The 57671-nt window shown below is 53.5% G+C and carries 50 protein-coding genes (2 of these 50 cut by a window edge); 20 read left to right on the top strand and 30 right to left on the bottom strand.

From position 1 onward, the window contains the following. The 6 genes from porG to A3841_RS07970 all read right to left on the bottom strand — a co-directional run. On the bottom strand, positions 1–459 hold the 5' portion of the coding sequence (gene porG / locus A3841_RS07995) for a type IX secretion system protein PorG (protein WP_073851764.1). It extends 309 nt beyond the left edge of the window; only the first 459 of its 768 coding nucleotides appear in the window; the start codon lies at positions 457–459; the stop codon falls past the left edge of the window. A 48-nt stretch (positions 460–507) separates the two neighbouring features. Further along, a complete protein-coding gene (locus A3841_RS07990; protein ID WP_235861326.1) occupies positions 508–1455 on the bottom strand; it encodes a DUF6089 family protein in 948 nt (315 codons plus the stop codon). Between the two features lie 157 nt (positions 1456–1612). Beyond that, on the bottom strand, positions 1613–2500 hold the full coding sequence (locus A3841_RS07985; RefSeq protein ID WP_073851762.1) for an NAD kinase: 888 nt from the start codon (positions 2498–2500) through the stop codon (positions 1613–1615). A 116-nt stretch (positions 2501–2616) separates the two neighbouring features. Beyond that, entirely contained in the window at positions 2617–4005 is a 1389-nt protein-coding gene (locus A3841_RS07980) for a BamA/TamA family outer membrane protein (RefSeq protein WP_083610257.1), read from the bottom strand. 11 nt (positions 4006–4016) lie between these two features. Continuing rightward, complete coding sequence (locus tag A3841_RS07975; protein ID WP_073851761.1) at positions 4017–4682, bottom strand: CBS domain-containing protein; 666 nt, start codon at positions 4680–4682, stop codon at positions 4017–4019. Then, positions 4679–5455 carry an alpha/beta fold hydrolase gene (locus tag A3841_RS07970; protein WP_073851760.1) on the bottom strand — a complete coding sequence of 259 codons (777 nt, stop codon included), beginning with the start codon at positions 5453–5455 and terminating at the stop codon, positions 4679–4681. Before A3841_RS07970 ends, A3841_RS07975 begins: the two co-directional genes overlap by 4 nt. Here A3841_RS07970 and A3841_RS20265 point away from each other — a divergent pair. Beyond that, positions 5454–5591: a hypothetical protein gene (locus A3841_RS20265; RefSeq protein WP_170866159.1), complete on the top strand. Its 138-nt coding sequence runs from the start codon at positions 5454–5456 to the stop codon at positions 5589–5591. The two genes, A3841_RS07970 and A3841_RS20265, sit on opposite strands and share 2 nt — an antisense overlap. Then, positions 5566–6015, top strand: a complete 450-nt coding sequence (locus A3841_RS19985; RefSeq protein ID WP_170866158.1) for a hypothetical protein — start codon at positions 5566–5568, stop codon at positions 6013–6015. The genes A3841_RS20265 and A3841_RS19985 overlap by 26 nt, the downstream gene beginning before the upstream one ends. A gap of 10 nt (positions 6016–6025) precedes the next feature. On the opposite strand, the gene A3841_RS07960 is transcribed toward A3841_RS19985, so the two are convergent. The 3 genes from A3841_RS07960 to A3841_RS07950 all read right to left on the bottom strand — a co-directional run bounded on the left by A3841_RS07960 (position 6026) and on the right by A3841_RS07950 (position 7887). Next, entirely contained in the window at positions 6026–6598 is a 573-nt protein-coding gene (locus tag A3841_RS07960) for an anthranilate synthase component II (protein ID WP_073851758.1), read from the bottom strand. Positions 6599–6781: 183 nt separating this feature from the next. Continuing rightward, the gene (locus A3841_RS07955) at positions 6782–7300 is read right to left on the bottom strand and encodes a CvpA family protein (RefSeq protein ID WP_073851757.1); all 519 of its coding nucleotides are present in this window, start codon (positions 7298–7300) and stop codon (positions 6782–6784) included. A gap of 125 nt (positions 7301–7425) precedes the next feature. Further along, positions 7426–7887, bottom strand: a complete 462-nt coding sequence (locus tag A3841_RS07950; RefSeq protein ID WP_073851756.1) for a GatB/YqeY domain-containing protein — start codon at positions 7885–7887, stop codon at positions 7426–7428. Between the two features lie 174 nt (positions 7888–8061). Here A3841_RS07950 and A3841_RS07945 point away from each other — a divergent pair, with 174 nt between their 5' ends. The 5 genes from A3841_RS07945 (at position 8062) to A3841_RS07925 (ending at position 12636) form a co-directional block, all read left to right on the top strand. After that, on the top strand, positions 8062–8775 hold the full coding sequence (locus A3841_RS07945; protein ID WP_073851755.1) for a pyridoxine 5'-phosphate synthase: 714 nt from the start codon (positions 8062–8064) through the stop codon (positions 8773–8775). Next, complete coding sequence (gene mnmH, locus A3841_RS07940; protein ID WP_073851754.1) at positions 8775–9803, top strand: tRNA 2-selenouridine(34) synthase MnmH; 1029 nt, start codon at positions 8775–8777, stop codon at positions 9801–9803. Before A3841_RS07945 ends, mnmH begins: the two co-directional genes overlap by 1 nt. Positions 9804–9808: 5 nt before the next feature. After that, positions 9809–10861 carry a selenide, water dikinase SelD gene (gene selD, locus A3841_RS07935; RefSeq protein WP_073851900.1) on the top strand — a complete coding sequence of 351 codons (1053 nt, stop codon included), beginning with the start codon at positions 9809–9811 and terminating at the stop codon, positions 10859–10861. A gap of 39 nt (positions 10862–10900) precedes the next feature. Then, on the top strand, positions 10901–11671 hold the full coding sequence (locus tag A3841_RS07930; RefSeq protein ID WP_073851753.1) for an alpha/beta fold hydrolase: 771 nt from the start codon (positions 10901–10903) through the stop codon (positions 11669–11671). A 248-nt stretch (positions 11672–11919) separates the two neighbouring features. After that, on the top strand, positions 11920–12636 hold the full coding sequence (locus A3841_RS07925) for an SAM-dependent methyltransferase (RefSeq protein WP_073851752.1): 717 nt from the start codon (positions 11920–11922) through the stop codon (positions 12634–12636). A gap of 164 nt (positions 12637–12800) precedes the next feature. Here the strand turns inward: A3841_RS07925 and A3841_RS07920 are convergent, their stop codons facing one another. From A3841_RS07920 to A3841_RS07890, 7 genes are all read right to left on the bottom strand, one after another. Beyond that, entirely contained in the window at positions 12801–14309 is a 1509-nt protein-coding gene (locus tag A3841_RS07920; RefSeq protein ID WP_073851751.1) for a SusD/RagB family nutrient-binding outer membrane lipoprotein, read from the bottom strand. A 10-nt stretch (positions 14310–14319) separates the two neighbouring features. Further along, the gene (locus A3841_RS07915) at positions 14320–17646 is read right to left on the bottom strand and encodes a SusC/RagA family TonB-linked outer membrane protein (RefSeq protein ID WP_083610256.1); all 3327 of its coding nucleotides are present in this window, start codon (positions 17644–17646) and stop codon (positions 14320–14322) included. Between the two features lie 796 nt (positions 17647–18442). Continuing rightward, positions 18443–19882, bottom strand: a complete 1440-nt coding sequence (locus A3841_RS07910; protein ID WP_073851749.1) for a SusD/RagB family nutrient-binding outer membrane lipoprotein — start codon at positions 19880–19882, stop codon at positions 18443–18445. A gap of 11 nt (positions 19883–19893) precedes the next feature. Further along, a complete protein-coding gene (locus A3841_RS07905) occupies positions 19894–23103 on the bottom strand; it encodes a SusC/RagA family TonB-linked outer membrane protein (protein ID WP_073851748.1) in 3210 nt (1069 codons plus the stop codon). A gap of 763 nt (positions 23104–23866) precedes the next feature. Continuing rightward, positions 23867–26020, bottom strand: a complete 2154-nt coding sequence (gene feoB, locus A3841_RS07900) for a ferrous iron transport protein B (protein ID WP_073851747.1) — start codon at positions 26018–26020, stop codon at positions 23867–23869. Positions 26021–26030: 10 nt separating this feature from the next. Then, positions 26031–26282: a FeoA family protein gene (locus A3841_RS07895; RefSeq protein ID WP_235861325.1), complete on the bottom strand. Its 252-nt coding sequence runs from the start codon at positions 26280–26282 to the stop codon at positions 26031–26033. A gap of 406 nt (positions 26283–26688) precedes the next feature. Further along, positions 26689–29148: a bifunctional UDP-N-acetylmuramoyl-tripeptide:D-alanyl-D-alanine ligase/alanine racemase gene (locus A3841_RS07890; RefSeq protein WP_073851745.1), complete on the bottom strand. Its 2460-nt coding sequence runs from the start codon at positions 29146–29148 to the stop codon at positions 26689–26691. Positions 29149–29485: 337 nt separating this feature from the next. Here A3841_RS07890 and A3841_RS07885 point away from each other — a divergent pair, with 337 nt between their 5' ends. Further along, on the top strand, positions 29486–30433 hold the full coding sequence (locus A3841_RS07885; protein ID WP_073851744.1) for an EamA family transporter: 948 nt from the start codon (positions 29486–29488) through the stop codon (positions 30431–30433). A gap of 527 nt (positions 30434–30960) precedes the next feature. On the opposite strand, the gene A3841_RS07880 is transcribed toward A3841_RS07885, so the two are convergent. The 3 genes from A3841_RS07880 to A3841_RS07870 all read right to left on the bottom strand — a co-directional run bounded on the left by A3841_RS07880 (position 30961) and on the right by A3841_RS07870 (position 34928). Further along, the gene (locus tag A3841_RS07880) at positions 30961–31266 is read right to left on the bottom strand and encodes a hypothetical protein (RefSeq protein ID WP_073851743.1); all 306 of its coding nucleotides are present in this window, start codon (positions 31264–31266) and stop codon (positions 30961–30963) included. An 86-nt stretch (positions 31267–31352) separates the two neighbouring features. After that, positions 31353–33944 carry a DUF5686 and carboxypeptidase regulatory-like domain-containing protein gene (locus A3841_RS07875; protein ID WP_073851742.1) on the bottom strand — a complete coding sequence of 864 codons (2592 nt, stop codon included), beginning with the start codon at positions 33942–33944 and terminating at the stop codon, positions 31353–31355. A 105-nt stretch (positions 33945–34049) separates the two neighbouring features. After that, the gene (locus A3841_RS07870) at positions 34050–34928 is read right to left on the bottom strand and encodes a DMT family transporter (RefSeq protein ID WP_235861324.1); all 879 of its coding nucleotides are present in this window, start codon (positions 34926–34928) and stop codon (positions 34050–34052) included. Positions 34929–35272: 344 nt separating this feature from the next. Between A3841_RS07870 and A3841_RS07865 the strand changes: the two genes are divergently transcribed. Then, positions 35273–35758, top strand: coding sequence for a regulatory protein RecX (locus A3841_RS07865; protein WP_073851741.1), 486 nt, complete (start codon positions 35273–35275; stop codon positions 35756–35758). Positions 35759–35933: 175 nt separating this feature from the next. Beyond that, complete coding sequence (locus A3841_RS07860) at positions 35934–36536, top strand: hypothetical protein (protein ID WP_083610255.1); 603 nt, start codon at positions 35934–35936, stop codon at positions 36534–36536. Positions 36537–36611: 75 nt separating this feature from the next. Here the strand turns inward: A3841_RS07860 and A3841_RS07855 are convergent, their stop codons facing one another. The 5 genes from A3841_RS07855 to carB form a co-directional block, all read right to left on the bottom strand. Further along, positions 36612–37247 (bottom strand): DUF4230 domain-containing protein, encoded by a 636-nt coding sequence (locus A3841_RS07855; RefSeq protein ID WP_073851740.1) that lies wholly within the window; start codon positions 37245–37247, stop codon positions 36612–36614. A gap of 70 nt (positions 37248–37317) precedes the next feature. Continuing rightward, entirely contained in the window at positions 37318–38220 is a 903-nt protein-coding gene (locus A3841_RS07850; RefSeq protein WP_073851739.1) for a 1-aminocyclopropane-1-carboxylate deaminase/D-cysteine desulfhydrase, read from the bottom strand. A 288-nt stretch (positions 38221–38508) separates the two neighbouring features. Further along, a complete protein-coding gene (locus tag A3841_RS07845) occupies positions 38509–40962 on the bottom strand; it encodes a YfhO family protein (protein ID WP_073851738.1) in 2454 nt (817 codons plus the stop codon). A 42-nt stretch (positions 40963–41004) separates the two neighbouring features. After that, positions 41005–41283: a DUF4834 family protein gene (locus A3841_RS07840; protein ID WP_073851737.1), complete on the bottom strand. Its 279-nt coding sequence runs from the start codon at positions 41281–41283 to the stop codon at positions 41005–41007. Positions 41284–42362: 1079 nt separating this feature from the next. Further along, positions 42363–45176, bottom strand: a complete 2814-nt coding sequence (gene carB / locus A3841_RS07830) for a carbamoyl-phosphate synthase large subunit (RefSeq protein WP_073851735.1) — start codon at positions 45174–45176, stop codon at positions 42363–42365. Positions 45177–45347: 171 nt separating this feature from the next. Between carB and A3841_RS07825 the strand changes: the two genes are divergently transcribed. Continuing rightward, positions 45348–45569: a hypothetical protein gene (locus A3841_RS07825; protein ID WP_139307909.1), complete on the top strand. Its 222-nt coding sequence runs from the start codon at positions 45348–45350 to the stop codon at positions 45567–45569. A 194-nt stretch (positions 45570–45763) separates the two neighbouring features. After that, positions 45764–46189 (top strand): hypothetical protein, encoded by a 426-nt coding sequence (locus tag A3841_RS07820; protein WP_073851733.1) that lies wholly within the window; start codon positions 45764–45766, stop codon positions 46187–46189. On the opposite strand, the gene A3841_RS07815 is transcribed toward A3841_RS07820, so the two are convergent. Further along, complete coding sequence (locus A3841_RS07815; protein ID WP_073851732.1) at positions 46171–46818, bottom strand: DsbA family protein; 648 nt, start codon at positions 46816–46818, stop codon at positions 46171–46173. The genes A3841_RS07820 and A3841_RS07815 overlap by 19 nt on opposite strands. Before the next feature lie 368 nt (positions 46819–47186). On the opposite strand from A3841_RS07815, the gene A3841_RS07810 reads away from it, so the two are divergent. The 3 genes from A3841_RS07810 (at position 47187) to A3841_RS07800 (ending at position 49591) form a co-directional block, all read left to right on the top strand. After that, positions 47187–47630 carry a hypothetical protein gene (locus tag A3841_RS07810; protein WP_206073069.1) on the top strand — a complete coding sequence of 148 codons (444 nt, stop codon included), beginning with the start codon at positions 47187–47189 and terminating at the stop codon, positions 47628–47630. 84 nt (positions 47631–47714) lie between these two features. Further along, complete coding sequence (locus tag A3841_RS07805; protein ID WP_073851731.1) at positions 47715–49235, top strand: HTTM domain-containing protein; 1521 nt, start codon at positions 47715–47717, stop codon at positions 49233–49235. Positions 49236–49327: 92 nt separating this feature from the next. After that, positions 49328–49591 carry a hypothetical protein gene (locus tag A3841_RS07800; protein WP_073851730.1) on the top strand — a complete coding sequence of 88 codons (264 nt, stop codon included), beginning with the start codon at positions 49328–49330 and terminating at the stop codon, positions 49589–49591. Between the two features lie 77 nt (positions 49592–49668). On the opposite strand, the gene A3841_RS07795 is transcribed toward A3841_RS07800, so the two are convergent. Beyond that, positions 49669–50127, bottom strand: coding sequence for a hypothetical protein (locus tag A3841_RS07795; protein WP_073851729.1), 459 nt, complete (start codon positions 50125–50127; stop codon positions 49669–49671). A 74-nt stretch (positions 50128–50201) separates the two neighbouring features. Continuing rightward, positions 50202–51287 carry a DUF3616 domain-containing protein gene (locus A3841_RS07790; protein WP_073851728.1) on the bottom strand — a complete coding sequence of 362 codons (1086 nt, stop codon included), beginning with the start codon at positions 51285–51287 and terminating at the stop codon, positions 50202–50204. A 90-nt stretch (positions 51288–51377) separates the two neighbouring features. Here A3841_RS07790 and msrA point away from each other — a divergent pair, with 90 nt between their 5' ends. After that, on the top strand, positions 51378–51878 hold the full coding sequence (msrA, locus tag A3841_RS07785; RefSeq protein WP_073851727.1) for a peptide-methionine (S)-S-oxide reductase MsrA: 501 nt from the start codon (positions 51378–51380) through the stop codon (positions 51876–51878). Positions 51879–51953: 75 nt separating this feature from the next. Here the strand turns inward: msrA and A3841_RS07780 are convergent, their stop codons facing one another. The 3 genes from A3841_RS07780 to A3841_RS07770 all read right to left on the bottom strand — a co-directional run bounded on the left by A3841_RS07780 (position 51954) and on the right by A3841_RS07770 (position 54822). Further along, a complete protein-coding gene (locus tag A3841_RS07780; RefSeq protein WP_073851726.1) occupies positions 51954–52475 on the bottom strand; it encodes a hypothetical protein in 522 nt (173 codons plus the stop codon). 234 nt (positions 52476–52709) lie between these two features. Further along, positions 52710–53981 (bottom strand): zinc dependent phospholipase C family protein, encoded by a 1272-nt coding sequence (locus tag A3841_RS07775; protein WP_073851725.1) that lies wholly within the window; start codon positions 53979–53981, stop codon positions 52710–52712. Between the two features lie 40 nt (positions 53982–54021). Beyond that, positions 54022–54822: a phosphatase PAP2 family protein gene (locus A3841_RS07770; protein WP_073851724.1), complete on the bottom strand. Its 801-nt coding sequence runs from the start codon at positions 54820–54822 to the stop codon at positions 54022–54024. A gap of 139 nt (positions 54823–54961) precedes the next feature. Between A3841_RS07770 and A3841_RS07765 the strand changes: the two genes are divergently transcribed. From A3841_RS07765 to A3841_RS07750, 4 genes are all read left to right on the top strand, one after another. Then, entirely contained in the window at positions 54962–55522 is a 561-nt protein-coding gene (locus tag A3841_RS07765; RefSeq protein ID WP_073851723.1) for a DUF4864 domain-containing protein, read from the top strand. Positions 55523–55632: 110 nt separating this feature from the next. Then, a complete protein-coding gene (locus tag A3841_RS07760) occupies positions 55633–56649 on the top strand; it encodes a dipeptidase (RefSeq protein ID WP_073851722.1) in 1017 nt (338 codons plus the stop codon). Between the two features lie 184 nt (positions 56650–56833). Continuing rightward, a complete protein-coding gene (locus A3841_RS07755) occupies positions 56834–57019 on the top strand; it encodes a hypothetical protein (RefSeq protein WP_073851897.1) in 186 nt (61 codons plus the stop codon). Positions 57020–57128: 109 nt separating this feature from the next. After that, on the top strand, positions 57129–57671 hold the 5' portion of the coding sequence (locus A3841_RS07750; RefSeq protein WP_073851721.1) for a hypothetical protein. The gene runs 120 nt beyond the window's last position; 543 of the gene's 663 nt are visible here — the first part of the coding sequence; the start codon lies at positions 57129–57131; its stop codon lies beyond the right edge, outside the window.

The raw sequence follows: 57671 nt of genomic DNA, 5'->3' as shown, positions 1-57671 counted from the left end.
CAGCAGGCCAGCGATTCCCACGAACAGGTAGGGCGACAGCCGGGGGCTTTGGCTGCGGTCATAGTAATCCAGGAAGTTATACTCCATCACGCCCGAAAGCTCCAGCAAGCTCAGGCGCAGTTCAGCCTGCCGGAAAGCATGCAGCGGACGCTCATCAAAAGCCTCATCGCTGAAAGTGTTATCGTCAACTATCCGATGGCTGCCCATCAGGCCTCCCCGCAGCGTGATCGCGTTAGACATATCACGACGGTAAAAGACGGTGAGCGCAGGCTGGTTATTCAGTAAGCGGTAGTTAGGGGATATTTCTCCTTTATAGTTGGCGCCGCCGATACCTATCCCTATCTCGGAGGTCGTAACTGGCTTTGGTGCCTGGGCGCTTGCATCTGAGCCAAAAAAAACACTCCCTATCTGCACGAGAAGACAAATAAGGAGTGCTTGCTTTAAAGTATGTAATGTCATGTATTCTGAGCAAAGTTTAGTTGAACAACGCAGCCGCTGTCCGTTCTATTATCTAAACTTCGGACTTCTGATGCGTGGTGTTAAAATATAGTTAATGGTTAAGCCAGTGGTGATGTACCAATCGTCATCAGACACCTCACCTCTTTGCTGGCCGTCCCTGCCGTAGCCCCTTACAATATCATAGGACGTACCGCTTGGGTCTGGCAAAGTAGTAAAACCTGAGCCGGCGCTTCTATCAGAGAGCAGGGCTGCTGCGGTCGGGTTCTCGCCGCCTCCTGCCAGGATGTTGGCTTTAGAGGCATAGCTTGTGCTTACATCATCCAGGTAGTCGGTGAACGTCTTTCTCCAGCCAACCTCCAGGCTCAGGTCCCAGTATCTGTCAATCTTGTAGCGAACGCCCAGACCAAAAGGAATGGCAATCTGCACGCGCTTGTATGCTTCCGGGTAGTCGCCTCCAGAGGCATACTGGCCCTCGGTACCTAAAGGTTGCAATTCATACCACCCGGTCGCGATATCGGCACTCCCCAGGTTTCCCTGAGAGCCACTTTCATAATACGCCTTTGGGTTATGGTGCAGTACTGCCACGCCCAAGAAACCATAGGGAACAAAATCCGGACGGCGCTGGAAAGTGCTGCGGTTCTCGAACAGGTCTACGATGGCGACGGCGCTCAGTTCTTTGATGTCGTTTCTAAAGGAGAGGTTCCTGCCGAAGCGGCCCCTGTTCTCCCCCTCGTTCGCAGAGGCGCTCAGGGCATCATCCCCCGTAATACGCCCCCATGTAAAGCCTACGCGGTAAGAGAAGCGCGGCGCAAAGCGGTAAGCGTAGCTAATACTCGCGCTTGGCCTTGTGGACTTAAAGCGGAAACTTGTAAAGTCCGGCTGCGGTACGATGTCGCCAAAGTAGTTCATGGCACCCAGGGAGAAGCCCAACGTACCATACTGCTTACGCTTCGTCCAACGCTGTGCTTCGGCGTCTGGGGCGATAAGTGTAAGCATAAAACTAAGCGTCAAAACAAGAGTACAAAGTTTCTTCATAATAGAGAAATGTATAAAAGGTAGCGTATCAGCAAGCTTGTATTTACCCAAAATTAATAGAAGCCAAAAATAACCAGAATACCCGACTAATAAAATAATATAACAGATATATTTAATATTATTTTATGATGCTATTCCGCTTATCGAGCCCCCAGTTCAGCTTACTCCGAAGCGTTGAAAGGAAATTAACATGGTGAAGCTTAACCAGCCTGGCCACAAAAGCCTCCCTTCGCACCGCCAGTTGCACGTTCATATCCACTGATGTAGACCGGGAGTCCAGCGCAGCCAGGTAGCTGCTGCTCCGCCCCTCCACCTCAAATGAGATCACCGTGCGGTCAGACACGATCATGGGCCGCACGTTCAGGTTATGCGGGCATACGGGCGAAATGACAAAATTGTTGGTCTGCGGCAGCACCAGTGGCCCCCCGCAGCTGAGCGAGTACCCCGTGGAGCCGGTAGGCGTGGCCACCACCAGGCCATCCCCCCAATACGAGTTCAAATATTCACCATCTATATACGTGTGCACCACTATCATGGATGAGGAATCGCGCTTAAGTACGCTAAACTCATTCAAGCCGAAATTAATGCCGCTGAATACCTCCTGGTCAGAATCCACGCGGATAAGCGCGCGGTCGTCCAGGGCGTAATGGCCTTTGTACAGCGCGTCTATGGCAATGTTTATACTATCGAACGGGATAGTGGCCAGGAAGCCGAGGCGGCCGGTGTTGATTCCAAGTATAGGCAGCTGCTGTGCGCCCACGTAGGTGACCGTATCCAGCAGGGTGCCGTCGCCGCCAATGCTCAACACCACATCCACTCCCTCCAGCTTGTCACCCCGCCTGAAGGTTTCGATGCCTGTGGGCAGGTTGATGGTATTCTTGAGGTACAGCTCAAAGTGCTCCACCAGGGACAGCTGGGCCTTGCGGCGCTGCAGCTCATCAAAAAGGGCCTGGATAAACGGGGTTATGTCGTCAGTAAAGGGTTTACCAAGTATGGCTATCTTCATAGAGTCGGAGAGTTTGGGAGTTAGAAAGTTTAGGAGTTAGAGTCTCGCCCATTCGAAATTCGAACAGCGAATAATCAACAACCGGCATCTAACTACTACATTCATACTTCATCAAATCAAAAAGGAAACCTTGCGCTAAAGTATAATCCTGTGTCGCTCTCCCGGTTCAGGGTGTACTCCAGCCGCAGCACGATGTCGTAAAAGGTTACGGCGTGCAGCCCCACCCCGCTGCCCAGCAGCAGGCGGTTTGTGAGCGGGTTCTCCTGCCCGAAGACGTCATCCACCACATACCCGGCATCCGTGAAAGCATTGAGGTAGAGCGCCAACGGCACATTATTGAACTTCGGATTATCTATAAATGTAAGCTTTATACTTTTAATATCCAGCAATTGCCGCGTCAGGCCCTGCTTAAAAAGCCCGTAGTGCTGTCCCCCCACCACGTACAGCTCGTAGCCGCGCACGTAGGAGCGGTAGCCCAGCGCAATGTTATCGGCAAAGGCATGCCTGCCGGCCAGCCGCAGCTGCCCCTCTGCCCCCGCCATGTACGTATACTTGCCCCAGAACGGAAGATACCGCACATACTTGGCCCGGGCGGAGGTATACGGCGAACCGGACTTCTCCAGGAAAAGCGTTTGCCCCAGAGCCGCCTCAAAGTAACTCCCGGCTGTGGGGTAAGCGAAATTATTGCGCAGGTTGATGACCCTGTATAGCTCCACCCGCGTGTACTGCCGCTCCCGCTGCGCGTGGCGGTAATACTCCGGGTTCAGGAAGGCCACGGAGTCGGAGATCTGCTCGTTGAAGTAGGACAGCCGGAGCCCCGACTGCCGCTGCACGTTCTGCCGGTGCACCAGCGCCGCCGACACCGAACTGCGCTTGATGGGCATGCCATTCTCCTGCTCAAAGAACCGCTGCTTGTTGTTAAGGTTGGTGTAGCTGATGGTGCGGCTGCGGTAATCGGCCACTGAGAAATCAGCCCCCAAATTATACTTGCGCCATACGTAGGGGATGCGGTAGCCCAGCTCCAGACGCTTGTTAAAGCCCCGCTGCACCCGCACGCGCACCTCCTCGTTGCGCCCCCTGAAGTTGCGCAGGATCAGGTTGAGGCCATAGTCGATGCGGCTCCAGTCTTTTTTTTCCAGCCAGGCGTTAAAGTTGCGGTCGGCGAAGTCGAAGATGGGGATGGGGTACAGGTAAAAGCGCTCCTGCACCTCGTACGTTACCCGCACCTGCCCCTCTGCACAAGTATAGCTGTAGTTGACATGATGAAAGAGGCGAAGGTTAACCAGGCGCTTCTGGTTCTCCTGCAGCAACGGCTCCAGCGCTTCGGCAGGTATGGTGTCGCCTGGCGCGAAGGTGAGCTCGCGCAGCATTACCTGGCCTTTGGTGGTCTCGTTTCCAGCAAGATTGATATCGGCCACCACCACGGCGGGCACCGTGCAGGGGTTGGCCAGCGCTGCGGCTCCGGTAAAAAGTATAAGTATAGACAGGAAAGCTCGCAGCGGCATTTATGCAAGCATTAAATATCGAGGTATTTGAAGAGCATGTCGAGGCGGTCGCGGCCCACGTCGTAATCGGTGTTGTCGTTGAACTGGGCGGTGATGCGGTACTCGAAGCGCTCCAGCGTGGCGATGATGCGGCTAAGGTCGGTGGTGTTCAGCTTCAGGGTCAGCTTGATCTGGTAGGGGTCCAGCTCGTCGGGCGACACGTAGGCGCTCAGGATCTTGGTTTTCTCCTCCTCGATCAGGCGGCTGATCTGGGCCAGCGAGTAATCGCGCTCCGGCATGGAGAGCACCAGTATACTTCCCGTGCCCTGCAGCGCCGACATCTGCCCGAAAGCCGCCAGCGTATCATTTATGGTGATCACGCCCATGTAGTCCTGCTCCTCGTCGAGCACGGCCACTACCTGAATCTTGTTCTTGATGGCGGCCTCCATCACGTCGTAGAAGTGCTGTGGCCCCTGCACGTGCACCTCCTGGTACTCCAGCTCCAGTTCTTTAAGTTGGCGGGTGCGGTCGGGCAGCTCGATCAGGTTAAGCTCGGTGGCCAGGCCCATGTATTTGCGGTTGCTCACCACCGGCAGCTCGTTTACGCGGAACTCATCCATCCATCGCAGCGCCTTGTCCACGGTGTCGTAGAGCTTGAGCGGCGGAATCATTTGGTTGATGAGTTCTTCTGCGATCATACGGATGAGGCGGTTATCGGTGTTCTTTCTAAATACTTCTCTAAGATACTGTTAAACTTCTCCGGATGTTCCATCATAGGCGCGTGCCCGCACTTATCTATAAAGTATAATTCGGAGTTATCGATGAGCCTGTTAAACTCGTAGGCCACCAGCGGCGGCGTGATCGTATCGTTCAGTCCCCAGATTAACAGTGTGGGCACCTTAATGTTTGTGATATCCTTGGCCATGTTGTGCCGCTGGGCCGATTTGGCGATGGCGATGATGCGCAGGCACTTGGCGTTGCTGTTGGTGATGCCGAATACCTCGTCCACCAGTTCCTTGGTGGCTGTTTTGGGATCGTAGAACGTGTAGCCCACGCGCTCCTCCACATACTCATAGTTGCCGCGCTTCGGAAAGGAGCCACCCATGGAGTCCTCGAAGAGGCCGGAGCTGCCGGTCAGCACCAGGCGCTTTACCATTTTGGGGTTGTCCAACGTATAAACCAGCGCCACGTGGCCGCCCAACGAGTTGCCGAGCAGGGTCATGTCCTGCAGCTTCTTGAGCTTCACGAAGCCCTCCACAAAGTTCACCAGACCCGGCACGCCGGCCTTGTGCAGCGGCATCTCATAGATCGGCATCAGGGGGATAACCACGCGGAAATTCTTCGAGAAATGGTCTACAACGCCGTTCCAGTTGCTGAGCGCCCCGAAAAGGCCGTGCAGCAGCAGCAGCACGTCGCCTTCTCCCTCATCAATATACTGATATTCTCCTTCTTGTCTGACTTGTAAATCCATGAATCGAAAAACTTTTAAAAGAAACCTGTATGCTGCCTTTGCTTATACTTTCTCCAGCAGCAACCGGTTTCCGGAACCCACAACTGCCTTGGCCCGCATGGCGCAGAAGTATGAATTTGCCTGCTCTGCAGCTTAAAAATAAACGCGGAGCCCTAACGGGACGATCCCCGCGCAATATTAACAATACTAACCCAATTTTGAAGCATCCGGAGCAGATTACCAAAGTTCCTTTTCTGTACGGTGTTTTGCCGGTTGCTACTCCCGCGCCAGAAACTCATCAAAATGCTTTGCCGTTTAACTTATTAACTAACAGGGACAAACGTATGAAAAAGCTCTTGATCATAGCCACTGCCGTAGCAACTCTCGCTTGCGGGGATGGTGCCTCCGGAAATGGAGAAAATGCCGGCACCCAAAGTGAAGGCAACGTCCAAAACAATGTGGAAGAAGGCTCGGGCGAGATGATATCTCCACAGCTGGAACAGGACTCCGTTAATGAGGAAAGGTTTGATGTGGACACCGTGTCCTCTGCAGATGAGATCCATGAGCGGGAGAAGCATTAAACTGCCTGAATCAGGAGCCCGGAATCTTAGCAAGTAAAAGCCAGTTCCGGAGCAGGTGCAGGCCGTGGGTGGTGAGTGCCGCCTCCGGGTGGAACTGCAGTGCGTAAAGCGGCAGCTCCCGGTGCCGGAACGCCATCAGCTCGCCCTCCTGCGTGCGGGCCAGCGGTTTTATACTTTCAGGTGTTTGGCGCAGCACCAGCGAGTGGTAGCGCACCACCGGCATGGTGGCTGGCAAGCCCTCGAAAAGCGGGTCTTCCTCACAGATGATCTCCGATATCTTGCCGTGCATCGGCCGCAGCCCCTTCTCCAGCTTCGCCCCGAAAAACTCACCCAGCGCCTGGTGCCCCAGGCAAATGCCCAGCATTGGCACGCGGTTATGGTAGTAGCTGATCACCTCCATCATACTTCCGGCACTTTGCGGCACACCCGGTCCCGGCGAGAGCACCACCGCCTCTATGGGCAGCTTCTGCAGCTCGCGCAGCGGCACATCGTTGCGCACCACCTCCACCTCTACCCCCAGCCTACCGAAGTAGTCCACCAGGTTGTAGGTAAACGAGTCGAAGTTATCGAGCAGCAAAAGCATGGGAAGTTAGAAAGTTTGGAAGTTAGAAGGTTAGAAAGTTAAAGTGTGAAGCATTCGTTAATGAATGCTTCCCTAGATTTCTCATACTTCATCGAGCAGCTTGATGTGCCTTACCCAAGCCATGAAAGTATGTTCCCACACTTTCTAACTTTCTAACCTTCTAACTTTTTAACTTTCTAACTCCTAAAAGTGTTGCCGGAGGGAGGTGATGAGCGCTTTGATGAAGGGGAGCACGTAGCTGAGAATGTCGAGGGCGTAGGGCGTGGTCTTGAGCACCACCGGGTATACCATCGAGGCGTCGGCCGTATCCTTAGACACACTGATGCCGGCCATGTCCGATACGTAGAGCAGCAGGCTCAGGGCCAGGCACCACTTTAGGGCGCCCAGTATACTTCCCAGCACGTTATCAAACAGGCCAAAGGGCGTGAAGTCGATCACCTTCTTGAGCAGCAGGCCGCTCAGGTGGATGAGCAGGATAATGCCTACGAACACTACCAGAAAGGTAACATAGGGCAACAGTCCATGCGCGTCGCCAATAAAGCCGGCCATTAAGGGCAGTGCCGTGTCCAGCAGTTTCAGGCCGCCAAGTATGGCCAGCACCAGCGCCACCAACGACACCAGTTCCAGCAGCAGCCCCTTCCGGAAGCCCATGAAGGCGCCATAGGCAATCGGGATAGCCAGGAAAAAATCAAACGTACTCATATCATCATAAAAGGTGGAAGCAGCAGGAAATCATACTTCGTAAGTATGGCGCGGCCATACTTTACTTGTAAATCACAGCCGTCGCCGCCGTGGAAGAACGTCGGCAACGGCTGCAAATTTATACTTTAAAAATCAGTATTGCTCAGCAACTCGCCCACAGTTTGCGAAATAGCGCGCCCGTCGGCCTGGCCGGCCAGTTCTTTGGTGGCCACGCCCATCACCTTGCCCATGTCTGACGGCCCGGTGGCGCCCACACGCTGGATGATCTCTACCAGGCGGGTGCGCAGGTCACCCTCGTCCAGCTGCTTGGGCAGGTAATCTTCTATCACGGTCAGTTCCGCCAGTTCTACCTGCTCCAGGTCAGTGCGGCCCTGCTGGGCATACAGCTCCGCCGACTCGCGGCGCTGCTTGGCGGCTTTGGTCAGGAGCTTCATCTCCGTGTCCGGCGTGATGCCCTCGGTGCCGCCCTTCTCGGTCTCGGCCAGCATAATCTGGGATTTTATACTTCTGAGCGCCTGCAAACGGGCTTTATCCTTGGCCAACATCGCTTGTTTAATGCCGGCATCGATGCGTTGTTTTAGAGTCATAGTTTTCTGGTTTTATACTTTTATCTGGTTGAGGTGCTATTGCTTACGTAGGCTGCGCGCTTTTATATGCGTGTGTGGCGGCGGCCAGAGGCTGTCATCTTAAACAAAATTCCGTTAATTTAGTCATTCTATTACGTAAGACGACGACAGGGCTGTGGCCCGCAAGCAAGAGCCATGACAAAGCTGAGTGTAAATATAAACAAAATAGCCACGCTGCGGAACGCCCGCGGTGGCGACAGGCCAAATGTGGTGCAGGCAGCCAGGGACTGCGAGCGTTTCGGCGCGCAGGGCATAACCGTGCACCCGCGCCCCGACGAGCGCCACATCCGCTACCAGGACGTGTACGACCTGAAGGAAGTGGTGACGACGGAATTCAATATTGAAGGCAACCCGACGCCCGAATTCCTGAAACTGGTGAAAGAGATCAAACCCGCACAGGCCACGCTGGTGCCCGATGCCCCCGACGCCATTACTTCCAATGCGGGCTGGGACACCCTGAAGCACAAGGATTTCCTGACGGACGTGATTCTGGAGCTGAAGGAGCTGGGCATCCGCACCTCCATTTTTGTGGACCCGGAGGAACGGATGATTGAAGGCGCCGCACTGGTGGATACCGACCGGGTGGAGCTGTACACCGAAGCCTACGCCAGCAACTTCCACAAAGATCGCGAGAAAGCCATCGCGCCATACCTGAAGGCTGCCCAAAAGGCGCAGGAATTCGGCATAGGCCTGAACGCCGGCCACGACCTGGACCTGGACAACCTCAAATACCTGCACGACACCCTGCCGGGCTTGCTGGAGGTTAGCATCGGCCACGCCCTGATCTGCGACGCTTTATACTTCGGCCTGGAAAACACGATCCAACTCTACCTTCGCCAGCTAAAGTAGTGGTTAAAAGTATAACCATAGAAGAATTCCTCCAGTTGACGGAGCGGCTGCCCGTGCTGGATGCCCGCGCCCCCAAGGAGTATGCCGTCGGCCACTTGCCGGCTGCAACGAGTTTCCCTATTTTCTCAGATGAGGAGCGCGCCAAAGTGGGCACCGCCTATAAACAGCAGGGCCACGACCCGGCCGTTCTGATCGGTTTGGACCTGTTCGGGCCCAAGATGTCCAAATTTGTGAAGCAGGCAACCAAGCTGGCTCCCGGGAAAGAGTTGCTGGTGCATTGCTGGCGCGGCGGCATGCGCAGCGGGGCTATGGCTTGGCTCCTTGATTTTTCCGGGTTCAATGTATACCTGCTGCAAGGCGGCTATAAAGCTTACCGGCAGTACCTGCACCAGCAGTTCGAGGCACCGCGCAAGCTGCTTACATTGAGTGGCTTTACCGGCAGCGGCAAAACAGACCTGCTGCCCTACCTGCAACAGCAGCACCAGCAGGTAATCGATCTGGAGGGGCTCGCCAGCCACAAAGGCTCTGCCTTCGGAAGTATAGGCATGCACCCGCAACCCTCCACCGAGCATTTTGAAAATTTGCTGGGCACCGAGCTGCTCAAACAAGACAGCGCAAAACCTACCTGGCTGGAAGACGAAAGTATAACCATTGGCAGGGTGCAGATCCCAAAGCCATTCTTCGACCGGATGCAGGAGTCGCCAGCCATCGTGCTGCATGTGCCGCTGCCGCTGCGGGTGAAAAAACTGGCGGAAGAGTACTGCCAAACCGATAAAGCCCTGCTGGAGGCAGCCATCCTGAAGATAAAGAAACGCCTGGGCGGGCTGGCCACCAAAGAAGCGCTGGAGGCAATTCAAACCGGCGATATGGAGAAGATGGTGGAGATTGCCCTCACCTACTACGATAAAGCCTACAGCCACGAGCTGGCCAAAAAGCAGCACGTGCTGCCGCTGGAGCTACAAAGTATAAACCCCGAAGAAAACGCCGCCAAGGTGCTGGCCTTCGCCAAACAACATCACCTGATTTAATGATTATGGAAGAGACAACCACCCAACCTATAAAACTTACCCAGTACAGCCACGGCGCTGGCTGCGGCTGCAAAATATCGCCAAAAGTGCTCGACTCCATCCTGCACTCGGATATTACTTACCCCGAGGAAAAGCGCCTGCTGGTGGGCAACAGCTCCCGCGACGACGCCGCCGTGTACGACATCGGCAACAACCGCGCCGTGATCAGCACCACCGACTTCTTTATGCCGATTGTGGACGACGCCTACGATTTTGGCAGAATTGCTTCGGCCAACGCTATCTCGGATGTGTATGCCATGGGCGGCACGCCTATGATGGCGATTGCTGTGCTGGGCTGGCCGATTGACAAACTGGCTCCCGAAGTTGCCAAGCTGGTGATAGAAGGCAGCCGCAGCATTTGCCATGAGGCAGGTATTCCGTTGGCTGGTGGCCATAGCATTGACAGTCCCGAGCCTATTTTCGGTTTGGCCGTAACTGGTATGCTCGACATCCCGAACCTGAAACGCAACGACACTGCCACCGCCGGCTGCGAGTTATACTTGACCAAACCGCTTGGTGTGGGCATACTGACCACCGCCCAGAAAAAAGCCATCCTGAAGCCGGAGCACGCGCAGCTGGCACCGCAGCAAATGATGCAGCTTAACAAGATCGGTGCGGAACTGGGCCAACTTTCGCAGGTAAAAGCCATGACCGACGTAACCGGCTTTGGTTTGATGGGCCACCTTTCGGAGATGTGCGAGGGCAGCAACTTAGTCGCTGAAGTATACTTTGACAAAGTGCCCGTACTACCTGAAGCGCTGGAATACCTGGCCCAGAAAGCCATCCCAGGTGGCACCCACCGCAACTTCGACAGCTACGGCCACAAAATAGCGGACCTTACTCCAGACCAGAAACACCTGCTCAGCGACCCGCAAACCAGCGGCGGCCTGTTGGTGGCGGTTGACCCAGCTGGACGAGACGAAGTGCTGGCTGTTTTTGAAAAGTATGGGCTGCAACTGGAGCCGCTGGGCGTGCTGAAGGAGCGGGCAAATGATGAGAAACTGATCCGTGTGGTTTAAACATCCGTAAGCTTAACCTGATAACTGTTAACTGAAAAAATGAAGCTACACTATAAGGAAATGGGCCACGGCCAGCCGCTGCTGATTCTGCACGGCTTGTTTGGGACCTTGGATAACTGGGCCACCCTGGCCAAGCGATTGGCAGAGCATTACAATGTTTTTCTGGTAGACCTGCGCAACCACGGCCGCTCACCGCACAGCGAACAGCACGATTACGATGCCATGGCCGACGACGTGCTGCGCCTGGTGGACGAGCTGCAGATTCCCACTCCGGCCATTATGGGCCACTCGATGGGCGGCAAGGTAGCCATGAAGTATGCCCTGAAGTACCCTACCCGCATCACCAGGTTAATTGTTGTCGATATTGCCCCCAAAGCCTACCCGCCGCACCACGACGAGATCATCAACGCGCTGCAGTCGGTGGACCTGAGCACCGCTACCAGCCGGGGAGAGATAGACAAGCAGCTGGCTAAAAGTATAAAAGAGGAGGAGGTGCGCCTGTTCCTGATGAAGAACCTCTACCGCAAAGAGGACAGCACCTTTGGTTGGCGCATGAACCTGGATGTGCTGGAGAAGAACTACGAGCAAATCGCCGCCGCCATAACCTCCGATACGCCCTTCAAGAAGCACGCCCTGTTCATCAAAGGCGGACGCTCCGGCTATATAAAGCAGGAGGATATTTATGGTAGCATTGAGCACCTGTTTACGCTTGTAGAGGTAGAGACCATAGCCGAGGCAGGCCATTGGGTACACGCCCAGGCCCCCGACCAAGTATACGAGCTGGTTACCAGGTTCCTGGATGCTGACTAGGCCCAGTGATGAAGTTGCTTCATAGGGTGTTGCAGGATTACAGGATACGCCGGGTAAAGTATAATACTTGATCAAAGTATAGATCCGAGACTTGCGTATACTTTCGCGGGACATCCAGTTAATCCCACGCCCTGTAAATCCTGGTTCAGACATAAGCTGCCGCCGCCCCAAAGCGGTGGCAGTTTTCGTTTAGCCGAAATCAACAATTTAGCAATGAAGCAATCCAACAATGTAACTACCTTTACCGCATGAAAAAGACCGGCACTTTATATTTAATACCCACCATACTTGCCGAAGGCACACAAGACCAGGTGATCTCGCCGCAGGTAAAGGAGATGGTGCAGCACTTGACTTACTTTATCGTGGAGAACCTGCGCACGGCCCGCCGCTTTGTAAAAAGCATCTGCCCGGAGCTGGTGATAGAGCAGCTAAGGTTTGTGCAGGTGGATAAGGATGCCACGCCTGCCCAGGTACAGGCCTCTTTAAAGCCGCTACTGGAGCAGGGGACGGATGCCGGCATTATCTCAGAGGCGGGCTGCCCCGGTATCGCCGACCCAGGCGCCGAGGTGGTAAAGTATGCGCACCAGAAAAGTATAAAGGTCGTGCCGTTTGCCGGTCCCTCGGCCATACTTCTAAGTTTAATGGCCAGTGGCTTTAACGGGCAGCAGTTCTGCTTCCATGGCTACCTGCCCATCGAGAAGCGCGACAGGTTGCAGGCGCTGCGGCAGTTGGAGAAGGAGATGCAGCAACGCAGCCAGACGCAGATCTTCATGGAAACGCCCTATCGCAACAACAAACTACTGGAGGACCTGCTCGCTACCCTCCACCCCGACACCAAGCTCTGCATCGCCGCCAACATCACCTCCCCGGAGCACGAGTTCATCCAGACCAAAAGTATAAGCCAGTGGCGCGGCAAACTGCCCGACATACACAAGCAGCCCGCGGTTTTTCTGATTTACAGGTAGACACCGGTTTCATACAAAAAGCCCCGGCTCATACTTTGAGCCGGGGCTTTTTGTATGGAAAAGAAAAGGCCCCCGGAAACCGGGGGCCTTTGTCCAATGAAGAAGACTACTACCTAGTATTCTAATCTATCTACTTTATTAATCATTTGCTTGTTTAGGCTCTACTACTCAACATCCCACCATACTCTGGAAGAGTTTTTATCAGCAGCTGGTGCTAGACCAGATATACCTGCTTGTAGGTTCGCGTTGTTCAATGTAGATTCCTCAACAGGATAATTGTATCTTCTGGCAATGGCACCGTCATTCAGTGCATCTTCAGCAGGATTCAAAGCAGGATAACCTGTTCTTCTCCACTCTGCCCAGGCATCAAAACCCTGTGGATACAGCGCCTTCCACTTCTCTTCGCCAATTACCTGTAGCATACCAACAGTAGCAGCGTTTACCAAACGAGCTGCAACATAGGTGCTGACCTCCTCAGGGCGGAAATCCACTTTAGCACCAGCCTTTTCGTCCCATGTTTCGAAAGACTTTTGAATGCCTTTAGTAAGCATGTCTGCGGCTACCTCACTTGTCCAGCCTCTAGCGGCCGCCTCTGCTCTGTTCAGGTAAGTGTAAGCAGCTGTCATTACAGGAAGTGGAGCCTCAGCCGCCCAGATGATGGTTGACATCTTGTTTTTACCTGTACCACTCTCGTCGTTGTAGCCGTAAGGCACACCTTCTGCAGTTGCTGATGTGCCGTATACCTTAATACGAGCGTCGAAAGTAGTGTTAGAGGTTGGGTTCAGAGAACCTTCAGCACTCTTAGCATCACCCTGCAACGCATCCACAAACTCGTCTGCCAGGAAGTAGTCAGCACGTCTGTTACGGTTGAATGGGTTCTGGTAAGCTGTCAGCGACTCATATCTGAACCAGGCTTCTTCCTCTATGTTTTCGATGGCACCGGCTGGATGGTTCAACGCTTCGTTGAACACACCTACAGCGTCAATCGAAGAAGTAGCATCTACTTCAGACAGCTGCAGGGCAGCCTGCATCAGCACAGAGTTGGCAAGCTTCTGCCAGTTGTCCAGATCACCATCATACAGGATATCGCCAATTGGTGCCACGCTTCCACCTTCCGCCAACAGATCGCGGCCCTCCTGTAGGTCTGCTATCAGCTGTGTGTAGATCTGCTCCTGTGTATCGTAAGCAGGCGTGAGGTTATCCAGTCCCTTGAATGCCTCTGTAAAAGGTGCGTCACCCCAGGAATCCGTCAGCCTCTTCAACACGATCGCTCTGAAGATCAGGGCTTCTCCTAGCTGCAGGCTAGGATCACCTTGCGCAAGCAGTTCAGGTGTGTGCTGTGCTTCATCGCGGGCGATGTCGATTACTGCATTCAGGTTAGGCAGGACACGGTTATAGTATGTTGCCCAAGAAGCAGGCGTTTCAGCATACAGCATTTCGTCTGTATACGTAACCTGCGACTGGTACTGCACATACAAGGTCGGGTTCAGTACACCCTGACGGCCAGTCATGGTTGCAAAGGACTGGATGGCGCCAGATAATAACCCCGCAGGATATGGATCGTTGGGTCCGTTAGGGTTTTCGTTGATATCCCCAAAGTCCACTGTTTCGCAGGCAGTAAAGCCTTGTGCAAGCACAAGCCCTAGTGCCAAGTATATAAATCTTTTCTTCATTTTCGTAATTTTAGAATGTCAGTCTAACGTTTACACCATAGCTCTTTGTACCTGGCAACTGTGCGTTCTCACCGTAAGTCTGAGAAAGCTCAGATGGATCCCAACGGTGGAAGTTGTCGTCAGATACAGACATCAGCCACAGGTTTCTGCCCACCACGCCAATAGTAGCGCCTTTGATCACGTTGTTCTTCAGGGCTCCGTCTTTAAACAGGCTGGAGAGGTCATAAGACAAGTTAACATCTCTCAGCTTGATGAAGCTGGCATCATGCACGAAAGGCTCTGCAATAGAGTTCGCGTTGAACTGCTGGTAGTAATCTATACCTTCTATATAAGTATCCACAGCCTCACCATTTGGTGTAACACCTACTACGTGCACACCACCACCGTCAGCAACTGCATCACGCACGTTATTGCCTCTGTCGTTAATGCTGGCAGTTTCTTCTAACAGACCAGAGTAATAGCCCCACTGCTCAGAAAGCGAGAAGAACTTACCACCTTTCTGGAAGTCGATAGCCGCTGTAAGCGACAGGCCTTTGTAGCTGAATCTGTTCAGGATACCACCTGTAAAGTCTGGCAGCACAGAACCAAAGTACTTGTTAGCCTCTGTTACATACAAGCCGTTCTCATTCACAATGCGATTACCGCTTTCATCTGTCGCAAAACCAATGCCTCTCAACTGGCCCCAGTTACTGCCAAGCTCATGCACAACCGTTACAAAATCCCAATCGTCGGCACCACCTGGCGCTTCAATCGCATCCAGACCTTCAGGAAGCTCATCAACCGTGGTTCTGTTTCTGGCATAGTTCACAAGGATATTCCAGTTAAAGCTGTTGTCTGACTTGAACACATCACCGTCAATAGCTACTTCTATACCTTTTCTGGAAGAAGCACCGGCGTTTGTCAGGAAGTCACTGTAACCGGTCGTAGTAGAGATACTTACTGGAATGATCTCATCCTCGCGTGTCTCATCATAGTAAGTGAAGCTTGCGCCGATTCTGTTGTTAATAAACCTTAGGTCAAAACCAGCCTCGAAAGAGGTGTTAAGCGCAGGCTTGATGTTAGGGTCAACCAGTAGTGTCTTGCTATATACCAACAGGTTAGAGCCACCCCAAGGCTGAGATCCAAGAGAGTAAACCGGGTTGATGCGCTGAGCGGCAACGTCGTTACCTACCTGTGCCCAGCCGGCTCTGATCTTACCGAATGAGAGCGCTTCGAAACCATCCATTAGCTCCGTGAAGATAAAGCTGGTACCGATACCTGGGTAACCATAGCCATTCTTGTCGTTTGGCAGGGCAGAGCTCCAGTCTCTTCTGTAGCTTGCATCCACATAGAGCATATCTCTGAAACCGATAGAGGCGTTACCGTAAATGCTTCGTACTTCCTTGTCTCTGAAAGTAGTCTGTGGGGTTGGCGTGATACCAGCGTTCGGGAAGATGTAGAGGTCAGGGATGATCAAACCACCTGTGTTAGCACCTGGGGTCATGCGAGCCTGGAAAATGCTATAATCGTTCTTTCTGATGTTGCCACCCACAAAGGCGTTGATATCAAAGTCACCGAACTCATTCTCGTAACGCAGGTCAGAGCTGAAGTTGTTCTCAGACTCAGACAGGTCGTAGCGCCCGAAAGCATTGCTCCATGGGTTGTACAGGTCCGCAGCAGCAGAGCTAGACAGTGAGGAAGGAAACTTTTCTTCGAACAGGTACTCTGTGGCAGTTCTTGAGCCAGTTGCCGTCAACTTCCAGTTGTCGTTGAAGCTGTAAGCGGCAGAAAGGCTACCGGTAAAGTTATCGTTGCTTCTCGTCTGGTCATAACGCTCCAGGAAAGTATACGGGTTGTACCAGAAGGCTGGCTTCTCATAGCTTTGTGTTGAAAGCGCTCCGTAAGCAGTATAATAGTCTGGTCCCCACCAGTTCCAGGATGTAGAATATCCCGCCGGAGTCTCCAGGTTTCTCAGCTCTCTCAGCTTGTCGGTATCCACGTTGCGTGAGAACCAGGAGTTGAACATACCGGAAGTCTGGTTGCTGTAACCATCTTCCTGATCACCGGTAATTTCTGATGTAGTATAACGGATATTGGCATCCACTCGGAGTTTCTCAGTGGCATTAAAGCCAAAATTCGTCGTGATGAAGTGCTTCTTCAGATCTGTGAATGGTGTAATACCACTTTGATCTAGGTTGGTGTAAGAGATACGGGCGTTATATTTCTCGTTACCGCCGCCAAATGCGATGGAGTTCTTTTTTGTTACACCCGTGTCATAGAAGTTTTTAATGTTATCTGGCTGCGCTTCATAGGCGACAGTCTTTCCAAAGTATGGGTTAGGATTCTCTGCTGATCCAGGCCACCAGGCATACCATGGCACATACTGCTGGCCATCGAATTTAGGGCCCCAGCTTTCGTCTGCATAGTTCTCGTCCCATAGCAGGTAGCGTTGGCCGTTAAAAACCTGCCACTCTTGCGGATAAGGCACGCTCAAAGGATTGCCATCATCATCATAATCATACACAGCACCTGCCGCGTAATCAAAAGTACCAAAGGCACCATTTTGGCTGTAGCCGCCACCATACTCGTTTTGATACTTAGGCAGGTAAGACACTTTGTCCCACATTGTAGAGCTGGTAACTTCTACGGAGATATCCCCTGTACCTTTCTTTGTGGTGATTACCACCACACCTGCTTCAGCACGCTGGCCATAAAGAGAGGTTGCGTTTGGTCCTTTCAGGACGTTCACTGACGCCACATTCTCCATGTCCACATCATTCGGATCAGAAACCGGCACACCGTCTACAATGTAAAGCGGGTCATTGTCGCTTGTAAGAGAGATGGCACCTCTGATACGAATTTTACCGAACTGACCCAGTTTTGAACCAGCCTGGCCATTAATCTGAACACCTGCCACTTTACCTGCAAGTGCATCTTTGATGTTAACGTTCTGGGTGATGTTAAGGTCTTTAGCCTCAACCTCCTGCGTAGCGTAGGTAACGGTTCTTTTATCTCTTTCGATACCCAGGGCTGTTACAACAACCTCCTGCAGTTGCTCAGAGTCGGTTGCAAGCGCTACATCAATAGAACTTGCGTTACCGATGGCGCGCTCTACCGTAGAGTAGCCAATAAATCTAAATACCAGGGTATTGCTTCCCTCAGGCACGTTAATGGAATAAGAGCCGTCTACACCAGACGTAGTACCTACGGTGGTACCTTTAGCAATTACAGCAACGCCTGGCAACGGCTGGCTGGTAGCAGCATCCGTCACTCTACCAGTGATGGCCCTTACCTGTGCCATAGCCTGATGCAATAAGGCCGTCACAAGCAAGAGACTCAGGAATAGAATTTTCTTCATTGTGTTTTAGTTTAAAGTGAGAGTTGGGTTAAAATGATTATCAATTGTTCAAGACTAAACTGCCTTCGTGGGAATTCAACAGACACAGCGGCGCAGACAAGACACACTTGGGCACAAAGGTGCATTTAGCCTCTGTAGCAGCTGAAAACAACTTCTTAGCCCCTTAAACACCTCAGCCCGACATAGTAGCTATATGCTGGGCGAACTTTACACTCTAAGCGAGTGAGAGCATTTAAGAGACGTGTATAATGGTATTACTAGAGGGGGGATATGAATTATACCGCCAGGGTATACAGGGAAAGAGTAAAGAGTTAACCATATAATGTTTGTTTAAGGTGAGATTCTATTCAACAAGTTTATTGAAAAGCAATCGTATTAACAAATGATTATTTATTTTTTTGAATCTTATCATCCGTGCTTAGAGGGCCGCCACAAGCCGTTTACTATGTAAATACCTAGCTTTCAACACCTCCACGCAAGTACCCGTAAAAAGGTGCAGACCTTGAAATTAAGCCATGTAAGATCCTTCCTAAGCAGATTTCCGATACAGTTCCTCAGTAAGGGAGGTCTACAACCGCTTCTAAGAGACAGGTTACGTGGAAATCGCTTTTAAGGACAGTATTCTTATAGATTTATTAATATATATTGTTATTAATTATACTTTAGTTATACTTTACCCGCCAATCGAATAAGGACAAAACAAAAGGCTCCCGGAAGCCGGGAGCCTTTTCCAATGAAGAAGACTTCTACCTAGTTTTCTATTTTAAGACTTCTCATACTTTATGTCAACGCTTTCTTACTGAACATCCCAGAAAAGCTTGGTAGAGCTTTCATCACCACCAATAGCCGAGGCCGCTGCGTCGCGGTTGTTTGGGTTCAGCGTTTGCTCGTTGACAGGGTAGATTAACCTGGTAGGCACTATCAAGCCTTCTACCGGAGGTATCAAAGTTGGAGCATCCAATCTTCTCCATGTCAACCAGGCCTCATAGCCTCTGTTGAAGTACGCAATCCAGGCTTGTCTGCCAATCTTTTCTCTCCATTCACCGGGAGCCGTAGCGTAGTTCACCTCAGGCTGAGCCAGATAAGCGTCTGCCTCTGCCTCTGTTCCGCCCCAGTATAGAATGGATGCTCTGATGGCTGCATTGTAGTGCTCCGCAGCAGGTTCAGCAATAAAGCCCCTTTCAGCGGCTTCGGCCAGCAGGAACTCCACCTCAGCGTAGTCTAGTAACACCCCGGGGAAGTCGAGTTGGGCTACTTTCTCACTTACGGTAGAGTTTGCCTCATAATCGTTGGAGAAACCAACGGTGCCACCCACAAACTCCCCATCAACATCGGTAAAGTACTGCGGCCTTCTAGGGTCATCCAGCTCATTCATTAAATCGACCAGTGTGCTGGCTGCTATAAAGTCCTCCCTGCTGGAAAGATCGCCTTTCACGTTATCCGAGATAGGGTTGTTGTTCGGAGTGGCAGACGTGTAAGGGAATATGGCATTATCCGCGTTGCTTTCGAACACATTTGGCGCTGCTTCTGCCACAAGCGTTCCGGCTTTAGCCGCATCCACATCGGCTATCACCATGGCTAGCCGCAGCTTCAAAGAGTTGCCAAACTTTACCCATTGCGCCATGTCTCCATTGTAAAGCACATCTCCCTCTTCAAAGCCCATTAAAGGCTCACCTGCCTCATCCATCGTTTTAATGAGCCCTAAGGCCGTGTCCAGGCGGTTCAGGATGTCGTTGTAAATCGCCTGATCATCATCGTACACTGGCTGGGTATTGGTCGGATCAAGCGCCTCCGTGTAAGGCACATCGCCGAAAGTAGTTACCAGAACTGACCAGGCGTATACCTCCATAATCTCAATTTGAGCCAGCTGATTGTTTCTTAAGGTCTCATTAATTGTCTCATCAGCAAGTAACAAACGTTTAGCCTCGTTCAAGTCTGCCAGCACATCGCGGTAAAGCGCATTCCAGAAGTTTTGAGGAATCAAACGACCGGTCATGTTGTACCTGGGCTCCTCTACATACTGGGTTGTCGCCCAGTGCTGCACATATAGTCTGATGTTGTTCGTGTTAACGTTCGGAGTGGTCAGCACGTCCGTCAGGTTCAGCAATGCGCTGGTGAACAGCGTGGCAGGTGGCGCGTTAGTTGCCCGCTTCGTGTCGATATTATATTCATCCAGGTCGTCTACGCACGCTGCCATAAACACCAGCGAGAGTAAGCATATGATAAGTTTCTTCATCTCTTTATAGTTTAGAAATTAAATCTAACGTTAAATCCGTAGGTTCTGAAAGCTGGGTATGCGCCAGACTGGTAACCTCTGGAGGCGTTGCCTGAGCTAAGGCCTTCTTCCGGATCGGAGTACTCCATGTTCTTGTGGATAATCCATAGGTTACGGCCTATCAGCTGTAAATCAATCCCATTAATAAAACCGAGGTTCTCAATCAGGGACTGAGGCAGGGCATAGGAAAGGGCAACCTCTCTGAGTTTCACGAAACTGCCGTCGAACACATACATGGCCCTTGGCGCTTCTATACCACCGGCAGCGTACCCAAAGGGAGTATTGCCGTTGCCGTCCGTATTCTCTGCATAGATGTCGTTACGGGTACCATCCTCTTTCACGCCGGGCAGCAGTACACCACCGCCTTCAGCTACCGGAAGACGGGAAGGGTTCCCTTTGCCGTTCAACCCGGCAGAGTTCGGATACAGGCCTGTGGCTTCTCCATACCATTGGTCAAGGGAGAAAATATCGCCTCCGTGGCGCACGTCGATCAGGAAGCCAAGCGACACGCCTTTAAAGGTGAGGGTGTTGTTAACTCCACCAGTCCAATCGGGGTTAGGATCACCAATGATATCAGCCGCGTTACCGGAGTTCAGGTAGTAACCCCCGGAGTTGACAGTCTTTTCTCCATTTGTATAAACGAAGTCAGTGCCTCTGATTACACCAAATGGCTCGCCGACAGCAGCGTTAAGCGATACCCCACCCTGGAAAGTGGCAAGCGGGATGTTCTGAACGTCCTGGTACAGGCTTACAACTTCATTTCGGTTACGGGCAAAGTTTATATTGATGTTCCATGAGAAATCTCCGGACTGAACAGGGGTTGCAAAGGCAGCTACCTCAAACCCCTTATTTTCCACTTCACCAGCGTTCACCCACTGTGCCGTATAGCCTGTGGCACCGGTAGTGGATACGTTGATGATCTGGTCTACCGTGCTTGACCGGTAGTAGGTAAAGTCAAACCCGAAAAGGCTGTTTAAGAAGTCTGCCTCAATACCAGCTTCAAAGCTCTTTGTCCGCTCCGGCTTCAGGTTCTCGTTATTCTTAGTGTTTGGCAACGAGAAAATAGGGACGGAACCCAAACCTGTTGGCTGTGTGTACACATCGAATATACTTAGTGGCTGGGCACTATTGCCTACCTCGGCATAGTTTACCCGAAGCTTACCGCCTGACAGCCAAGGCAGCTGGAGAAGATTGGAGAACACCACGTTTGCAGCCACAGAAGGATAAAAGTATGAATTATCTTCTTCTGGCAGTGTAGTGGATTTATCCCGGCGGGCAGAAAGCTCGAGGAAGTAGGTATCCTGGAAGCCGATGTTGGCATTAGCGAAAATACCATCTACCCCTTCCCGCTCAAAGTTTTCAATAGGTGCGGTAATAGGGTTAACTGAGTTCGACAGCGCGTATAGCCTTGGTACAACAAGGCCGCCGTTAGTGCTTGCTCTTATATCGCTCAGGCGGTCTCTGCGCAGGTTGGTTCCAATTAATCCATTCAGGCTAATATCCTCCGTAATATCCCTGTTGAAGTTTAAGAAGAGGTCATAGTTGGTTTCGTTGAACTCTCTGTCATACCGCTCATACTCACTCACGTCAGCACTTCCTATGGCTACACGCTCTTCCTGCATATCCGTGGTTGTGTTGAAAGTGACCCTGCCCATTAAGCTTAACCAATCCGTAAACTTGTAGGTAGCAGAGGCATAGCCGTAGAAGTTGTCTCTGGAGTCGTTGGAGTAGTTCTCGAATCTTGTCCAATAGGGGTTATCAGAGTAGATAGGGCCCGTGTTTGCGGCATTCCAGTTCCAGGTAATGTTCTGGCGGTTTCTGAAATAAGCATCCTCCTGCTCTTTGATATCCACGTTGGTCTGCCACCACTGCCTGAACTGCTGGTTAGGGTTACGGCCCTGATAACCTGTTCCATACCTACCCACCCCTTTGGTGCGTGCATAGTTGGCAGAAGCACTCACTGATAGCTTTTCAGTTGCCTCAAAGGTACCTGTAAAGTTGAACAGGTCTTTATCTAGGGTGGCATTGGGCAGGTTGCCTTTGATATCATTTCGGGTGTAGCCTACCTTAAAGGTGGTCTTATCGCCGCCGCCGCTTACCATTATACTTTGGTTAGAGTTAACCCCGGTCTCATAAAATTCACTAGGGTCGTTCTCTGCAGCCACCCAGGGTCTTGTTCTGCCAAAGTTCGGGTGGAAGGGGTCAATGGCGTCCCACTGGTACACCTGCAGGTTCGGGTCGAATCTCGGGCCATAGGAGGCATCATCCTGGAAACGGACTACCGGAGCAATCCCGCTACCTAAGTCAGCAGGAGTACGAAACACTTGCGCATAGCCTGCCCCATACTCTTTCTGGTAGTCAATAAAAGTGCTTTTATCCATCGAGCTCCAGGTAACACCACTGTTTATCGTGATATTCATGCTGTTCTTCGCGCCTTTCTTCGTAGTGATCATGATCACGCCATTGGCCGCGCGCGAGCCATAAAGAGCGGTTGCAGCAGCACCTTTCAGCACGTTCACCGACTCGATGTTATCCGGGTTCAAGTCCGCGGCAGCGTTACCAAAGTCAGTTCCCGTCCTACCGGACTGCTGGTCGGCGGTGTTGGTATTGGCATTACTTACCGGCACACCGTCAATTACGAACAGGGCCTGGTTGTTGCCTGTGATAGACTTGTTACCCCGGATGATTACGTTCGTAGACCCGCCCATGGTGTTGTTGGAGCGGATATCAAGACCGGCCACCTTTCCTGAAAGCGTGTTCACAAAATCAGCGCTTCTGGTACGCGTAATCTGCTCCCCGCTAACCTGCTGGGCCGAGTAGGCCAGCTCGTTTTTGTTCCGCTCGATACCGAGGGCGGTCACCACCACCTCTTCCAGTTGCTCCGCGTCTGTCGCCAGCGCCACATTTACGGTAGAGGCGTTGCCGATGCTGCGATCTACCGTCTTATAGCCAATAAAGCTAAATGTCAGTGTGTTGCTGCCTTCCGGCACATCAAGCGTGTAGCTGCCATCTCCAGAGGTGGCGGTACCAACGGTGGTGCCTTTTACCAGAACAGTAACGCCTGGCAAGGGCTGGCTGGTAGTAGCGTCCGTCACTCTACCAGTAATGGTCCTTCCTTGTGCCATGGCCTGGTGCAACAGGACAGTCACAAGCAAAAGACTCAGGAATAGAATTTTCTTCATTGTGTTTTAGTTTAAGTGAGAGTTGTAGTATTCAGGTAAATGGTATTCAAAAGAAAAACACAGGGCGAAGGGAGGCTATGGCGTACCATATAGCGCAGCGTATCAAGCGCGCTTTAGATTAAAGAGGCAGAGACAATGACAATTGCGGGGGAGCAGTTCTGGCCACAGCCAAACACGTGCTACCTCAGTAGATTCCGGAAGCTGTGGACCATCTGATGGCCAGGCCCGGGTAAACTTTTATCCTGCTGACAAATAATGCTTTGTGATCAGCTCAGTTATTAGACTTTGTAAGGGAAATCTGGCGTACTCCTGCTACGCTGCATAGTTAGTAGAATCTCTTTCATAGCATACTTTTAGTAGTGTAAATCTATACTTTATTAAAAAAGTTATAATTGATACCCTTCAGCTATACTAAGGCAAATAAGCAATGCTCTTTCATGCCTTCACGTGGCGCCTTATACTTGGCAACTATATGATAATCAGAAGTATATATATTTAAATTTCCTCATATAGGCCCAAATTTAATTGCTAAGGCATATCAGTTAACCATACACCTTAATTGCAAAAAACATATAAATATTATACGTAAATAAAGGATATAGAGGTAAATTATTGCTCCATAAAAGGCAGAAAGGGAAAGTATGAGCGCAACCAAGGGGGATATCGCACTAATCGTATATTGATTTTATCCTAAAACAACAGCGCCCGGTGCAGAAATCTGCACCGGGCGCTGTTGTGTATACTGTGTTATACTTTGTATGCCTTAGCTAAACACTTGGTAGGTGATATAGGCCATGACATACGCCAGACCACTCATGTAAACAAGCTGCGCGGCAGGCCACGTCCAGCTCTTGGTCTCGCGGCGGACAACGGCCAGCGTGCTCACGCACTGCATCGCGAAAAGGTAAAAGATCATGAGCGAGAAGCTGCGCGCCGGCGTGAAGAATGGATCCCCGTTGGCGTCTTTCTCCGACAAAAGCTTTTCCTTGATCGTGGTCACGTTCTCCTCCTCACCTATACTATAGATGGTAGACATGGTACCCACAAACACCTCACGGGCGGCAAAAGAAGTGAGCAGGGCAATGCCTATCTTCCAGTCGTAGCCCAGGGGCCTGATAACCGGCTCTATGACATGGCCGATAACACCGGCGTAAGAAGACTCCAGTTGGTGGGAGGCGATTCTGTTCTCGGTTTGCAGTTCGGTCAGGCCTTCGGCACGCGCCTCTGTGAGCGCCTGCTGCTCTGCCCGCTCAAAGCTGTCGCCGGGGCCGTAGGAGGCCAGCACCCAAAGTATGATCGAGACGGCCACGATCACCTTACCCGCCTCAAAAACGAACGCCTTTACCTTCTCCACAATCGTCAGGCCCACGTTTTTCCAGCGCGGCATCTTGTAAGTCGGAAACTCCATGATGAAGTAGCTGCGCTCACGGGCCTTGAGTATGACCTTGAGGAGCAACGCAGAAAATATGGCCGCCAAAAAACCGATCAGGTACAGGCCCATCAGCACCAGCCCCTGCAGGTTCATAAAACCGAAGTAATACGTATCAGGCACTACCAGCGCGATCAGCACGGTATAAACCGGGATACGGGCCGAGCAACTCATCAGCGGTGTCACGAAGATGGTGATCATCCGGTCTTTCCAGTTCTCGATGGTGCGCGCCGACATCACGGCCGGCACGGCACAGGCCACGCCGGAAATAAGCGGTACCACGCTCTTGCCGTTCAGGCCGAACTTGCGCATCACCTTGTCCATCATAAAGGTAACGCGGGCCATGTAGCCGGTCTCCTCCAGGATGGCGATGAACGCGAAAAGTATGGCGATCTGCGGTATGAATATCAGTACGCCGCCCAAACCGGCGATCACCCCTTCGGTCAGCAGGTTAATCAGCGGCCCCTCAAAGTTCTCCTGTATCAGGCTGTTCAGCGCGGCGATACTGGCGTCGATGAGGTCCATGGGGTAGCTGGCCCAGGCAAAAATGGCCTGGAAGATAAGGAAAAGTATACCGAAGAAGATGAGGTAGCCAAACACCTTGTGCGTCAGGATCTGGTCGAGGCGGTTGCTGAACTTCTCGTCTTTGTCGGCTTTCTCCACGCGCACGGCGTCCAGCAGCAGTTCGTTTATCCGGGTGTAGCGCGCGATGGTCTCCTGTGCCTGTCGCGCGTTGGACTTGAAGCCCGCCTGCTCCAGCTGCTCGCCCAGCCAGGCAATATCCTCCTCGTTCAGGAACTTCAGGCTCTTGTAGAGGTGGGCATACTGCAGGGCCAGGTAATCGTTGCTGAGGCCGAAGCGGGTCTTTATACTTTCAACCAGTGGCTGCAGGTCGGCGGGAACTGTGTAAAACGTTTTATCGGCTGCGCTCAGCTGCTGCGTCACCACTATTTTGAGGGCGGCCATCCCGATGCCCTTGCGGGCGTTCATGGGGATAACGGGCACGCCCAGCTCGCGCTGCAGCGCCTCCACATCAATCTTCACGCCCTCCTGCTCGGCCACATCCACCATGTTCAGGGCCAGCACCACCGGCAGCTGCAGGTCGGCCAGCTGCGTGAACAGCAGCAGGTTGCGCTTCAGGTTAGAGGCATCGGCCGTAACCACGACCAAATCCGGGAAATGCCTTGCCTGGGAATCGTAGAGTAGGTCGGTTATCACCCGCTCATCCATCGACTTAGGGTACAGGCTGTAAGAGCCCGGCAGGTCGATGATCTCCGCCCGGATAGACGGCGTCAGCTGGGTGTAGCCCGATTTTTTATCAACTGTAACCCCCGGGAAGTTGCCCACCTTCTGGTTGAGGCCGGTAAGTTGGTTAAACAACGATGTCTTGCCAGAGTTGGGGTTGCCGATCAGGGCAATCCGGACCTCCTCCGGCCGGGCGGTGCTTTGCCTGGCCGGTTTTATTTCAGGTTGGGTAGCTACAGTCATGAAAAAGAATCTACTGCTTGAGTAATATGGTCTCGGCTTCGTCTAAGCGCAGGGAGAGGGTGTAGTTGTTCACGATGATGGTGATGGGGTCGCCGAGTGGGGCACGGCTGTTCAATTTCACCGCTGTGCCGGGTATGCAGCCCATTTCCAGCAGCTTCAGCCCCATCTCCGGGTCCTCCAGAGAGCTAATCACGCCTTGCTCGCCTATCTCCATGTCACGCACTGATCTGGTTTTCTTATGCTCTTCTGCCTTTTGTCGCACGTCTTGCCTCTCCTTTATTTAGACTGTTTATAAACAACTGCAAGTTACAAGGTGTTCAACTTTAAAGCAAAAGAATTAATCGTTTGGATATCCGGAGGCGCACCCTTTTGGGGATGAGGAGGTTAGAAGGATCAGGGAATCTGGAGATGTGGCGTTGGATTAAGGTATTAATGGGTTGATGGGCTACCTGGGCGTCCCTTAGTTTCGGAAGTATAGGCGGGAGGACTTGAACCTATACTTCAGAAGCCGCCCCTGAAAGTACAGGCAAGAGGACTGCACGTATAAGTTGAGAGTATAAATTCTGTGCATACTGAATTATCTAACCCGGAACATCGATGAGATTCATACGTTCAGCACCGGCGATCATACTTCAGACACAGCACATTTTCCAATCTCTAAATCAGCCCTACTCCGAATAGAAAACCCGCTTTACGCGCGTGCTTACATTGGTCAGCAGCTCATAGGGGATGGTGCCGATGCGCTGGGCCAGTTCCACCAGCGTGAGCTCCGGCCCGAACACAATGGCTGTGTCCCCGGCTTTTACCTGCAGTCCCGTCACATCTATCATGCACATATCCATGCACACGTTGCCGATAAGCGGGCAGCGCTGGCCGTTGATGAGGACCTCTCCTACCCCGTTGCTGAAGCGGCGGTCGTAGCCGTCGGCGTAGCCAATGGCGATGGTGGCGGTGGTTTTAGCCACATCCGCAATCCCTTTGCGGCTGTAGCCTACCGTCTCGCCCTGTTTTATACTTTTCACCTGGGAGACAGTGGTTTTTAGCGTGCTCACTGGCCGCAGCGCCTCCTGCTCCGAGCCCGTCGCCTCTACCCCATACAGGCCGATGCCCAGGCGCACCATGTCCAGCTGGTGCTCCGGAAAACGCACGATGCCCGCTGAGTTGAGGATGTGCTTGATGACTTTATACTTCAGGCGCTCCTCCAGCGCAGTGGCCATACTTCTGAAACGAGAGATCTGCAACTGCGAGAAATCGTTATGGATGGCCTCGTCGGCCCCGGCCAAGTGAGAAAAGGTGCTGGCTACCTGTACCTGCGGGTGCTGCGCCAGCAAAGCAAACAAGGCCTCAAAATCCTCGGGCACAAAGCCCAAGCGGTGCATGCCCGTGTCCAGCTTGAGGTGGATTTTATACTTTACGTCCGGCTCCAGCGAAGTCACAAAAGCCTGCAGCTGCTCCAGCGCATAGATCTCCGGCTCCAGACTGTACTGCCGCAGCTTGGGGAAACTGTCGGGCGAGGGGTTCATGACCATAATGGGCAGCGTGATGCCGTTCTCGCGCAGGGCCACGCCTTCGTCCACGTAGGCTACCGCCAGGTAATCCACCCGGTGAAACTGCAGCAGGTTGGCCACCTCGAAGCTGCCACTGCCATAAGCGAAGGCTTTGACCATCACCATCAGCCTGGTATCCGGGGCGAGTTTGGTGCGGTAGTAGTTGAGATTGTGCACCAACGCATCCAGGTTTACCTCCAGCACCGTGCCGTGCACTTTCTGCTGAAAGGCCTGCACGATCTTTTCGAACCCGAACACGCGCGCCCCTTTCACCAGGATTAACTCATTTCTGAAATCCTCAGCTTTAAACTGCTGCAGGAAGTCTCTGGTGCTGCCATAAAATAAGGCTTCGCCTGAAAACTTTAACTGGTGATGGCTTATAGTTGGGCCTATGCCGATGACTTTATCAATACCACGGTTTTGTATCAGTAACGCCACCTGGCTATATAATGCTGCTTCTGACAGGCCGGACTCCAGCAGATCGGAAAGTATAACCGTACGCTTGCCTCGCTGTGGCTGGTTGGCCAGCAGGTCCAGCGCGATGGCCAGGCCGGCCAGGTCGTTGTTATAGGTGTCGTCGATGAGGTAGCAGCCGTTGATGGCCTCCTTCATCTCCAGGCGCATGGCCACGGGGTGCAGGCGGTCCAGGCGGTCCTGAATCTCGGAGAGCGGCAGGCCGCGGTGTAAAAGTATGGCCAGGCAGTGTAGCGCGTTTTCTACCGATGCCTCGTCGGTAAACGGAATGGCCAGGCGCTGTTTCTCTCCCCCGAAAGTATACACTATGATGGTCCGATGGCCGGCTGTGGTAGTGGCGTTGATGTATAGGTTAGCCTCGGGATGCTGACGGCTCCAGGTGAAGGAGTTTATACTTTGAAGGAGTACGGCCTGGTGCAGCAATTTGTAATCAGAGCAGTAAAACAGCCGTTCTACGTCTTTAAACAGTTTTAGCTTTTCCTGCACCTTCTGCTCACGGGAGGTAAAGCCTTCGTCGTGGGCCGTGCCGATGTTGGTAAAGATGCCGAGGGTGGGACGGATGATGGGCTGCAGCTTCTCCATCTCGCCGGGCTGCGAGATGCCCGCCTCAAAAATGCCTAAGGTATGATTGGGCTGCAGTTGCCACACGCTCAGCGGCACCCCCAGCTGCGAGTTGTAGCTGCGCGGGCTCTTTACCACCAGCTCCTCCGGGCTCAGTAGCTGCGAGAGCCATTCTTTTACAATCGTTTTACCGTTGCTGCCCGTTATCCCGATCACAGGTATGGAGAATTGCGCCCGGTGCCACGCCGCTACCCGCTGCAATGCCTCCAGACTGTTTTCCACCAGCAGGATGTTGGCCTCCGGGTAGAGCCGTTTCAGCTCTTCCAGATCGCCCTGCTCCAGCACAAAAGCCCTGACGCCCTGCGCGTACAGCTGCGGCAGGTATTTGTGGCCGTCGTTATACTTGCCCTGGATGGCGAAAAACACCGAACCCGCCGGTTGCGAGAGCTTGCGGCTGTCGGTGAGCAGGTGCACGATGGGCAGTGGCCGCACAAATTGTACTTCCTTGCCTTGGGTTATACTTTGTAGTTGCTGAAACGTGAGCATGTGGCAAAGTTAGAAAGTTGGGAAGTTAGAAAGTTAAAAAGTTAGGGGAGTTTAGGAGTTAGAGAGTTTAGGAGTTTAGGAGTTAAATATTTGCACAAACAGGCCTCGACCTTTTCTCATGATACTAGCAGCTACGAAGTTTATACTTTAGCCGATGTAATCACAGACTCCCCTCCTTAGACAAGGAGGGGTAGGGGTGGTTGGACCGCGGTAAGGTAATCCTATTCAACCATCCAGCCTGTTAACCTTGCAGCATAACCATTCCACAAACAACGAGCAACAATTAACAACCAACAATTCTTTACCTTTGCGCTCTTTATCCTTTTTCCGGCTTTTCATGGAAACACATAACCAAAAACCCTATTACGCTGCGGGACTGGCAGCATTCATTATCTGGGGCTTCATCCCCTTTCCGCTGAAAGCACTAGCCGAATACCCTAGCGGTCAGATTTTATACTTTCGCGTGGCATTCTCAGTAGGCCTGCTGCTGCTTATCTCGCTGCTTTTCCGCCGCAAGCAACTGCTGGCGACGCTAACCCAGGTAAAGAACTCCAGAGCCCGCGAGAAGCGCCTGTTCATCCTTTTTACCTTCCTGGGCGGCGTGCTGCTCACCACCAACTGGCTCTCGTTTATCTACGTAGTTAACCGCATCGACATCCAGACCGGCTCCTTTTCTTACCTGCTCTGCCCTATACTTACGGCCGTACTCGGGTTTTTATTGTTGAAAGAGAAGCTGCGGGTAAACCAGTGGTTGGCTATCGGGCTGAGCGCACTGAGCTGTGCTCTGATCGGCAGCGGCGAAATAACAAGCCTGCTCTTCAGCTTGCTGATTGCCCTGAGCTACGCCTTTTACCTGATCACGCAGCGCCTCATGAAGGCCTATGACAAGATAGTGCTCCTGAAACTGCAGCTTATCCTTGCTTTCGCGTTCATCGGGCCGTTTTATACTTTCTTTACCGGAGGCAATGCCCGGCTGGACGCGCATTTTTTTATGCATGTGGGCTTACTGAGTGCTGTGTTTACGGTACTGCCGCTGTTCCTGAACCTGTTCGCCCTTAAAGAGCTTACCTCGGGCACCATTGGCATCCTGATGTACATCAACCCGATCATCAACTTCCTGATGGCCTTTTTATACTTTGGCGAGCAAACCACAAGCACCAAGGTAGCCGCTTATATCCTGATCTTCATCTCGGTGATCATCTACAACATCAACCTGAAGGGCCGCAAGAAGCGGGGTGACGGCCTGGTGATACCGCCAGTTGGTACTACGGCGGTGGTGAAGTAGGTTTGTAATTAAGTATAAGATTCAGTCTGCGATTCAGCTGGCTTGAAAAGGCATATTTATACTTGAGCTATACTTTATACTTATCTGGCGCAAGCATCCGCTTGTGTCTTCCATAGCTGTTGCATCCCGCAACTAGAATCAAGCTATACTTTCTAGCTGCTGCTGATCCTCCAGACTATACTTACCCATCGTTTCATTTTACACTTTGGTGCTCTCAAGCCCGAGAGGGCTCGTCCTTTGGCATCGCGCTGTGTTCCCTCCTGCGCCAGGGCGCTGCCGCATGCGCGGCACCGGATCTCACAAGGCGCTCAACCCAAGGACTGGGATCAGTTCGATAGCCGCTGCTGATGCAACTTGAACTGAGCTCCCTCCCCTGTTCTTAGGGGAGGGTTGGGGTGGGGTGAAAAGGAGGGGCAGGGGTGGTTGGACCCTGGGCTGCAGCTCTCCTGCTCTTTGGGGTTACTCGCCCTAAAACAAAAGCTCCTCACCAACTATCGTCAGTGAGGAGCTTTTCATACTTGTTATACTTAGTTTGTGGTAGTGCCTTGCTGCTTTTGCTTCTCCATCTGCTGCATTTGGCGGGCGGCGGTATCTACATTGGATTCTACGTCGCCGAACTGGTCGGCCTGCTCACCGGTTACGGCTGTGTCGCCGATGGGGGCAGGGCGCGGGTTGCTTAGATTCGCAGCCCCTTCGTCACCCTCCACAACCGCCTCTGAGGTGCCTGTGTCTTTTTCCTCCTGCATATTCTCAGCACTTTGACTGCAGCCGAAGCCTACAACCGAGGCAAATGCCAGCACCAAGCCTGATTTTACTATATCTGATGTCTTCATGATTCGTTGTTCATTAGTTCTTCGGCTTTTTTAACGGCCTCCGCGCCGCTTAGGTTATGCGGCAGCGAGCATACCGTGCTGTCGTCTCAGAATCCGAAACCAACCATCACGCCTGTTCTGGCTCTGTTGCCTTCCTGGAACGAGGTCACGAAATCTACCCGGAATACTTTAAAGATGTGCTCGATGCCCAGCCCCAACTCCAGGTAGTGCCGCGAGGCCTGCGTGTTGAGGTAATTCAAACTCACCACCTCCTGCCACTTCAGCTTTCGGAACAGCGGAATTTTGTTGAACAGGAAGCCATTGAAATGATGCTCGTAATGCGCCTCCAGGTAGCGGTTGTTGGTGCTGTAGCGGTAGTAGTCGAGCAGTTGAAAGCCTTCGTAGGTGCCCGCAACTAAGGTGCGGTTGCCATTGAAGTGCTTATAGTCCAGCAGGCGCATGTCTTCCTTGCCCCAGAACACCGCCCCCAGCACGCTATACTTGCTGCGGCCCAGCAGGCCAAAACTCACGTCATCAGCTATACTTAATCCGGCCGTGCTGTACTTCACATCGCCCCCCAACACCTTAAGACCACCCCGGTAACTTAGGGTAAGCGTGGGATACCTGGATGGCAGGTTGATCTTATTGTCGGGGCGGGAGATGTAGCGCTGGCCCGGCTTTATACTTAGCGCAGCCGTAAAAGTCAGGGCCTGGTGTGGCGTGAAGGCGGCATCTTCCAGTTCAGCGTTTACCGGCACGTTAGGCGTGAAGCGGCTTGGCTCATCCGTACCGCGGTCCCTGAAACTGAAGTCGGTGGTGTTCTCCAGCGGCATGCGGTGCGCATAGTTAACCGAAGTGGTCAGTCGCAACCCGTTCCAGAGTTCGCTGCGGTAGCTTACCTGCCCATAGTCGCGCTGGTAGAGTTTCAGGTAATTGCGCTCGGCTAGTAACGTATAAAGCGTGTTCACGAAAGGCGAGATCGGGTCCAGGTAGTTGATCTGGGCCACGTAGCGGCCGCCCTCTATACTTATGGTGCTGTTTTTAATCGGGTCGTACTGGTAACTCAGGTTTAGTTTGGCGTTCAGTTTCTGGTTGCTAAACCCGTAGCGCACCGTAGGCTCTACCTGGTAATAGGTCCGGTCTTCAAACGACTTGCGGTAGCTGACGCGCACATCCGCCGCCACGCCCTCTACGGTGTTGTACTGCAGAATGCTTGCCCCGCCCGACAGGCTCAGCAGCGGGTCGAAACGGTAGAATTTGCGCTCGTAGCTCTTCGAATACGTATAACCGCCCATCAGAAAACTGCCGAAGGAGGGCTTGTTGCGTACCGCGTCGAGTGAGTCCTGGTAAGGTTTGGAGTTTTTGATGACTTCGAGGCTGTCCTTTTTGTGGTAATCCACCACCTCCTCCTGCGTGAGCGGCACCGGCCTGATGGAGGCCCAGTAGGCCGAATCGCGCTTGTTGGCGTTTTTCTCCACCAGCAGCACCTCCTTGCTGAACAACTCATCGCTTACCACGGGCTGTGCCGGCCGCTCCGCTGCTTCTGGCGCTACTACTTTATACTTGGGTTTTTTGGCTGGCCTGGCTGCGGCAACTTCTGTTTCCGGGGTCGGCTCCGGCGCTACTTCCTCCACCCTCGGCGGTGTAGCATAAGCAGGTTGCACTTTGTAGTTAGAGTACACGCCCATGGCATAGCCGCCGCCTTTAAAGCCCAGGCCCGCCGCCTCAAAGGTAAAGCGCTGCGACACCGGCATCCATACTTCCTCTGCCACCGGGGCATACACTTGCCGTACCCGTATCCAGTCCACAAACTCAATTCCGGCATCCTTGGTGAGCCTCAAATCAGTGCTGTGGATGCGCCAACTGCCGTCTACAATGTAAATGTTACCCGCAAAAACCGGGTCGTGTTTGCGGCGGGGAATGACTTTGATCTTGTTGATGGTGCGGCCGTTCTCCTGGAAGGTGCCCAGGTACTCGAAGCGGTAAAACATGAAGGCATTATTGGCCAGCGGCGACACAAACCCGCGCTCGCTCAGCCCCTCCACCTTCAGCAGCGGGTCGTAAAAGCTGATGCTCATTTCGGAGGCCTGGTTAAAGCTGAAGCCTCTTTTCTGGCCACTCACCTTGCTCGAGATCATCCGCTCCGAGATCTTGTTCGGTTTCTTAAACGCCAGCTCTGACACCGACTCCGACAAGTAGACGATGCCCGTATCCACATCCACAATCTTGATACCTAGTACTTTTGCAGGCACTTTATCCATGCGGGCCACGCCTTTCATGTACACACGGGCGCTCCAGGCATTCACCTCGTCGCGGTGGTATTTGCGCAGCCGGATGGCGTTGCGCATGATGGCGTAGGCGGGGTCTTCGTCGGAGGCTTTCACCACCACTTCCTTCAGGTTGAGCACCTCGGGCTGCAGCTGCACGTTCAGCTCCTGCGCCGCCTCGCCAATGGTGACGGTTTGGGTATGGGCGCGGTAGCCCACGTACTTAAACTCCAGCGTATAGGTGCCCGGGCTGAGCTGCAGTTGGTACAGGCCCTGGTCGTTGGTGGCGGTGCCGCTGGCGGTTTCTTTGATGTAGATGCTGGCAAAGGGCAGCCCCTTGTTGTTTTCATCGGTGACGCGGCCGCGCAGCGTACCTGCCATACTTAGGGCAGGCAAAAGGAGCAGCAACAAAAGCAGGTAGGTGTGGCGCATGTGCTAAAGGGTTAGTAGCAAACATATCAGCTAAAAAGATACGCAGGAAACACCTAATCGTCAGCACAAAACCACAATTTTATACTTTGCAGAAGGGCTCCCTGCTTAGGTAGAGCCCGACCCGGCGGTAAGGGTTGCTTTTTTGCTGCGCTTATTTTTGTACTGTATGTTCAGGATCACGCCCAGCAGCACCAGCGCCATGCCCACATAGGTCCCTACATGAAGCAGCTCCCCAAAGAAAAAGAAGCCGAACAGCAGCGCGTAGATGATGCCGATGTAGGTGAGATTAGCCACTTTGGAGATCTCCTCGTGCTGGTAGGAAAGCGTCATGTAGTACTGGCCCAGCTGCGTGAACAGGCCCACGAGCAAAAGTATAACCCACTCCCAACCCTCGGGCTGCACCCAGTTAAACAAAGTATAAATACCCACTACCGGCAGCGTGACCAGCGGAAAGTAAAAGATGATGACCAGCGGATGCTCCCTCACGTTCAGGCGACGCACAATGCTGTAGGCCACGCCCGTAAACACGGCACTCACCACGCCCAGCCACAAGTATAAACTGTCCACATTTGTCTCCACGCCCTCAATTACCAGCACGCCTGCAAACGATACCAGAAAGAACACCCACTGCCAGGGCTGCACCCGCTCCTTCACAATAAAAACGCCCAGGATAGCCGTGAAGATCGGAGACATGTACTGCAACGTAGCCGCCGTGGCCAGCGGGATGTTCTGCAGCACGTTAAAGAACAGGATCAGGGCCACTGCTCCGAAAGCCCCGCGCGCGAACAGCCATTTGCGGTTGTTGCCCCACACGCTCACCCCAGCCCGGCGCAGAAACACCAGGCTGATGGCCAGCGAAATCAGCGAGCGGAACAAGATAATCTCCTCGGCCGGGATACGCGGCACCCCTTTCACGCACACCTGCATCAACGCAAAAAAGAACGTCGACAGCAGCATGTACACCACTCCTTTTGATACTTTCATGTTATACTTCCCGGCCGCAAAGGTAAGTTTAATTGCTGGTCTGAATCAGGATTTTCAGGATGAGAGGATGGGCAGGATTGTGGTAACGTTTCCAACCACCCCTAACCCCTCCTTGTCCAAGGCGGGGAACCTGTCATTGCTCTAGCCAAAGTATAAGTTTCACAAAAGAGGCTGTAGCGCGGACAGGTCGCGACCTGTCCCTACAAAACCAACTCCTAAACTCACTTAACTTTCTAACCTTCTAACCTTCTAACTTTTTAACTCCCCAACTCTCTAACTCCTAAACTCCCTCAACTTTCTAACTCTTAAACTTGTTTTATCTTTGTAAAAGCTGATTTATACTTTTGGAACGCGACAAGAAGCAGAAAACCTATACCCCCAAGGAGGCGCTGATCAAAGCCGCCGCCTATTGTGCCTACCAGGACCGCACCCAGCAGGAGGTGCGCGGCAAACTCTACTCCTACGGCCTAGAACCCGACGATGTGGAGGAGCTGATCGTGCGCCTGAGCCAGGAAAAGCTGATTGATGAGGAACGTTACGCCCAGAGCTACGTGCGGGGCAAGTATGGCCTGAAGAAGTGGGGCCGCCGCAAGATCATGCAGGGCCTCAAAAGCAAAGGCATCTCCGACTACTGCATCAAGCAAGGCCTGAAAGAGATTGACCCCGACCTATACGAGCAGAACCTGCTACACCTGCTGGAGAAGAAGAACGCCACCGAAAAGGAGAAGAACCCCTTCGCCCGCCGCCAGAAACTCACCTATTACCTCATGAGCAAAGGCTATGAAAGCGACCTGATCCAGGATGCGCTGAAGGGGTTGGAGGAAGGATAGAAAAGTATAACCTGCCGCAAGCTTAGCGGTAGCGTAACTTGTGGCAGGGAAAGCAGGCTCAAGTTGGGCCTAGTATTTTTTGTATTTTGCTTTTGCACGATTTATTCTACATATAATGTTGACAGGTCAAAGAAGCCTCTGGTTATCTACAATTTACAAAACGCATTAAAATCATTTGAAGAAAAAACATAACATAGCCTTTTTTCATCCTGCCGGAGAAGAAGTCAAAACTCGTATTGACTTCGATTCAGAAATTGAAGAAACATTAATCTATGAACTTCTTAAGCTCGAAGGCTACCTCATCTACCAGTTTATCCTTCCTGACTATCAATATGTGATGTCTTTTGATGAGCTGAGTGAGCAGGGTATAAGGTTTAAGTTATTCGAAAAAGAAAGAAGGACTTGGTTTGGTCTGAGCAAAAAGGTGGAGCAAGAACTACTAATTTACCCTAAAGATGGTTTCTTCTATCCTTATCAATATGGAACTTATTTCTATCTCTTCAGCAGAGAAGAAATAAAAGAGAATGAATTTCTTAAATGGATGGATAAGCAATTCCCAAACAGATGGACTGACTTTGATGAAACATTTGCTGGCTTGAACAGCGATACAATGAAGTTCCTTCATGAACCCGATTATATTCTTGTAACGAATTACGACTATCAGAAGGAATTTGGAATAGTTGCAAGCAAAGAAATATGCGCTGCTTTGATAGCCAGATTAAAACAAGCAGCCTTTCAGTCTTTTGAAGCTGAAGAATACATACAAAATAAAGAATAACAAGTCACAATTATACCTATAGGGCAGTTACGCCACCCTAAAACCCAGTACGATTGGCTGCTCTAGTCGCACCCCCTACCGCTTCGGCCCCATCTCCGGGTTCTGGATTCTGCGCTGGGGCACCAGCACCACGCGGCGGCCGGTTATCTCTTCCAGCATCGGCTTTAGAATCTTCTCAGCGTTTACCTTCGTTTGGTTAAGTATGCCAGAGCGTAGGGCGGCGTCTCTCACGTTGGCTTCGGCATACCTGTAGCTTTCCTGCACCAGGTCGGCGTCCTGGAAGTAGGTATTCTCCTTGCTGAAAACCTTGGTCTTGTTGTGGTCGATTTTGTAGTAGCACAGCTCCGGCTCGGGTAACGCTACCTGCACCAGCGAGTCGCCCAGAAACTCAATATCGGCTTCGGTGATTTTAGTAAAGTCCAAGCAGCCTACGGCCTCGCCGGACACAATGAGCGCCACCTTCGAGTTCGGGATCCAGCGCGAGACCTCCTTTTCATACTCCACCACATCCTTAAAATTGTAGCGCACCAACTCCATGCGGCCCAGGTCCTCCACCGAGGTAAGCACGGTACTGAAGTTTACGACCACTTTCGGCTCCTCTTTCACGTCCGGCTTGCTGAAGTAATCGCCGACGGTACGCCACAGAAAGAAACCGAGCCAGACAAGTATAACCAGGGGAAGCAGTTTAAATAGAAAACGAAGTAAGGGCATGTAGTACTTTGTATTTTACGGATTATAGGTACACATACGGTGTTACAAATATTGTGCTACAAAATGCGGCCTATACCTGCAGCCCCAGCCGTTCCCGGAAGCCAGCGTTACCCTGCAGCCCGCCCGTATGCAACACTACAATCCGGCTGCCCCGCGCAAAAAAGCCCTCCCGGATAAGGTCGAACAAGCCGTACATCATTTTGCCAGTATAGATCGGATCAAGCGGGATATGGTACTTCTGCCTGAACTCCTCCATAAACGTTAGCAGCTCCGGCTTTACCTTGGCATAGCCCCCGAAATGGTAATCGGAGATGAGTTGCCAGTTGCTGTAGGGATGGCCACTGTAAGCCTGCACCAGTTCCGCTACTTCCTGCTTTAAAAACTCGCCTCCTTTCAAAGCCGGAAAACCGAGCACCTGCTTCTCTCCGGCCAAGCCTGCTACGATGCCTGCCAGCGTTCCGCCCGTACCCATCGCGCTGCAGATGTAATCATACTTTAAGGGGATGTCCTGCACAATCTCGGCGCAGCCTTTTATGGCCAGCAGGTTGGTGCCACCTTCGGGCAGCACGTATACATTGCCAAATTGCTGCTGCAGTTCCTCCAGAAAATCTGGCTCGGCTTTCAGTTTATACTTCTCGCGGCTGATGTAGTGCAGCTCCATGCTGCAGGAAGTGGCAAAACTAAGGGTAGGATTGAGCGGCAGATGCTCCTCACCCCGGATGATGCCGATGGTTTTGAGACCATACTCCCGTCCTGCCGCCGCTGTGGCTGCAATGTGGTTGGAGTAGGCCCCGCCGAAGGTAAGTAACGAATGATGTCCCTGTTGCCGGGCCTCCTGCAGGTTATACTTGAGTTTGCGCCACTTATTGCCCGAGATGTGCGGATGCAGCAAATCCTCGCGCTTCACCCACAGCTCCACCCCCTGCTCCCGCAGCAAATCGTCCTCCAGTTTCTGTAACGGTACCTCCTCCATACTTGCAATATTTACAAAAAAGAAGCCCCGGCAAAAGCCAGGGCTATACTTTATAAATTGTCTGAATCAGGATTTTCAGGATAGGAGGATGTGAAGGATAGCTTTACCAGGTCCAACCACCCCTAACCCCTCCTTAGCCAAGGCGGGGAACTCCGTAATTACTCTGGCTGAAGTATAAGTTGCATTGCTGCTGGTGTAGCGCGGACAGGTCACGACCTATCCCTACAGAGCCAACTCCTGAACTCCCAAAACTTTCTAACCTTCTAACTTTTTAACTTTCTAACTCAGTTATACTTTCTCTACGATCGGTTCCTCTACCGGTTTGGTCCTTACAGCGTAGAAAATGGCGCCGGCCACAACCAGCACAAGTATAATGGACGAGATCAGCGATACGGTATTGCCGGTGTAGTAAGACTGCGGCGCGAACTTAAACTCGATGGTGTGCTTGCCAGCCGGCACCTCCATGGCGCGCAGCACGTAGTTGGCGCGGATGTGCTCTACCGGCTCCCCATCCAGGTAGGCTTGCCAGCCGGCCGGGTAGTAGATCTCCGAGAACACGACCAGCCCTTCTTTGGCAGCCTCATACTCATACTTGAGGTAGTTTGGCTCATACTCCGTCAGCTTGATATTGGCACTGTCTGCACTGAAGAAGCGGCGCTCAATCGGAAATTTCTTTACGTCGATCACAGCCGTGGCACCGGCATCAAACATGGTTAGGGCGTCCAGCTCGGCATCCGGCGACTCTACCGGCTGCACTTCCTCTACAAACCAGGCATTGCCCAGGGCGTCCGGAATGCGCTGCACCGGCTGCTGCGGGTTGCCCGTAATGGCATAGCGGGTGTTGAGCATGCGCAGCACCTCCAGGTTGTTCTTCGAAATCTGGCGGTCGATCAGGTCCTGGTAGCGACGCAGCTTGGCCCCGTGGTAGCCGCCTACCGACTTGTGGAAGTAGGAAGTACGGGCATCGTTAAACGGATTGGGCAGGTTAATAACGCGGTAGCTCAGGCCTCTTTCCGGGTCCTTGTCCTGCAGGATCATCTGGTCAGCAGGAGTGGGCTGGAAGAAATTGGCCTCCACGCGGCGCTCGAAGTCACCGTTGTTCAGGTAGCGCTGATCCACCGACCACAGATCCACCAGCACCAGTATTCCCACACCGGCCATGGCCACCGTAGCCGATACCTTGTTCTTCACATAGAAGTATAACAGGCCGCCAGCCAGCAGGATAAACACCAGCGAGCGGAAGGCATCGGAGCGCATCATACTTTCGCGGTCGGCGCGGATGGCGTCGATCGGAAACTGCGCCTGTATCAGCTGCTGGTCGGCGCCGGAAACAAAGCTGGCCGTACCAGCAAAGAGCCACACCAGCAAACAGATGCCGGCCGTGATGCCTCCCGAAAGCAGCAGTTTTTTATCTAAATCCTTGAGCTGGTTTCTTTCGTTGATCAGTTTCCAGAGGGCCAGTATAGCCAGGAACGGAATGGTGATCTGGGCAATGACGAGTGCCGACGATACTGCCCTGAACTTGTTGTAGAGCGGGAAGTAATCGAACATGAAGTAGTTGAAAGCCTCGAAGTTCTTACCCCAGGCCAGCACAATGGAAAGGATGGTTCCGGCCACCAGCCAGCTTGTCCAGCGGCGATCTACGATGAACATCCCCAGTACAAACAGGAATATCACCACAGCGCCCACGTACACCGGGCCGCTCGTCATGGGCTGCGGACCCCAGTACATGGGCAGACCCTGTTTCACGAGCTGCTCTGCCTGTGCCGGTGCGGCTCCCATTTTCGTAAAGGCATTATACGTTTCAGAATCGGTGTCAAGCGGCGCGCTGCTGCTGCCGCCGTAAAAGTCCGGTATTAGCAGGGTCATGGTTTCGCCTACGCCGTAGCTCCAGTTAAAGGCATATTCGCGGTCTAGTCCGCTTCCTACGCCATCGCCACTGTTTGGCTGCGTGAGTTCGGATTTGCCCCGGATGCTGTACTCGGTGTACTCGGCCGTGGTATACAGCCTGCCGAAGTTCACGCCCACGGCCAGTATGGCCGCCACCAACAGCACCACGCCACGCTTCAGCAGCTCGGCAAAAGTGCCATGCTTGATCGCGTAAATGATCTCCACCACGGCGAACACCAGCACCAGCAGCAGCATGTAATAAGTCATCTGCAGGTGGTTGAAGTGCAGGTTCATCGTCAGGCCCACGGCAAACAGGGCCGCTCCGATCCAAAGGTTTTTGCGCAGCGCATAGATCAGGCCAGCCAGCACCATCGGAATGTAGGCAATGGTCAGGGACTTGGTATTATGCCCCGCCTCCAGGATAATGAGGTTGTAAGACGTAAAGGAGAAGGCCACCGCCCCTATAATGGCCAGCCAGGAGCTCATGCCCATGGCCACCAAGAGGATGTAGGCGCAGATCAGCGTGATAAAAATATTCCCTGCCAGAGCCGGCAGGTCGAATGTCAGGATCTTGTGGATGTAGCCCGACCAGTCGCCGGGGAATTTTGTCTGGATGAGGTAGGCCGGCATGCCTCCGAACATGGAGTTGGTCCAGAGGGCTTCCTCGCCGGTGCGCTCGCGGTAATCCTGGATCTCTTTGGCACCGCCCTTGAACTGCAGAATGTCGTGCTGGGCGAGGCCTTTGTCCTGGAACAGGACCGGCGAGAAGTAGACCGCCGTGAGCAACAGGAAAATAAGTACAGCGATGGCATGCGGCAGCACATCGCGTTTAAAATTAAAGGGAGTCGTCATATCTTTCAAAAAGCCCGGAATAGAGCTTGAAAGATAATAGTTTTATTTTACTTCTTCATAATCCACGTACTCGCCGCCCTTGAAACTCTTGCGCTCGGGCCGCTCCGGAATGTAATCGATAGAAACATCGCCTTTCGCGCGGCCGTTCTGACTTTGCTGCTCCTGTTGCTGGCGCTGCTGCTGATGCATGTTGGTGTAGAAAAAGGAGCCATTGCGCATCTTTTTCCGGATAAACATCCCCAGCAACCACCTGAACAGCGGCGGCGCTACCATGCGGATGAAGAAAATGATGAGTAAGGTGGTGAATATGAATTTGATCATTGTGCTGAAATCTCTTTGAAAAGTACGCCAGAGCATACTGCAAAAACAATACCTATACTTGTTTACAACTCCTTTGCCAAGCTTTTGTTACCTGACTTTTTGGCGGTGTACGGCAAAGATAAAGAGTATAGTTTTCAAATGCAGGTTTTGATGGCTTAGTTCCGGTCTGGCACGGTGGGTTATACTTTCATTGGCTGGTTTATACTTTCGCCATACTTTATACTTCCCCTACTTTCTGGCGCAAGTCTTCAGACTTGTGTCCTACGGTTGATGTCGAGTCTGTGACTTGAGTGGCTTGAAAAGCCATAATTCATACTTTGGCCATACTTTATATTTCCCACTATTCTTTCGCTGTTCCGGACATCCTTGTCCGGAACCAATTCTGCTGCGGATTTCTTAATCCGCGTAAGCCATACTTATACTTGCTGATTCATACTTGGGCTATACTTTATACTTTCCTGGCGCAAGCTGAAAGTCCCGGAGCATTTCGGAGCGTCCGCTTGTGCCTTTCATACTTTGCTCATACTTGGTGGTTTATACTTTCCTAGCCGCTGCTTCCTCCCGCTTGAACCAAGTTATACTTTCTAGCTTCCGCTGATCCACGGCTTTACAACCTGCTTGTTGCATTTATACTTTGGTTCCTTCCTGGCCAGGAGGCCTCGCCTTGGGGGTAGGGGCCCTCGATAAGGGCATCGCGCTGGGAGCTTTTCCTTTGCTCCTGCGTCGCAATGCCTCGCTGCCGCTCGTCACCGGAAAAACTCGCATAGGCGCTCAACCCAAAGGCTGGGATCAGATTCGATAGCTGCTGTTCTTGACGATGAAACTTATACTTATCCATAAAGCAACCTCAGCAAAGTCCCCCTTTGAAGGGGGCAGGGGGATGATCATCATCTGCTGAATACTCCCTCCCCTGTTTTTAGGGGAGGGTTGGGGAGGGGTGTATACTTGGGAGGGGTGGTTGGACCCGGAGTAGCGCCTTCCAGGCACAAGCGGGGAAGTATAGCCAAGCATACACCAGACACCAAAACAAAATCCCTCTTCTGCCAGGCAGAAGAGGGATTTGAGCAACTTTATACTTCTTACTTACTCATATACATATTCCGCTCGGAGTATACTTTGGTGAAGTAATCGTCGTGCAGGTCGTCGATGAAGTAGATGGCCTCGCCGGTGGACTTCATCTCCGGGCCGAGCTCCTTGTTCACTTCCGGGAACTTGTTGTAGGAGAACACCGGCACCTTGATGGCGTAGCCTTCTTTGTGCGGGGTAAAGTTGAAGTCCTTCACCTTCGCCTCGCCCAGCATGATCTTGGTGGCGTAGTTGATGTACGGCTCGCGGTAGGCCTTGGCAATGAACGGGAACGTACGCGACGCACGCGGGTTAGCCTCGATGATGTACACGATCTCGTTCTTGATGGCAAACTGGATGTTGATCACACCCACCGTCTGCAGGGCCACCGCAATCTTCTTGGTGTACTCCTCAATCTGATTGAGCACGTTCTCGCTCAGGTCAAACGGAGGCAGCACGGCATAAGAGTCGCCGGAGTGGATACCAGCCGGCTCGATGTGTTCCATGATACCGCAGATGTACACGTCCTCACCATCGCAGATGGCGTCGGCCTCGGCCTCAATGGCATTGTCGAGGAAGTGGTCGAGCAGCACCTTGTTGCCTGGATGATCCTTCAGCAGGTCGATGACGTGGGCTTCCAGTTCCTTGTCGTTGATCACGATCTTCATGTTCTGGCCACCCAGCACGTAGCTTGGGCGCACCAGCAGCGGAAACTTCAGCTCTTTGCTCAGTTCCAGCGCTTCCTCGGCCGTCTCGATCACGGCAAACGGCGGATACGGGATACCCAGGTCGCGCAGCAGCGAAGAGAATGAACCACGGTCCTCGGCCAGGTCAAGGGCCTGGTAGCTGGTGCCCATTACCTTGATGCCGTAACGGTCCAGCTTCTCGGCCAGCTTCAGGGCAGTTTGCCCGCCCAGTTGCACGATCACGCCCTCCGGCTTTTCATGAAGTATGATCTCGTAGATGTGCTCCCAGAACACCGGCTCAAAGTATAGCTTGTCGGCAATGTCGAAGTCTGTACTTACGGTCTCAGGGTTACAGTTGATCATGATGGTTTCGTAGCCGCACTCCTTGGCAGCCAAAACGCCATGCACGCAGCTGTAGTCAAACTCGATGCCCTGGCCAATGCGGTTTGGACCGGAGCCCAGCACCACCACCTTCTTCCTGTCGGAAACAATGCTTTCGTTCTCGCCCTCGTAGGTGCTGTAGAAGTATGGCGTTTTGGCTTCGAACTCGGCTGCGCAGGTGTCCACCATTTTGTACACGCGGTTAATGCCCAGCTCTTTGCGCACGTTAAACACTTCGCTTTCCTTGCAGCGCAGCAGGTGGGCAATCTGGCGGTCGGCGTAGCCTTTCACCTTGGCATCACGCAGTAAGTCAGCCGGAATGGTAGCCAGGCTATACTTCTCGATCTCCTTCTCCATCATGTCCAGCTCCTCTATCTGGGCCAGGAACCACGGGTCGATTTTGGTGATCTTCTGGATCGTGTTCGTCGGGATACCGATGCGCATGGCATCTTTTATACTAAACAACCTGTTCCAGCTTGGGTTGGCAAGGCTGTGGATAAGCTTGTTGTAATCGGTTTCTTCTTTGCCGTCGGCACCGATGCCGTTGCGCTTGATCTCTAAGCTCTGGCAGGCTTTCTGCAGTGCCTCCTGGAACGTACGGCCAATGCCCATTACCTCTCCCACGGATTTCATCTGCAAGCCAAGCCTGCGGTCCACGCCCGGGAATTTATCGAAGTTCCAGCGCGGGATTTTTACGATCACGTAGTCCAGGGCAGGCTCAAAGTAGGCCGATGTGGTTTTGGTGATAGCGTTCTTCAGCTCGTCCAGGTTGTAGCCGATAGCCAGTTTGGCCGCGATCTTGGCGATGGGGTAACCCGTTGCTTTGGAGGCCAGGGCCGAGGAGCGCGATACGCGCGGGTTGATCTCGATGGCAATGATCGTGTCGTCGTCGGGATTAACCGAGAACTGCACGTTACAGCCGCCGGCAAACTGCCCGATGCCGTTCATCATTTTAATGGCCAGGTCGCGCATTTGCTGGTACACAGTGTCCGGCAGCGTCATGGCCGGAGCCACGGTAATCGAGTCGCCGGTGTGAATGCCCATCGGGTCGAAGTTTTCGATGGAGCAGATGATGATCACGTTGCCCAGGTTATCGCGCAGCAGTTCCAGCTCATACTCTTTCCAGCCCATGATGCTTTGCTCTACCAGCACTTCGTGGGTTGGCGAGGCGTGCAGGCCGCGGGTAAGGGCCGCGTCGAACTCCTCAGGGGTATTAACAAAACCGCCCCCCGTACCACCAAGGGTAAACGAAGGGCGAATCACCAACGGGAAACCGATTTCCTGGGCTATCTCCTTGCCCTCTAAGAACGAGGTGGCTGTTTCTCCTTTACAAACGTTTACGCCCAGCTCCAGCATTTTCAGACGGAATTGCTCGCGGTCTTCGGTGGTCTCGATGGCCCTGATGTCCACACCGATAATGCGAACGCCATACTTCTCCCAGATGCCGGCCTTATCGCACTCGATGGCCAGGTTCAGGGCTGTTTGTCCGCCCATGGTAGGCAGCACAGCGTCAATTTTATGTTTTTCTAGGATCTCAATGATGTACTTCTTCTCCAATGGCTTCAGGTACACGTTATCCGCCGTAACCGGGTCCGTCATGATGGTAGCCGGGTTGGAGTTAATGAGTGTAACCTCTATACCCTCTTCTCTTAAAGAGCGGGCGGCCTGGGAGCCAGAGTAATCGAATTCGCAAGCCTGGCCGATAACGATTGGTCCAGAGCCTATGATGAGAACGGATTTAATGGAGGTGTCTTTAGGCATTGGGTGGTATGTATAAATTGCCCAAAGTTAAGGCAAAATGTTGGGGCTCGCAACGTAAAAGTGCCTAGATGTGGATTATTTTAGAGGATGCCCCCGCATCAGGCACAAACAAAGCGGCGGCTTTGGCAGTACCTGTATGTATAGATAACCAGGAACCAAACGCTAAAAATCATGGAAACACCAAAGGAAGACGACATCATTACCAACGCCGACGAGAGCAAGCGCCTGCCCGACGAGAACCCGGAACCACTGGAAGGAGTGAAGAAAGAGGAAACCGACATACTCGACAGCGAACCGGAGGGCAAGGAGGAGGGTGGCAACGTAGCGGCCAAGAACGAAGAGGACACCCGAAAACTGGACGGCAGCAATGCAAACAACCTGCGCACCAAGTAAGGGAGAAAAGTATCTATAAAGCTCCTCAGCGGCATTTTACGGCCGCTGAGGAGCCTGCTGCCCAGTTCCGGACAGGGCGTTATAATGCGCAATAGTTATATTATTTTTTTTAGTTCTATTACGATTTATGCCTTGGATTTGAGCAGATAATTCCTTAACATTAAGGAATGTAATCGGACCCTAAACAGCGGCCTATGGTTCTAGCCTCTACTCCCTTTCACCACATAGAGTACTATGCAGCCCACAACGTGATCGTAAGCCAGTGGTATGGGCGCTGTACAAGCCAGGAGTACCGGAATACGCTCCTCCAATTCCTGCACCTGGTGGATGAGATGCACACGCCCTACGCTATTGCAGACCGGCGCTTGCTGGCCGCCATATCGCTGGAGGACGCCCGATGGACACTACAGGAGTTCCTGGAGGGTTTTCGCAGACTCCCGCTAAAGCGCTTTGCCTTTATCAACTCCTTCGACCCTGTTGCCCAAAAGCAGCTCCAGTATTTTATGAACACCAATAAGATAGAGCCTTTCCCCTTTGAGGTTGCCGTGTTCGAGGACCTGACCTCCGCCTACGAGTGGCTTGTTGCGGCAACCGAGGGCAATCACTTCCCGGCCGCCTGAGATTCCTGCCGCACCTGCTGCAGGGTGGCGCTCAACTGCTCGTAAGACTGAAAGCCGCGCGCGGCCAGGTATAACTTGCCGCCTGCCTCGCATACTACCGCCGGGAAACCGTTTATCCCCCAGTTCTCCACCAGCTCAAACTCCTCCCGCGCTTTTGCCAGGTACTTCTCATCTGTAAACTTCTTCCTGAAATCCGCCTCGTCGGCCCCGAAGGCGCGCACCACCGGCAGGTATGTTTCCACCTCGTTCAGGTCCAGGCCTTCCACAAAGTGCTGCTCTTGGATGGCTGCCGCCAGGGGCACCTGCTGCTCCGGGAACTGCTCCTTAAGTATGGCCATGGCCACAGCCGGCGGCTCAGAGTTGCTCATGTACGTGCCTTTGTCCAGTATTTCGCGGTGATAGGTGTCCGTAAGCTTCACGCCGGTCATCTCCTCCAGGCGGGGGCTGGTCTGCTTAATGTAAGCGGCCATGCCGCTGATGGGGCGCACGTTGTTGCCGCGTATCATGCCGCCGCTCAGCACCTCGAACGTGTACTCCTGCTCCTCATACAGGCGGGAGATAACGGGACCCATGCCATAACACCAGCCGCACAGGGCATCCTGCACATAGTATACTTTAGGTTTCTCCATTTTTATATCTTCTTAAGTATGTTTCTCCTTAACCACCCGGATGCGCAAAAGTTTACCAGCAACAGCCTTACCGGCCAGGCAGCAATCCTATTTTATACTTGCGCCGGGTTTATACTTGCGGCCTGTTTGCCTGCCCTCTCCTGGTAGGATTCAGAGAGGCATCGGGCCCTGAAACTGCGTTCAGAAGCCTGCAACCCAACCGCCCCAGTGCCCCTGCAGTGGTACTTTGCAGGCATCGCCCCGCTATAAAAGCCTATTTTATAAGGAAGTATGATATCAAACCATGTACAATATTTATACTTTTTATGCGATAGCTCGTAGAATCAACATTAAGTTAAACCAACATATAAAAACAAACACTTAATACTATGAAAAAGAACTTGATAACCTTCTGCGCCACAGCCTTTGCCATAACTGCCTTTACTTTCGGCTGCACGACTTCTGACAGCACCACCGACAGCGAGGGAATGGATACAACGGAGGAAGATTATGGCACGACGACCGGCACCACCACGAGTACCACCGGCACGACAACAGGAACGACGACAGGAACAACTACGGGAACTACGACGACTGGCACAACCACTGGCATGACGACCGGCACAACCACTGGAACCACCACCGGCACAACTACTGGTACTACCACTGGAACCACTACCGGTACCACAACGACAGGTACTACGACTGGCATGACCACCGGTACCACAACCGGAACTACCACTGGCACCACGACAGGAACGACTACTGGTACTACGACTGGCACGACTACCGGCACCACCACCGGTACTACAACAGGCACCACAACCATGTAACCATAGGTAACCTTAATCCGATAACAAGAAAGGCAGACACCACCAGGTATTTGCCTTTCTGCTTTTACGAGTAACCTGTAGCCGATGAAGTACCTGGAGCTATACCTGCGCAAAGTGTTTACCGTAGACCTGCGGGCCCTGGCCCTGATGCGGATATGGTTGGCAGGCATCGTGCTGCTGGACCTGGCCATCCGGGCCACCGACCTGGAGGCGCACTATTCCAACATGGGGGTGCTGCCGCTGCACGTGCTGCACCAGCACCTGTGGCTGCCGCAGTTCTTCTCGCTGCACGCGCTCAGCGGGCTCTGGCAGTTCCAGCTGGCGCTGTTTATACTTGCCGCCGGCTTTGCCTGCTGCCTGCTGCTGGGCTACAAAACGCGCCTCTCCACGGTGGCTACCTGGCTGCTGCTGCTCTCGCTGCAGAACCGCAACCCGCTTATAGAGCAGGGAGGAGACGACCTGCTCCGGATGCTGCTGTTCTGGGGTATCTTCCTGCCTTGGGGCCGGTTTTATGCTGCCGATGCCGTGCAGGCCCGGAAACACGGCGTTCTACCGCAGCAAACCACCTACTTCAGTGCGGCCACCATGGCCTACATCCTGCAGGTGGGGCTGGTCTACTTCTGCACCGCGCTGCTCAAGAACTCGCCCGAGTGGCACACCGACGGCACCGCCCTGTACTATGCCCTCAGCCTCGACCAGATCCTGATGCCGGTGGGGCGCCTTATCTATCCCTACCCGGAGCTGCTGCGCATACTTACCCTGGCCGCCTGGTACACCGAACTGCTGCTGCCTTTCCTGCTGCTCATCCCCTGGTACACCAGGTTCTTCCGGATGGTGGTGGTGCTGGTACTGGTCGGATTCCATATCGGCATCAGCCTCACGCTGTTTGTGGGCCTTTTCTACCTCATCAACATCGCCTCTGTGGCCGGGCTGCTGCCCTCCTTCGCCATGGATTGGCTCGACAGGCGCGTGCTGGGGTCATTCCGGAGGCCCGGGATGGGGCAGTTCAGGAACATTTTCAGCAAACTTAGCAGCCCGGTAAGTATAAACGTGCAGGTAAACTGGCGCAGGCCGTTCTTCCCGCAGCACCTGCTCTCGCCGGTGCGCAGCGGCTTTGTGGCGGTGGCGCTGTTTTACTGCATCTGGTGGAACCTGAGCACCACGCAACTGCCCATCCACAAGCTACCGGACAGCAGCCGCTGGCTGGGCTACTTATTGCGCCTCGACCAGCACTGGGGCATGTTTTCGCCTACGGTGTTTAAGGATGACGGCTGGTATGTGCTGGAGGGATACACCAACAACGGCATCAACATAGACCTGAATCAGGAGGGCAAGGAGGTAGACTACAGCAAGCCGGCCTCGGTGGTGTCGCTGTTCAAGAACGACCGCTGGCGCAAGTACTCCGAGAATTACCTGTTCATCCACAACGCCTACATGCGGCCCTACTACTGCAATTACCTGGTGCGCCGCTGGAACGAGGCCCACCCGCAGCAACCTATCCGGCAACTGGAGGTTATTTACATGAAAGAACCCTCGCTGCCCGACTACCAATTGGCCGTGCCCACCCGCGAGGTGCTGTGCAGCTGCGCCAACCAACCGGAGTAAGTATAAACCCGGGGCAGGTATAGGCATTATCCCTTTTGGGGGAATCACGTAAAAGATATTTCATTACTGATACTTAACTTAAACTATAAGCTATGAAACGAACATATGCATTTTTATTTGCCGGCTCGCTGCTCGCTGCCACGGCCTTATCAGGCTGCAGCACCGAAAACACCACCGGCGTAGAAACCGACACCAACACCACCGAGCCAGAGAACATGGATGATGGCATGATGGACGACGACACTATGATGGACGACACCACCATGAACGACACGATGGGTGATTCCACCAACATGGGCACCACAGGCGGAACAACCTCCGGTACCACGGGAGGCACCACAACAAGCGGAAATTAAAAGCTGTTTATACTTTATAAGCAGGAAAGGCAGGCGCTTTGAAGTGCCTGCCTTTCCTGTTTTAAGTCTGATATAGTTTATACTTCCTCCGCCTCTTCGTCGCCGCTGAGGGCGTAACCCACGGCCGCCGCCACCATGCCCCCCAGCAGGTAGTAGCCAATGGTCATGGCCTGCGTTTTGGGAGTGCGGTTGCTTGGCTCCTCGCCCAGGCCCAGCGGCCCCGGCAACAGCACCGCGCCCGCCCCGGCGGCAGCGCCAAGTATGGCTCCGCGCCACCAGGCGTCCCTGCCTGTTCCGGCCAGGCTATAGTAAACCGAGTTGGAGAAAATATCCCCCACCAGCGACATGGTATGCAGCTCCTCCTTATCCTGCGGCGGCTCCTCGCCAGCCATTTTCATCAGTTTGGAGATGGCGCGCATGCCCAGCACATCCATGCGTGGGGCATCAGGCACGAGGCGGCGCACCGTTTCGTGCACCAGCGTAAGCACGCAGGCACCGGCCAGGCCTCCGGCCATTGCTTTTATAGCGTTGTTCATAGTTTTATTCGTTTAGGTTTGCAGCACCAGGCTGTTTTAACAAGTATAGGCCGTTTGTCCGGTTAAGGTTACACTTACTCCGCCACACGCAGCACATCGGCCCACACGGCGTGCTCTCCCTGCTTGCGCTCGTCCATCGGGCTGTCGAACACCACCAGCACGTGGTGCTCGTCCAGCAAGGCCAGGCCCTCGGCTTTGTCTTTGCTCGTGTCCTTGCCGGTGCCGTGCGGCACCTCGCGCAGCCGGTCCAGCTCGTTATGGTGCACCATCTGCTCGGGCTCCCCCACCGCATTGGGCCAGCGGTAAATGGCGATCACCCCGTCCAGGTCCATGGTGGGGCCGGCCAGCAAGTATAAATCTTCGCCAAAGAAGCGGAGCTCGCGGATGCCCTTACCGCGCAGGTTGAGGAAGTGCTTTTTGTAGGGCTTGCCGTTCTCCAGCTTTTTCAGGTGCAGCTCGCCCTCCTCGTCTTCCTCGGCCTCCACCTCCAGCACTATGGCCCAGCCGCGCAGCACCGGCCCGCGCAGCCCTATGAAAATGCGCTTGCCGTGTATCGCCAGCCCCTCCACGTCAAAGCCGTTATCCTTGCCGGGGATGTTCATAAAGGGCGCAATGTGCTCGTCGCGGGCCAGCACTTCGGTCAGGATACTGCTCTGGGTATCGCCGTGCAGTTGTGCCGCCCGCAGCGTATGGCCGGGTTCATCAGGGTCATCCGCCTCCTTGTGCAAGGTATAATCCCCGGTTTCCTTGTCCTGAAGTATGGGGATGCGCGCCAGCAGGTAGCGGTTGGGGTCGCTTTTTACGCGGGCCAGCCGTTTCATTTGCTTCGCGATGGATTGGTGCCGCTTGGGCTTGCTGCGTTTCAGGCTGTGCGAGCCCATGATCCAGAGGTAGCTGCCGGCAATGCCCATGCCCTCGATGTCGATCTCGCTTTCGCCTTTGGCGGGCAGGTCAATGTAATCCTCCAGGTTAAAAGACCGGTGCCGGGCGTAGGAGCCGTCGGGCTGGCGGGTAAGACGCTCAATGGTGGTGCGCTCATCGCAGCTAACCCACAGGTTGTTGCCGGTGCAGAGGGCCGCCGAGAGGCCGTCGCGTACGTGCTTCCCCTCCGGGTTCAGGCTTAGTTTTGAATCGAACTGAAGTATAACCTTCTCTTTCATTTTACGGTTTTAAAGTATGGGTAAGGCATTTTACGGAATTGCCCTACCTGTAGGTAACGCACCCGGATAGGGAGTAAGCATTGTAACACTATGGAATCATCAGAAAATAAAGGATTTGAGATCGCCACGTTTGGGGCAGGCTGTTTCTGGGGCATAGAGGAAACCTTCCGCAACACACCCGGCGTGGTAAATACCGAGGTAGGCTACATGGGCGGCCACGTTGCCGACCCGACCTACCAGGATGTTTGCTCCGACCGCACCGGCCACGCCGAGGTGGTACAGGTAAGCTTCAACCCGCAGCAGGTAACGTACGACCAGCTGCTGCAGGTGTTCTGGCACGCCCACGATCCTACACAGTTTAACAGGCAGGGGCCGGATGTGGGCTCGCAGTACCGCTCCGTGGTATTTTATCGCAACAACGAGCAGCGCCTGATGGCCGAGACTACCAAGGAGAACTGGCAGCAGTCGCCGGAGTTCAGCGGGCGCCAGATACAGACCGAGATAGCGCCTGCGGATGTGTTTTACCGGGCGGAGGAATACCACCAGCAGTACCTGATGAAGCGGGGCGAGGCCAGCTGCCGCACCCACTAATCAGTTTATACTTTAAGCGCACCAAAAAAAGCCGGACCTGTATGGTCCGGCTTTTCCTTTATACTTTGTCCCGGCTTATTTTACGCGGGCGTTCGTTCCCGATGTGCCGGAGCTGTAACTGCTACCAGACACATTGCCTGATGAGCTGCCCGGTCTGTTCTGCTGCTGCTTCGCGTTGATGTTGTGCAGCGCATCTTTCGCGGAACCCGCCGCTGAACTGATCTGGTTCTTTATCTTGTTCTTGTTTTTCTGGCTCATGGCCATCCAGCCGGCACCTAATGCCAGCACGGCGCCGCCTACCATGGCTTTCTGCGTGGTGGTCATACTGTTAAACTTATTGGCGGCTGTGCTGCCAAACTGCGTCAGCTTGCCTTGTATGTCCTTCATGCCGCCCTGGCCTGTGGTGGCCTTCTGGTTGCTGCGGCCCTGCATGTTCTGGCTGCTGCTGTTCTGGTTCTGATTAGAGCTGTGCTGGTTAGAGAGGTTGCCCTGGTGTTGATTAGAGTTGCTCTGCGTGCTGCCGGAAGGCGACATATTGCTTCTATTGGACTGTCCCTGTGTCTGGGAGGCTGAGGTGTTATTCTTGTTCGTTTCCATTGTTTTTCTTTCTATGTCTGGTTAAAAATGGTACAATTTCTCCCGGGCTGGTATAGCTGCTGTTTCTGTGACTATACCAAAGCCCGTAACTATATTTATCGTTAAACGCAGAGCTTAGTTGCGTTTGGCGCCATATTTTTGATTTGCAGCTCCGTTCTCTCAGTGGTTTGTGGCCCTCAGCTGCTGTTACCCGGTATTCCCGTACAAGTGCAAGAACAATGCAATGCAGCGGCCCTACCTGCCCGCATGCAGCTGCTGCAGCAGTATAAGGTGCTCCTGTGTTTTCTCCCACTCCTTTAGCGCTTCTCTATCGCTGCCATCAGGAGCCTTGGCCTCCTTAAAGTATAAAAGCAGGTGCTGTTGTAAGGCCTCATCAGCTTGTTTAAACTCGGCTTTGGCCAGCTTCTTCAGCAGCGCGGCATAGGTCTCGTCGGTAAGGGGATAGGTGCCGGGGCGGGTGGGCTTGCCGGTGTCGAGCTGCAGGTTCTGCAGTTGCGGCGGGCGCTGTTCCAGTCGCTTTACCATCGCATTATACTTATCCACGGTCACGTTAAAGCTCTCCAGGTATAGTTCCTCGGCTTCGGGGGTAGGAGGCACAAAGGCCAGCGGGCGCAGCGGGCCAAGTTTGGGCAGCACCTTCATCACCCATGCCGTGGCGCGGGCAAAGAAGTGCGGGCGCTCATACTCCCGGCCCCACTGCTCATGAAAACCGGCCCGGCTCATGCGGTACGTAAACTGCCGCCGGGTTACCCCTGGCTGCGCCTCCTGAATCTCGCTTTTCTTTGCCTGCCAGGCCGCCTTCGTCAGCTCCGGAAAGAGGCCCCGGATGGTATAGCGGTAGCTGCCAATGGCCAGCGGCAAACTAATGAAAACCTCCCCCAACTCCAGCCCATAGGTCTCCAGAAAGGCCTTTTCCAGCAGCTCCTTTGCCACTCCAAAACCGATGAACTCTTGGTAAGCCTCCGGCGCGTAGCTTCCCCGCGCCACCTGCAGCACATCAAAGCCGAATTCTGTCTTTATATGCGAGATGGCGTCATCGGCATAGGTAACGGCATGGCCATACTCCTGCCCTACCTCAGGGTAAACCAGCGGTACGGCTCTGTTTGTACCGATGGGGTGCCCGTAGATATCAGCGTTGAAGTGCGCCATGGCCCCCAGGGCAAAGCCAAGTTCCTCCACGGTGCCGGCGTGGCGCAGCAGGCTTTCTACAAAATCGCCGCTGCGCACATAGTGGGTAAGGTCGGTGAAGAAGGCGTTGCCAAAGGGATAGTAGCCCATGTCCTGCACAATGGAGCCGCCGTAGGCATGGGCGTGCGCTTGCTTCAGTTCCTCTTCTGTGGCGTTGGGGTAGCGCCGGAGCAGTAGGGGCTTCAGGCTGGTGTCCCAGGCGGCGTCTATCACCGCCTGGTGCGTGAGCACACCATACGCCCGGGCAGGCAGGGCTGGCAGGAGGGCGAGAACGAGCAGCGTGAGGCTCAGAATACTTCTATATAGTTTACATCTCATACTTGCCCTTGTTACGGAATAGCGGGCGAAAGGTGCCGCCTCAGGGAAGAGGCAGGTTGTCATGGCGCCTTCTGTTGTATTCCAGTACCTCCACCAGACTAATACCTACCAGCAGCCACAAAATACCCAACAGGTAACCCGCCACCACATCCGACAGGTAATGCACCCCCAGGTACATGCGGCTAAACCCTACCAGGCCGATCAGCAGCAGCGCCAGCGCTACGACCAGGCGCCGTTGCCAGGCAGCCTGCAGGTGGCGGTAGAGCAGGTAAGCCAGCATCCCGATCAATACCAGGGAGGTGGTAGCGTGCCCGCTCGGAAAAGAGAAGTGGTCCACCAGGTAATAGGCCATATCCTGTTGCGGGCGGGCGCGGCTGATGATGGTTTTGCCGAACCTGACCGACAGCCCCACGCCCCCCATGGCCAGCCAATAGGCCACAATGGAAAACCACTGCCGTCGAAACAGGAGCACGGCGGTAGCCAGGCCGCCCAGCACGAACACAGCCTGCCGGTCGCCGAGCCAGGTTACGGTATAAAGGGCCTGGCTGAGCCCCTCAGAGCGGATGCCGTACAGCAGGATATTGAACTTCTTATCTACCTGCACCACCCACTCCGCCTCCACCACGCTTTCGGCCAGGTTGGAGAGCAGCATCATGTTCAGTAGGGCGGTCAGGATGATCAGCGTTAGCGGCAGGCCTACGAAACGGCCGGTGTGCAGGCGGTTGGCTATAAAGGAGGTAGTCTGGGGGAAGCGCTGCCGCAGGCGCACCACCACCGGCCGCCTAAGCAACCAGCCAGCGACTCTGCGGGCTTTGTCTACTAGTATGTGTTGCTTTCTCATTGTGTGCTGCTGAGGAGAATATACGAAGACGCTATACTTTGTTACGTTATTTTGAAACGTTGGCAGGCTGCTGGCACCCGTCTACCCCAAAAAACGGTGGTTCCACAACCATCAGCGCCTAAATAAAGTACATATTTACATGAAGGCGCACGACAACATATTCGACAAAATCATGCTGGCTATCGGCGTGCTGCTGCTCGTGTTGTTCTGGATACAGTTTCCGGCCATGCCCACCATGGAAGAGCACCACTACGCCTCCTATACTTCTGCCAGCCCCGACATCGCCCATACCTCCAAATGGACATACCTGAAGCCTGACAAGGCACTCTCGCCACGCCAGGTGGTCAGCATACAGCTACACGCCCTGCAGCAGAACGACCCCGCCGACAGCGGCGTAATTACCCTGTTCAACTTTTCCTCGCCCTCCAACAGAGCGTACCTGGGGCCGCTGAAGCACTTCCGCCTGATGGTTCGGGAGCCTGCATATCGTCCTATCCTCAACTTTAAAAGTTACAAAACCGGACAACTCGTGGTGGCAGGGAAGAATGCCTACCAACTGGTGGTGATAGAGACGCCGGACGGGCAGCGGGAGGCCTTCATGTTTATACTTACAAAGCAGCGCAGGGGCTCCTACAAGGACTGCTGGATGACCGAGGGAATTGCCCGTATGGAGGAGGTCCATTTCACGAGCAACCTGTAACCGCTGCCCACTCCAACAAGGCCGAAGGTATCTATACTTTGTCAGGTAAAAGTGTTTACCCGAATCGAATTTTTGCCTTATCTTACTTCCCTGAACCTATCCTTCCACCCATGACCCAAACACCCGCCACCCGCCTGCCCATTATCGATTTGCACTGCGACCTGCTGGTATACCTGACTGACGTGCCCCACGCGGATATGAATAAGACGGAGGAGATAGGCTGCGCGGCGCCGGCACTGGTAGCAGGAAACGTGAAGCTGCAGGTAATGGCCATTTACTCCGCCACCGGCCCCGGCAGCACCCGCTTTGCCGCGCTGCAGCGCGACATGTTCCGCCAACTGGCCGATGCCGATAACTGCCTGACCGCCGTGACCGATGCGGGGCAGCTGCAGGAGGCGATGCAGCGCCAGGGAGGCACCGGCATGGTGGCCGCTATTGAGAACGCCGCCGGTTTCTGCGAGGAGGACGAGCCGCTGGAGGAGGGTTTCAAGCGCCTGGAGAAGATCATAGAGGTTTGCGGCCGCGTGCTCTACATCAGCTTTACCCACCACACCGCCAACCGCTTCGGCGGCGGCAACTCCTCGGACCCCAGCCACGGCATCACCACCGATGGGCGCATGCTGCTCGACTACCTACACGGCCGCCGCATCGCCGTGGACCTCTCCCACACCAGCGACGCCCTGGCCTTCGACATCCTGAACCACATCGACACGGAGCGGCTGGACATTCCCGTCATCGCGAGTCATTCTAACTTCAGGCCGGTATGGCCCCATGAGCGCAACCTGCCCGACGAGCTCTCGCAGGAGATCATCCGTCGCAAGGGCCTGATCGGGATGAATTTTCTGCGCAAGTTCCTGAACACCGAGGACCCGGAGGCCCTGCTGCAGCACATCACTTACGGCTTTGGCCACGGCGCGGAGGACGCCCTTTGCTTCGGGGCCGACTACTTTTACTTTGCCGATGAGCTGGACCGCAGCCGCTTCCCGTTTTACTACAAAGAGTATGAGCAGGCCGGCCGTAGTTATGCCCACGTCCTGCAGCGCCTGGAAGAGCAGTTTTCTAAGGAGCAGCTGCAGAAGCTGGCGCATGGCAACGCCCAGCGTTTCATAGAGCGCATCTGGGGCTAAGCCGCTGCGGGTTTCCTGAAAATAAGGCTTTGCCTGGCGCTGTACCCATTTTAGCGCATGGATTAAAATCCGCTGGTTTTATACTTATAAATTACTATATTTAGAGGAAGAGGCTGCAGGGAGAAACTGGCTTTTTACAAGTTTGCCTTATGAAAACAGCTCTTTCACTAAAAAACTTACAGCTATGAAATTTATCGGATTGTTTCTGCTGCTCGCGGGGCTTGTTTCGCTCGTGCTGGAATTCACCGGCGCTAACCTGGTAGTACTCAATTGGTTAAATCAGTTTGGCGAAACCGGAAGCCTGGCCATACGGATTGGGGTGACGCTGCTGGGCGGGATTATTTACTACCTGCGCCGCCACGACGACTGAGCACGGGCGTAAATTTGTATATAGGTTATTTGCCATGTGGCCCAAAACTCCGTATACGCAGTAATAGTGCCTATACTGCGCCGCAACCAGAACCTAAAGCCTTAACACCATGGATGCTCAGGAATACTCGCCACGCTATGTTCAGATAAACGAACTATACATCGACACGGTGGTGATAGACGACACCGAATTTATAACCCTCTGGTGCTTTACGGTGCTCGACGATGAGTATAAATTTGTGTACCTGGGTTGCGATTTCGGCCAGTTTAACCAGATACTGATCGCCGCCGGCGAAAAAGGCAGAGAAATGGCCCTGCACATGGCCGAGCTCCTGGACAAGCCCTACGACTCGCCCACGCTGATACCGGTCAAGGAGAAGTTCGGGGAGTACCTGGAACTCACCGGCCACGACATCATTGTGTATGAGCCGCTGGCTGTGGAGGACGACCTGGAGGCGCTGGAGGAGAACGAGGAGGAAGACCTGCCCCTGGAACAGCTGTTTGGCGGAAAATCGAACAAGACCCGCCAGAGATACCTTATCTACCAACTCGACAGGCTGTACCCCTCCAAGGTATTTGAGCCCGAAAAGCAAGTCTCCGAAGACTTGACCGAGTGCTTTGAGGACGACTCGCTGGAGCTGGCCCAGCTCTAC

The sequence above is a fragment of the Pontibacter flavimaris genome (assembly GCF_001907195.1).
Classification (GTDB): domain Bacteria; phylum Bacteroidota; class Bacteroidia; order Cytophagales; family Hymenobacteraceae; genus Pontibacter; species Pontibacter flavimaris.
Note: the sequence above shows the minus strand (reverse complement) of the source record. Positions and strands in the feature narration are given on the sequence as shown.

Bases quoted from the DNA above. Each gene is read 5' to 3' on its own strand.
- A3841_RS07970 (WP_073851760.1), bottom strand. From the start codon at position 5,455: ATGGATTTACAAGTCAGACAAGAAGGAGAATATCAGTATATTGATGAG.
- A3841_RS07905 (WP_073851748.1), bottom strand. From the start codon at position 23,103: ATGAAGAAAATTCTATTCCTGAGTCTTTTGCTTGTGACTGTCCTGTTG.
- A3841_RS07820 (WP_073851733.1), top strand. From the start codon at position 45,764: ATGGTTCTAGCCTCTACTCCCTTTCACCACATAGAGTACTATGCAGCC.
- A3841_RS07925 (WP_073851752.1), top strand. From the start codon at position 11,920: ATGAAAAAGACCGGCACTTTATATTTAATACCCACCATACTTGCCGAA.
- A3841_RS07945 (WP_073851755.1), top strand. From the start codon at position 8,062: ATGACAAAGCTGAGTGTAAATATAAACAAAATAGCCACGCTGCGGAAC.
- A3841_RS07780 (WP_073851726.1), bottom strand. From the start codon at position 52,475: ATGGAAACGAACAAGAATAACACCTCAGCCTCCCAGACACAGGGACAG.
- A3841_RS19985 (WP_170866158.1), top strand. From the start codon at position 5,566: ATGAATTTGCCTGCTCTGCAGCTTAAAAATAAACGCGGAGCCCTAACG.
- A3841_RS07980 (WP_083610257.1), bottom strand. From the start codon at position 4,005: ATGCCGCTGCGAGCTTTCCTGTCTATACTTATACTTTTTACCGGAGCC.
- A3841_RS07765 (WP_073851723.1), top strand. From the start codon at position 54,962: ATGAAGGCGCACGACAACATATTCGACAAAATCATGCTGGCTATCGGC.
- A3841_RS07760 (WP_073851722.1), top strand. From the start codon at position 55,633: ATGACCCAAACACCCGCCACCCGCCTGCCCATTATCGATTTGCACTGC.
- A3841_RS07775 (WP_073851725.1), bottom strand. From the start codon at position 53,981: ATGAGATGTAAACTATATAGAAGTATTCTGAGCCTCACGCTGCTCGTT.
- carB (WP_073851735.1), bottom strand. From the start codon at position 45,176: ATGCCTAAAGACACCTCCATTAAATCCGTTCTCATCATAGGCTCTGGA.
- A3841_RS07845 (WP_073851738.1), bottom strand. From the start codon at position 40,962: ATGACGACTCCCTTTAATTTTAAACGCGATGTGCTGCCGCATGCCATC.
- A3841_RS20265 (WP_170866159.1), top strand. From the start codon at position 5,454: ATGAATCGAAAAACTTTTAAAAGAAACCTGTATGCTGCCTTTGCTTAT.
- A3841_RS07755 (WP_073851897.1), top strand. From the start codon at position 56,834: ATGAAATTTATCGGATTGTTTCTGCTGCTCGCGGGGCTTGTTTCGCTC.
- A3841_RS07800 (WP_073851730.1), top strand. From the start codon at position 49,328: ATGAAACGAACATATGCATTTTTATTTGCCGGCTCGCTGCTCGCTGCC.
- A3841_RS07960 (WP_073851758.1), bottom strand. From the start codon at position 6,598: ATGCTTTTGCTGCTCGATAACTTCGACTCGTTTACCTACAACCTGGTG.
- A3841_RS07930 (WP_073851753.1), top strand. From the start codon at position 10,901: ATGAAGCTACACTATAAGGAAATGGGCCACGGCCAGCCGCTGCTGATT.
- A3841_RS07920 (WP_073851751.1), bottom strand. From the start codon at position 14,309: ATGAAGAAAAGATTTATATACTTGGCACTAGGGCTTGTGCTTGCACAA.
- A3841_RS07870 (WP_235861324.1), bottom strand. From the start codon at position 34,928: ATGAAAGTATCAAAAGGAGTGGTGTACATGCTGCTGTCGACGTTCTTT.
- A3841_RS07875 (WP_073851742.1), bottom strand. From the start codon at position 33,944: ATGCGCCACACCTACCTGCTTTTGTTGCTGCTCCTTTTGCCTGCCCTA.
- A3841_RS07805 (WP_073851731.1), top strand. From the start codon at position 47,715: ATGAAGTACCTGGAGCTATACCTGCGCAAAGTGTTTACCGTAGACCTG.
- A3841_RS07955 (WP_073851757.1), bottom strand. From the start codon at position 7,300: ATGAGTACGTTTGATTTTTTCCTGGCTATCCCGATTGCCTATGGCGCC.
- A3841_RS07910 (WP_073851749.1), bottom strand. From the start codon at position 19,882: ATGAAGAAACTTATCATATGCTTACTCTCGCTGGTGTTTATGGCAGCG.
- A3841_RS07915 (WP_083610256.1), bottom strand. From the start codon at position 17,646: ATGAAGAAAATTCTATTCCTGAGTCTCTTGCTTGTGACGGCCTTATTG.
- msrA (WP_073851727.1), top strand. From the start codon at position 51,378: ATGGAATCATCAGAAAATAAAGGATTTGAGATCGCCACGTTTGGGGCA.
- A3841_RS07770 (WP_073851724.1), bottom strand. From the start codon at position 54,822: ATGAGAAAGCAACACATACTAGTAGACAAAGCCCGCAGAGTCGCTGGC.
- A3841_RS07885 (WP_073851744.1), top strand. From the start codon at position 29,486: ATGGAAACACATAACCAAAAACCCTATTACGCTGCGGGACTGGCAGCA.
- A3841_RS07855 (WP_073851740.1), bottom strand. From the start codon at position 37,247: ATGCCCTTACTTCGTTTTCTATTTAAACTGCTTCCCCTGGTTATACTT.
- A3841_RS07975 (WP_073851761.1), bottom strand. From the start codon at position 4,682: ATGATCGCAGAAGAACTCATCAACCAAATGATTCCGCCGCTCAAGCTC.
- A3841_RS07790 (WP_073851728.1), bottom strand. From the start codon at position 51,287: ATGAAAGAGAAGGTTATACTTCAGTTCGATTCAAAACTAAGCCTGAAC.
- A3841_RS07810 (WP_206073069.1), top strand. From the start codon at position 47,187: ATGAAAAAGAACTTGATAACCTTCTGCGCCACAGCCTTTGCCATAACT.
- A3841_RS07880 (WP_073851743.1), bottom strand. From the start codon at position 31,266: ATGAAGACATCAGATATAGTAAAATCAGGCTTGGTGCTGGCATTTGCC.
- feoB (WP_073851747.1), bottom strand. From the start codon at position 26,020: ATGACTGTAGCTACCCAACCTGAAATAAAACCGGCCAGGCAAAGCACC.
- A3841_RS07990 (WP_235861326.1), bottom strand. From the start codon at position 1,455: ATGCTTACACTTATCGCCCCAGACGCCGAAGCACAGCGTTGGACGAAG.
- A3841_RS07825 (WP_139307909.1), top strand. From the start codon at position 45,348: ATGGAAACACCAAAGGAAGACGACATCATTACCAACGCCGACGAGAGC.
- A3841_RS07815 (WP_073851732.1), bottom strand. From the start codon at position 46,818: ATGGAGAAACCTAAAGTATACTATGTGCAGGATGCCCTGTGCGGCTGG.
- selD (WP_073851900.1), top strand. From the start codon at position 9,809: ATGGAAGAGACAACCACCCAACCTATAAAACTTACCCAGTACAGCCAC.
- A3841_RS07890 (WP_073851745.1), bottom strand. From the start codon at position 29,148: ATGCTCACGTTTCAGCAACTACAAAGTATAACCCAAGGCAAGGAAGTA.
- A3841_RS07950 (WP_073851756.1), bottom strand. From the start codon at position 7,887: ATGACTCTAAAACAACGCATCGATGCCGGCATTAAACAAGCGATGTTG.
- A3841_RS07840 (WP_073851737.1), bottom strand. From the start codon at position 41,283: ATGATCAAATTCATATTCACCACCTTACTCATCATTTTCTTCATCCGC.
- A3841_RS07985 (WP_073851762.1), bottom strand. From the start codon at position 2,500: ATGAAGATAGCCATACTTGGTAAACCCTTTACTGACGACATAACCCCG.
- A3841_RS07795 (WP_073851729.1), bottom strand. From the start codon at position 50,127: ATGAACAACGCTATAAAAGCAATGGCCGGAGGCCTGGCCGGTGCCTGC.
- A3841_RS07850 (WP_073851739.1), bottom strand. From the start codon at position 38,220: ATGGAGGAGGTACCGTTACAGAAACTGGAGGACGATTTGCTGCGGGAG.